Annotated in this window: 50 protein-coding genes and 1 tRNA gene (2 of these 51 cut by a window edge); 30 read left to right on the plus strand and 21 right to left on the minus strand. The window is 71.0% G+C overall.

Annotated features, from left to right (window positions below; genetic code table 11):
- The 5 genes in view from ABEA82_RS32745 to hisF are tightly spaced (at most 1 nt apart) and all read left to right on the plus strand, a layout consistent with a single transcriptional unit that may run on beyond the window.
- Nucleotides 1–103: the 3' portion of a hypothetical protein gene (locus tag ABEA82_RS32745; protein WP_003989585.1), read on the plus strand. 62 nt of this gene lie to the left of the window's left edge; the window shows 103 of its 165 coding nt (coding positions 63–165); its start codon lies off the left edge, out of view; it ends in the stop codon at nt 101–103.
- Nucleotides 100–744 carry an imidazole glycerol phosphate synthase subunit HisH gene (gene hisH, locus ABEA82_RS32750; protein ID WP_345665349.1) on the plus strand — a complete coding sequence of 215 codons (645 nt, stop codon included), beginning with the start codon at nt 100–102 and terminating at the stop codon, nt 742–744. Before ABEA82_RS32745 ends, hisH begins: the two co-directional genes overlap by 4 nt.
- Nucleotide 745: 1 nt before the next feature.
- Nucleotides 746–1474: a bifunctional 1-(5-phosphoribosyl)-5-((5-phosphoribosylamino)methylideneamino)imidazole-4-carboxamide isomerase/phosphoribosylanthranilate isomerase PriA gene (priA, locus tag ABEA82_RS32755; protein WP_003989583.1), complete on the plus strand. Its 729-nt coding sequence runs from the start codon at nt 746–748 to the stop codon at nt 1472–1474.
- Entirely contained in the window at nt 1471–1872 is a 402-nt protein-coding gene (locus tag ABEA82_RS32760) for a RidA family protein (RefSeq protein WP_345665350.1), read from the plus strand. Before priA ends, ABEA82_RS32760 begins: the two co-directional genes overlap by 4 nt.
- Nucleotides 1869–2624: an imidazole glycerol phosphate synthase subunit HisF gene (hisF, locus tag ABEA82_RS32765; RefSeq protein WP_345665351.1), complete on the plus strand. Its 756-nt coding sequence runs from the start codon at nt 1869–1871 to the stop codon at nt 2622–2624. Before ABEA82_RS32760 ends, hisF begins: the two co-directional genes overlap by 4 nt.
- Nucleotides 2625–2691: 67 nt before the next feature.
- Here hisF and ABEA82_RS32770 read toward each other — a convergent pair whose 3' ends face one another.
- Nucleotides 2692–3327, minus strand: a complete 636-nt coding sequence (locus ABEA82_RS32770) for a TIGR03085 family metal-binding protein (protein WP_345665352.1) — start codon at nt 3325–3327, stop codon at nt 2692–2694.
- Between the two features lie 83 nt (nt 3328–3410).
- Between ABEA82_RS32770 and hisI the strand changes: the two genes are divergently transcribed.
- From hisI to lgt, 11 genes are all read left to right on the plus strand, one after another.
- Nucleotides 3411–3860: a phosphoribosyl-AMP cyclohydrolase gene (gene hisI / locus ABEA82_RS32775; protein ID WP_345665353.1), complete on the plus strand. Its 450-nt coding sequence runs from the start codon at nt 3411–3413 to the stop codon at nt 3858–3860.
- A gap of 11 nt (nt 3861–3871) precedes the next feature.
- A complete protein-coding gene (locus tag ABEA82_RS32780; RefSeq protein ID WP_345665354.1) occupies nt 3872–5365 on the plus strand; it encodes an anthranilate synthase component I in 1494 nt (497 codons plus the stop codon).
- 41 nt (nt 5366–5406) lie between these two features.
- Nucleotides 5407–6048: a TIGR02234 family membrane protein gene (locus ABEA82_RS32785; RefSeq protein ID WP_345665355.1), complete on the plus strand. Its 642-nt coding sequence runs from the start codon at nt 5407–5409 to the stop codon at nt 6046–6048.
- A 120-nt stretch (nt 6049–6168) separates the two neighbouring features.
- On the plus strand, nt 6169–6420 hold the full coding sequence (locus ABEA82_RS32790; protein ID WP_345665356.1) for an HGxxPAAW family protein: 252 nt from the start codon (nt 6169–6171) through the stop codon (nt 6418–6420).
- A gap of 83 nt (nt 6421–6503) precedes the next feature.
- Complete coding sequence (locus ABEA82_RS32795; RefSeq protein ID WP_345665357.1) at nt 6504–6938, plus strand: DUF2752 domain-containing protein; 435 nt, start codon at nt 6504–6506, stop codon at nt 6936–6938.
- A gap of 186 nt (nt 6939–7124) precedes the next feature.
- Nucleotides 7125–7934 (plus strand): indole-3-glycerol phosphate synthase TrpC, encoded by an 810-nt coding sequence (gene trpC / locus ABEA82_RS32800; protein ID WP_345665358.1) that lies wholly within the window; start codon nt 7125–7127, stop codon nt 7932–7934.
- 21 nt (nt 7935–7955) lie between these two features.
- The gene (gene trpM, locus ABEA82_RS32805) at nt 7956–8123 is read left to right on the plus strand and encodes a tryptophan biosynthesis modulator TrpM (RefSeq protein ID WP_345665359.1); all 168 of its coding nucleotides are present in this window, start codon (nt 7956–7958) and stop codon (nt 8121–8123) included.
- Nucleotides 8124–8230: 107 nt separating this feature from the next.
- Entirely contained in the window at nt 8231–9517 is a 1287-nt protein-coding gene (trpB, locus tag ABEA82_RS32810) for a tryptophan synthase subunit beta (RefSeq protein ID WP_345665360.1), read from the plus strand.
- Nucleotides 9514–10332, plus strand: a complete 819-nt coding sequence (gene trpA, locus ABEA82_RS32815) for a tryptophan synthase subunit alpha (protein ID WP_345665361.1) — start codon at nt 9514–9516, stop codon at nt 10330–10332. Before trpB ends, trpA begins: the two co-directional genes overlap by 4 nt.
- Before the next feature lie 86 nt (nt 10333–10418).
- A complete protein-coding gene (locus ABEA82_RS32820; RefSeq protein WP_345665362.1) occupies nt 10419–11195 on the plus strand; it encodes a DsbA family protein in 777 nt (258 codons plus the stop codon).
- Nucleotides 11196–11279: 84 nt separating this feature from the next.
- Complete coding sequence (gene lgt, locus ABEA82_RS32825) at nt 11280–12263, plus strand: prolipoprotein diacylglyceryl transferase (RefSeq protein WP_345665363.1); 984 nt, start codon at nt 11280–11282, stop codon at nt 12261–12263.
- Nucleotides 12264–12320: 57 nt separating this feature from the next.
- On the opposite strand, the gene ABEA82_RS32830 is transcribed toward lgt, so the two are convergent.
- The 6 genes from ABEA82_RS32830 to ABEA82_RS32855 are packed head-to-tail and all read right to left on the minus strand — an operon-like array spanning nt 12321 to nt 19214.
- Nucleotides 12321–13136, minus strand: coding sequence for an HpcH/HpaI aldolase/citrate lyase family protein (locus ABEA82_RS32830; protein ID WP_345665364.1), 816 nt, complete (start codon nt 13134–13136; stop codon nt 12321–12323).
- The gene (locus tag ABEA82_RS32835; protein WP_345665365.1) at nt 13133–14344 is read right to left on the minus strand and encodes a CaiB/BaiF CoA transferase family protein; all 1212 of its coding nucleotides are present in this window, start codon (nt 14342–14344) and stop codon (nt 13133–13135) included. Before ABEA82_RS32835 ends, ABEA82_RS32830 begins: the two co-directional genes overlap by 4 nt.
- Nucleotides 14341–15720 carry an ADP-ribosylglycohydrolase family protein gene (locus tag ABEA82_RS32840; protein ID WP_345665366.1) on the minus strand — a complete coding sequence of 460 codons (1380 nt, stop codon included), beginning with the start codon at nt 15718–15720 and terminating at the stop codon, nt 14341–14343. The genes ABEA82_RS32835 and ABEA82_RS32840 overlap by 4 nt, the downstream gene beginning before the upstream one ends.
- Complete coding sequence (locus ABEA82_RS32845; RefSeq protein ID WP_345665367.1) at nt 15708–16877, minus strand: ADP-ribosylglycohydrolase family protein; 1170 nt, start codon at nt 16875–16877, stop codon at nt 15708–15710. Before ABEA82_RS32845 ends, ABEA82_RS32840 begins: the two co-directional genes overlap by 13 nt.
- Before the next feature lie 7 nt (nt 16878–16884).
- Nucleotides 16885–18093 (minus strand): ADP-ribosylglycohydrolase family protein, encoded by a 1209-nt coding sequence (locus tag ABEA82_RS32850; protein WP_345665368.1) that lies wholly within the window; start codon nt 18091–18093, stop codon nt 16885–16887.
- 53 nt (nt 18094–18146) lie between these two features.
- Complete coding sequence (locus ABEA82_RS32855) at nt 18147–19214, minus strand: ADP-ribosylglycohydrolase family protein (RefSeq protein ID WP_345665369.1); 1068 nt, start codon at nt 19212–19214, stop codon at nt 18147–18149.
- A gap of 239 nt (nt 19215–19453) precedes the next feature.
- Between ABEA82_RS32855 and ABEA82_RS32860 the strand changes: the two genes are divergently transcribed.
- The 3 genes from ABEA82_RS32860 (at nt 19454) to ABEA82_RS32870 (ending at nt 26634) form a co-directional block, all read left to right on the plus strand.
- Complete coding sequence (locus ABEA82_RS32860) at nt 19454–20185, plus strand: VIT1/CCC1 transporter family protein (protein WP_345665370.1); 732 nt, start codon at nt 19454–19456, stop codon at nt 20183–20185.
- Between the two features lie 385 nt (nt 20186–20570).
- Complete coding sequence (gene gltB / locus ABEA82_RS32865; RefSeq protein ID WP_345665371.1) at nt 20571–25178, plus strand: glutamate synthase large subunit; 4608 nt, start codon at nt 20571–20573, stop codon at nt 25176–25178.
- Nucleotides 25171–26634, plus strand: a complete 1464-nt coding sequence (locus tag ABEA82_RS32870; RefSeq protein ID WP_345665372.1) for a glutamate synthase subunit beta — start codon at nt 25171–25173, stop codon at nt 26632–26634. Before gltB ends, ABEA82_RS32870 begins: the two co-directional genes overlap by 8 nt.
- A 103-nt stretch (nt 26635–26737) precedes the next feature.
- Here ABEA82_RS32870 and ABEA82_RS32875 read toward each other — a convergent pair whose 3' ends face one another.
- The 3 genes from ABEA82_RS32875 to ABEA82_RS32885 are packed head-to-tail and all read right to left on the minus strand — an operon-like array spanning nt 26738 to nt 32720.
- The gene (locus tag ABEA82_RS32875; RefSeq protein ID WP_345665373.1) at nt 26738–27193 is read right to left on the minus strand and encodes a hypothetical protein; all 456 of its coding nucleotides are present in this window, start codon (nt 27191–27193) and stop codon (nt 26738–26740) included.
- Entirely contained in the window at nt 27190–27534 is a 345-nt protein-coding gene (locus tag ABEA82_RS32880; protein ID WP_345665374.1) for a hypothetical protein, read from the minus strand. The genes ABEA82_RS32875 and ABEA82_RS32880 overlap by 4 nt, the downstream gene beginning before the upstream one ends.
- Nucleotides 27531–32720 carry an HD domain-containing protein gene (locus ABEA82_RS32885; RefSeq protein ID WP_345665375.1) on the minus strand — a complete coding sequence of 1730 codons (5190 nt, stop codon included), beginning with the start codon at nt 32718–32720 and terminating at the stop codon, nt 27531–27533. Before ABEA82_RS32885 ends, ABEA82_RS32880 begins: the two co-directional genes overlap by 4 nt.
- A gap of 91 nt (nt 32721–32811) precedes the next feature.
- Here ABEA82_RS32885 and ABEA82_RS32890 point away from each other — a divergent pair, with 91 nt between their 5' ends.
- Together ABEA82_RS32890 and qcrB are read left to right on the plus strand one after the other, a co-directional pair.
- Nucleotides 32812–33540: a vWA domain-containing protein gene (locus tag ABEA82_RS32890; protein WP_345665376.1), complete on the plus strand. Its 729-nt coding sequence runs from the start codon at nt 32812–32814 to the stop codon at nt 33538–33540.
- Between the two features lie 75 nt (nt 33541–33615).
- The gene (qcrB, locus tag ABEA82_RS32895; RefSeq protein ID WP_345665377.1) at nt 33616–35271 is read left to right on the plus strand and encodes a cytochrome bc1 complex cytochrome b subunit; all 1656 of its coding nucleotides are present in this window, start codon (nt 33616–33618) and stop codon (nt 35269–35271) included.
- 95 nt (nt 35272–35366) lie between these two features.
- On the opposite strand, the gene ABEA82_RS32900 is transcribed toward qcrB, so the two are convergent.
- Nucleotides 35367–36254, minus strand: coding sequence for a hypothetical protein (locus ABEA82_RS32900; RefSeq protein ID WP_345665378.1), 888 nt, complete (start codon nt 36252–36254; stop codon nt 35367–35369).
- A gap of 155 nt (nt 36255–36409) precedes the next feature.
- Between ABEA82_RS32900 and ABEA82_RS32905 the strand changes: the two genes are divergently transcribed.
- The 6 genes from ABEA82_RS32905 to ABEA82_RS32930 all read left to right on the plus strand — a co-directional run bounded on the left by ABEA82_RS32905 (nt 36410) and on the right by ABEA82_RS32930 (nt 44337).
- Nucleotides 36410–36760, plus strand: a complete 351-nt coding sequence (locus tag ABEA82_RS32905; protein ID WP_345665379.1) for a chorismate mutase — start codon at nt 36410–36412, stop codon at nt 36758–36760.
- Nucleotides 36761–36902: 142 nt separating this feature from the next.
- Nucleotides 36903–37454 carry a response regulator gene (locus ABEA82_RS32910; RefSeq protein ID WP_345665380.1) on the plus strand — a complete coding sequence of 184 codons (552 nt, stop codon included), beginning with the start codon at nt 36903–36905 and terminating at the stop codon, nt 37452–37454.
- Between the two features lie 67 nt (nt 37455–37521).
- A complete protein-coding gene (gene pepN, locus ABEA82_RS32915; protein WP_345665381.1) occupies nt 37522–40020 on the plus strand; it encodes an aminopeptidase N in 2499 nt (832 codons plus the stop codon).
- 116 nt (nt 40021–40136) lie between these two features.
- Nucleotides 40137–40970: an NAD(P)H-binding protein gene (locus ABEA82_RS32920; protein WP_345665382.1), complete on the plus strand. Its 834-nt coding sequence runs from the start codon at nt 40137–40139 to the stop codon at nt 40968–40970.
- Between the two features lie 485 nt (nt 40971–41455).
- Nucleotides 41456–42874: a pyridoxal phosphate-dependent decarboxylase family protein gene (locus ABEA82_RS32925; RefSeq protein WP_425588577.1), complete on the plus strand. Its 1419-nt coding sequence runs from the start codon at nt 41456–41458 to the stop codon at nt 42872–42874.
- A complete protein-coding gene (locus ABEA82_RS32930; protein WP_345665384.1) occupies nt 42871–44337 on the plus strand; it encodes a lysine N(6)-hydroxylase/L-ornithine N(5)-oxygenase family protein in 1467 nt (488 codons plus the stop codon). Before ABEA82_RS32925 ends, ABEA82_RS32930 begins: the two co-directional genes overlap by 4 nt.
- A gap of 66 nt (nt 44338–44403) precedes the next feature.
- On the opposite strand, the gene ABEA82_RS32935 is transcribed toward ABEA82_RS32930, so the two are convergent.
- Nucleotides 44404–46206: a bifunctional metallophosphatase/5'-nucleotidase gene (locus ABEA82_RS32935; RefSeq protein WP_345665386.1), complete on the minus strand. Its 1803-nt coding sequence runs from the start codon at nt 46204–46206 to the stop codon at nt 44404–44406.
- Between the two features lie 165 nt (nt 46207–46371).
- On the opposite strand from ABEA82_RS32935, the gene ABEA82_RS32940 reads away from it, so the two are divergent.
- Nucleotides 46372–47091 (plus strand): SIMPL domain-containing protein, encoded by a 720-nt coding sequence (locus ABEA82_RS32940; RefSeq protein ID WP_345665387.1) that lies wholly within the window; start codon nt 46372–46374, stop codon nt 47089–47091.
- Between the two features lie 164 nt (nt 47092–47255).
- Nucleotides 47256–48692, plus strand: a complete 1437-nt coding sequence (gene pyk, locus ABEA82_RS32945) for a pyruvate kinase (RefSeq protein ID WP_345665388.1) — start codon at nt 47256–47258, stop codon at nt 48690–48692.
- Nucleotides 48693–48696: 4 nt separating this feature from the next.
- On the opposite strand, the gene ABEA82_RS32950 is transcribed toward pyk, so the two are convergent.
- The gene (locus ABEA82_RS32950; RefSeq protein ID WP_345665389.1) at nt 48697–49452 is read right to left on the minus strand and encodes a transcriptional regulator; all 756 of its coding nucleotides are present in this window, start codon (nt 49450–49452) and stop codon (nt 48697–48699) included.
- Between the two features lie 107 nt (nt 49453–49559).
- A tRNA-Leu gene (locus ABEA82_RS32955) sits at nt 49560–49634 on the minus strand.
- A 102-nt stretch (nt 49635–49736) separates the two neighbouring features.
- Between ABEA82_RS32955 and ABEA82_RS32960 the strand changes: the two genes are divergently transcribed.
- A complete protein-coding gene (locus tag ABEA82_RS32960) occupies nt 49737–50393 on the plus strand; it encodes an ANTAR domain-containing response regulator (RefSeq protein WP_003989545.1) in 657 nt (218 codons plus the stop codon).
- 71 nt (nt 50394–50464) lie between these two features.
- On the opposite strand, the gene ABEA82_RS32965 is transcribed toward ABEA82_RS32960, so the two are convergent.
- From ABEA82_RS32965 to ABEA82_RS32995, 7 genes are all read right to left on the minus strand, one after another.
- Nucleotides 50465–51181, minus strand: coding sequence for an ABC transporter ATP-binding protein (locus ABEA82_RS32965; protein WP_345665390.1), 717 nt, complete (start codon nt 51179–51181; stop codon nt 50465–50467).
- Nucleotides 51178–52050 (minus strand): ABC transporter ATP-binding protein, encoded by an 873-nt coding sequence (locus ABEA82_RS32970; RefSeq protein ID WP_345665391.1) that lies wholly within the window; start codon nt 52048–52050, stop codon nt 51178–51180. The genes ABEA82_RS32965 and ABEA82_RS32970 overlap by 4 nt, the downstream gene beginning before the upstream one ends.
- 5 nt (nt 52051–52055) lie before the next feature.
- Entirely contained in the window at nt 52056–53867 is a 1812-nt protein-coding gene (locus ABEA82_RS32975) for a branched-chain amino acid ABC transporter permease (RefSeq protein WP_345665392.1), read from the minus strand.
- Nucleotides 53868–53871: 4 nt separating this feature from the next.
- Complete coding sequence (locus tag ABEA82_RS32980; protein WP_345665393.1) at nt 53872–54801, minus strand: branched-chain amino acid ABC transporter permease; 930 nt, start codon at nt 54799–54801, stop codon at nt 53872–53874.
- 133 nt (nt 54802–54934) lie between these two features.
- Nucleotides 54935–56164: a branched-chain amino acid ABC transporter substrate-binding protein gene (locus ABEA82_RS32985; RefSeq protein WP_345665516.1), complete on the minus strand. Its 1230-nt coding sequence runs from the start codon at nt 56162–56164 to the stop codon at nt 54935–54937.
- A gap of 676 nt (nt 56165–56840) precedes the next feature.
- Nucleotides 56841–57035 carry a hypothetical protein gene (locus ABEA82_RS32990; RefSeq protein WP_345665394.1) on the minus strand — a complete coding sequence of 65 codons (195 nt, stop codon included), beginning with the start codon at nt 57033–57035 and terminating at the stop codon, nt 56841–56843.
- A 177-nt stretch (nt 57036–57212) separates the two neighbouring features.
- On the minus strand, nt 57213–57671 hold the 3' portion of the coding sequence (locus ABEA82_RS32995; protein WP_345665395.1) for a PaaI family thioesterase. The gene runs 30 nt beyond the window's last position; 459 of the gene's 489 nt are visible here — the last part of the coding sequence; its start codon lies beyond the right edge, outside the window; its stop codon occupies nt 57213–57215.

Here is a 57671-nt window from a genome sequence, read left to right on the forward strand (position 1 = left end):
CTTCGTCAAGCAGAAGATGCCCAAGGGCCTGATCGTGCTGCTGTCGATCGGCGCCGCGATGTGCCTGGCGGCCGGTGTCGTGCGACTGGAGGTGTGGAATTGAGCGGCCCGCAGAAGAAGGTGGTCGTCTTCGACTACGGCTTCGGCAACGTCCGCTCCGCCGAGCGTGCCCTCGCGCGCACGGGAGCCGACGTCGAGATCACCCGTGACTACGACAAGGCCATGAACGCCGACGGGCTGCTCGTGCCCGGCGTCGGCGCCTTCGCCTCCTGCATGAAGGGCCTGCGCGAGGCGCGCGGGGACTGGATCGTCGACCGCCGGCTGTCCGGCGGCCGCCCGGTCATGGGCATCTGCGTCGGCATGCAGATCCTCTTCGCGCGTGGCATCGAGCACGGCGTGGAGACCGAGGGCCTCGACGAGTGGCCCGGCTCGGTCGAGCCGCTCCAGGCCGAGATCGTCCCCCACATGGGCTGGAACACCGTGGACACCCCGGCCGGCTCGCAGCTGTTCGCCGGCCTGGACGCGGACGCGCGCTTCTACTTCGTGCACTCCTACGCCGTCCACGACTGGTCGCTGGAGACCCACAACCCGACGATCGAGCCCCCCAAGGTCACCTGGTCCACGCACGGCAAGCCGTTCGTCGCGGCCGTCGAGAACGGCGCCCTGTGGGCCACGCAGTTCCACCCCGAGAAGTCCGGCGACGCCGGAGCGCAGCTGCTGAACAACTGGATCGGAACCCTCTGAGATGGCTTCGAAGCTCGAACTCCTCCCCGCCGTCGACGTCCGTGACGGCCAGGCGGTCCGCCTGGTGCACGGCGAGTCCGGCACGGAGACCTCCTACGGCTCGCCCCTGGAGGCCGCTCTCGCCTGGCAGCGCTCCGGCGCCGAGTGGCTGCACCTGGTCGACCTGGACGCCGCGTTCGGCACCGGGAACAACCGCGAACTGATCGCCGAGGTCGCCAAGGCGATGGACATCAAGGTGGAGCTGTCCGGCGGCATCCGCGACGACGACACCCTCGCCGCCGCCCTCGCCACCGGCTGCAAGCGCGTGAACCTCGGCACGGCCGCCCTGGAGACCCCCGAGTGGGTCGCCAAGGTCATCGCCGAGCACGGCGACAAGATCGCGGTGGGCCTGGACGTCCGGGGCACGACCCTGCGCGGCCGCGGCTGGACCCGGGACGGCGGCGACCTCTACGAGACGCTGGAGCGCCTCGACAAGGAGGGCTGCGCCCGCTACGTCGTCACGGACATCGCCAAGGACGGCACGCTCCAGGGACCGAACCTGGAGCTGCTGCGCAACGTGTGCGCCGCGACGGACCGTCCCGTCGTGGCCTCCGGCGGCGTGTCCTCGCTGGACGACCTCCGGGCCATCGCCGGCCTCGTCCCCCTCGGTGTCGAGGGCGCGATCGTAGGGAAGGCGCTGTACGCGAAGGCGTTCACCCTGGAAGAGGCCTTGGAGGCAGTGTCGTCATGAGCGAAGCCGTACGGCGGGTGCAGAGCGGAAGTCCCTGGGAAGAGTCCTTCGGTTTTGCACGTGCCGTCGCGGCGGGCGACCACGTGCTGGTGGCGGGCACCACGTCCTTCAAGGGCAGCGTGCTGTACGGGGAGGGTGATCCGTACGAGCAGGCGAAGGTGGCCTTCACCAGCGCGCTCGACGCGGTCGCCGAGTTCGGGCTCGGTGCCGCGTCGGTGATCCGCACCCGTATGTACCTGGCGCACGCGCGCGACCTCGACGAGGTGGGCCGCGCGCACAAGGAACTGTTCGACACCGCGCGCCCGGTCGCGACCTTCCTGGTCGTGGAGGGCTTCATCGACCCGCGTGTGCTGGTGTCCGTGGAGATCGAAGCATTCAGAGGAGCCGTGACTTCATGACCCTGGCGGTCCGAGTCATCCCCTGCCTGGACGTGGACAACGGCCGGGTCGTCAAGGGCGTCAACTTCCAGAACCTGCGCGACGCGGGCGACCCCGTCGAGATGGCCAAGGTGTACGACACCGAGGGCGCCGACGAGCTGACGTTCCTGGACATCACCGCCTCGTCGGGCAACCGCGAGACGACGTACGACGTGGTGCGCCGCACCGCCGAGCAGGTGTTCATCCCGCTCACCGTCGGCGGTGGCGTGCGGACCGCCGAGGACGTGGACAAGCTGCTGCGGGCCGGTGCGGACAAGGTCGGCGTCAACACGGCCGCGATCGCCCGCCCGGAGCTGATCCGCGAGATCGCGGAACGCTTCGGCCGCCAGGTCCTGGTCCTCTCGGTGGACGCCCGCCGCACGGAGTCCGGCTCCTTCGAGGTGACCACCCACGGCGGCCGTCGCGGCACCGGCATCGACGCCGTCGAGTGGGCGCATCAGGCCGCCGAACTGGGCGCGGGCGAGATCCTGCTCAACTCGATGGACGCGGACGGCACCAAGGACGGCTACGACCTGGAGATGATCCGGGCCGTCCGCAAGCACGTCACCGTCCCGGTCATCGCCTCGGGCGGCGCGGGCAGGCTGACGGACTTCCCGCCGGCGATCGAGGCGGGCGCGGACGCGGTGCTGGCCGCGTCGGTCTTCCACTTCGGCGACCTGCGCATCGGCCAGGTCAAGGAGACGCTGCGGGGGGCCGGGCACCCCGTGCGGTGACACCCGGCCGTGTGCGAAGCCCCGGCCGCGTGCGGCGACCGGGGCTTTCCCGTGCGCGCGGCGCTTCTCAGATCCCGAGCTGCTTCGTCTCGTGCAGCTTCGCGATCGCGGCCTCGTCGCCGTCCAGCTCGACCTTCGCCTTGCTCTGCCGGCCGTACGAGAACAGCACCAGCTCCGACGGCTCGCCGGTCACCGTGACCACCGGCGTGCCGCGGTGCGCGACCACCGTCTGGCCGTCCGGGCGCCGCAACACCAGGCCCGTCGGGACACCCCGGCCCATCAGGCGGGCGGTGCGCTCCAGCCGGGACCACAGAGCGTCCTGGAACACCGGGTCGAGCTCGCGCGCGGACCAGTCCGGCTGGGCGCGGCGGACGTCCTCCGTGTGGACGTAGAACTCGATGATGTTCGACGCCTCGTCGACCGGCTTCAGGGAGAAGGGGGAGAAACGCGGCGGCCCCGTACGGATCAGCTGGATCAGCTCCTCGTACGGCTTGCCGGTGTACTCCGCCATCACCCGGTCCAGGCGCGGCGCGAGCTGCTTGATCAGTATCCCGCCCGCGGCGTCCGGCCGGCGTTCGCGCACCACCACGTGCGCGGCGAGGTCCCGGGTCGTCCAGCCCTCGCAGAGGGTGGGCGCTTCCGGACCCGCGGTCTCCAACAGGTCAGCGAGGAGGAGTCGTTCACGCTTGGCATGGGTCGACATGCGGCCAGCCTACGACCGCGCGGAAGGTCCGCCCAGTGGACACTCCACCAGGCCTGTCAGTGGCGCGCGGCACAATGGTCGGCATGACCAGCACGCCCGCCCGTCGTCCGGCCACCGCCCCTCAGGGAGGCGCTTCGCGCCACAGTGCTCCGCCCAGCCGCCTCGACCCGGAGATCGCCGCCCGCCTCAAGCGCGGCGCCGACGGCCTCCTGCCCGCCATCGCCCAGCAGTACGACACCGGAGAGGTGCTGATGCTCGGCTGGATGGACGACGAGGCGCTGCACCGCACCCTGACCACCGGCCGGTGCACCTACTGGTCCCGCAGCCGCCAGGAGTACTGGGTCAAGGGCGACACCTCCGGTCACTTCCAGTGGGTGAAGTCCGTCGCCCTCGACTGCGACGCCGACACCGTCCTGGTGAAGGTCGACCAGGTCGGCGCCGCCTGCCACACCGGCGCCCGCACCTGCTTCGACGAGGACGTCCTGCTGGGGGCCGGGGACGGCGGTTCCGAAGCCTCCGCGACGGATCAGTAAGGTCAGCCGCCATGGACCTCGAGACGTTCCGCAAGCTCGCCGCCGACCGGCGGGTCATCCCGGTCACCCGCAAACTCCTCGCCGACGGCGACACCCCGGTCGCGCTCTACCGCAAGCTCGCCGCCGAACGCCCCGGCACCTTCCTGCTGGAGTCCGCGGAGAACGGCCGCTCGTGGTCCCGCTACTCGTTCGTGGGTGTCCGCAGCGCCGCCACCCTGACCGAGCGCGACGGGCAGGCGCACTGGCTCGGCACCCCGCCGGTCGGCGTCCCCACCGGCGGTGACCCGCTCGCCGCCCTGCGGGCCACCATCGAGGCCCTGCACACCCCGCGCGACCTCGCCGAGGACCTCGGCCTGCCGCCCTTCACCGGCGGCATGGTCGGCTACCTCGGCTACGACATCGTCCGCCGCCTGGAGAAGATCGGCCCCGGCGAGCGCGACGACCTGAAGCTGCCCGAACTCACCATGCTCCTGACCAGCGACCTCGCCGTCATGGACCACTGGGAGGGCTCGGTCCTGCTGATCGCCAACGCGATCAACCACAACGACCTGGAGACCGGCGTCGACGAGGCCCACGCCGACGCCGTGGCCCGGCTCGACGCCATGGAGGCCGACCTCTCCCGCGCCGTCGCCCAGCCCCCGGCCGCGCTCCCGCCCTCCGAGCTCCCCGAGTACACCGCGCTGTGGGGCGGCCCCGACTTCCAGGAGGCCGTCGAGGACGTCAAGGAGCGCATCCGGGCCGGCGAGGCCTTCCAGGTGGTGCCCTCCCAGCGCTTCGAGACGCCGTGCACGGCGAGCGCGCTGGACGTCTACCGGGTCCTGCGGGCCACCAACCCGTCCCCCTACATGTACCTGTTCCGCTTCGACGGGTTCGACGTCGCCGGCTCGTCCCCCGAGGCGCTGGTCAAGGTCGAGGACGGGCAGGCCATGGTCCACCCCATCGCCGGCACCCGCTGGCGCGGTGCCACCCCGCAGGAGGACCAGGCCCTCGCCGACGAACTGCTCGCCGACCCCAAGGAGCGCGCCGAGCACCTCATGCTCGTCGACCTGGGCCGCAACGACCTGGGGCGGGTCTGCGAGCCCGGCTCCGTCGAGGTCGTCGACTTCATGTCCATCGAGCGGTACTCGCACGTCATGCACATCGTCTCGACCGTCACCGGCCGCGTCGCCGCCGACCGCACGGCCTTCGACGTCCTCACCGCCTGCTTCCCGGCCGGCACCCTCTCCGGCGCCCCGAAGCCCCGAGCCATGCAGATCATCGACGAACTCGAACCCTCCCGGCGCGGGATCTACGGCGGCTGCGTCGGCTACCTCGACTTCGCCGGCGACTCCGACACCGCCATCGCCATCCGCACCGCCCTGCTGCGCGACGGCACCGCCTACGTCCAGGCAGGAGCGGGCATCGTCGCCGACTCCGACCCGGTCGCGGAGGACACCGAGTGCCGCAACAAGGCGGCGGCGGTCCTGCGGGCCGTGCACACGGCGAACCGGCTCCAAAAGGCCTGAGACGAACCCCGAGTAACGGTTCGCCCGGGGTTCAGGCGATAGTGGGGTACGTGACTGCTGTACCTCACCCCCGTTCCGAACCCGCCGGATCCGCCCGGGCCGGCCGCCTGAGCCTCGCCGTCGCGCTGCTCGCCGGCGCGCTCGGCGCGGCCGTGGCACTGCTCGCCACCCGGCAGCAATGGGCGGAGGGCACCGCGACGGTGGCCGGCGGCGCCTTCCCCCTGTCCGCCAAGGGCAGCGACGTCACGGGCGTCCCCGCGGCGCTCGCCATCGTGGGCCTCGCCGCGCTCGTCGCCGTCTTCGCCGTCCGCCGGGCCGGTCGCCTCGTCGTGGCCGCGCTGCTCGCGCTGTCCGGCGCGGGCATCGTCGCCGCCGCCCTGATCGGCGCCTCCGACGGCTCCGCCCTCGACGAGAAGGCCGCGGAGGCCTCCGGCGACACCAGCGCCTCCGTCGCGGCCCTCAGCCACACGGCCTGGCCCTACGTCGCGGTCGTCGGCGGCGTGCTGCTCCTGCTGGCCGGAGTGCTCGCCCTGCGCTACGGCCGGCTGTGGCCCGCGATGTCCGGCCGCTACGAGCGGGGCGGCGCCCCCGCGCCGCGCCGCAAGGCGCCCGCCGTCGACCCGGACCGGCCCGAGGACCTGTGGAAGGCACTCGACCGGGGAGAGGACCCCACCGGGGCCTGAAACCCTGCTGAACCCCGCGCGGGGCCGAGGGAGTACCCCCGCTCACCGCACGGGCGTGCGTGCGGGACAATGAGCCTGAGCGTCCTGCTCAGACACGCACACAGCAACGAGGAGCAAGCAATGGCGGGCAGCAGCCACGGTCACACCCCGGCCGCCTGGACCGGTGTCACGATCGCCTTCATCGGTTTCTGCGTCGCGGGCGCGTTCATGGTGATGGACCAGCCGGTGGGCTTCTGGGCGGGCATGGTCGTCGTGCTGCTCGGTGGTGTCGTCGGCGGCATCATGCGGATGATGGGCATGGGCCAGCCCAAGGACCTGCACCAGCCCCACCAGATGACGGGCGACCGCGAGCCGGCGCGCGCCGAGGGCTGACCCCCGCGGAAAACCGCGTTGTCGCGTGAGGGGCGGCCGGCCCACGAGTGCCGGGACCGCCCCTCACGCACGCGCGGGGCACAATGCATGCCGTGAACACCGACAGCCGAAGGGTGACGCGGAGCGTCCCGGGCCGCCTGGCCGCCCCCGCCGGGGTGCTCGCGGCCGTGGCAGCCGCCTTCGCCTACGTGGGCGCGGTGGACCCCGACGAACCCGGCCACTACCCGGTCTGCCCGCTGCTGCGCTACACGGGCCTGTACTGCCCCGGCTGCGGCGGACTGCGCAGCGCGCACGCCTTCGTGCACGGGGACTTCCCGGCGGCCCTCCAGGACAACGCCCTGGCCGTCCTCGGCTATCTGGGCTTCGCCGCGCTGTGGACCGTATGGGTGGTCCACGCGGCCCGCGGGCGCCCGCTGCGGATCGACCCTCGTCCCGGCTTGGTGTGGAGTCTCGGCGCGTTGCTGCTGGTCTTCACCGTTGTCCGGAACCTGCCCTTCGGTGGCTGGCTCCACCCTTGATCAACTGGCGGATGTCCAGTATGGGGGCACCTCCCGCCCCAGCCGTGCGAAGCTGGTCCGAGGGTGGGGGAGGGACCGGCGTCAACCGGATGCGAGGCCTACGCCCCGCTGCGGATACCATCGCAGTGACCATCGGTTTTCGACTGGTCGCTGGAACTCGCAACCGCCTGGAAGGGGGCCGCTCGCGTGAGTGTGCTCGACGAGATCATCGACGGAGTCCGTGCCGACCTCGCGGAGCGGCAGGCGCGCGTCAGCCTCGACGAGCTCAAGGAGCGCGCGGCGAAGGCTCCCGCGGCCAAGGACGGCGAGGCCGCCCTGCGCGGCGACGGCGTCAAGGTCATCTGCGAGGTCAAGCGCTCCAGCCCGTCCAAGGGCGCGCTGGCCGCGATCGCCGACCCGGCCGGGCTCGCCGCCGACTACGAGGCGGGCGGCGCGGCCGTCATCTCCGTGCTCACGGAACAGCGCCGCTTCGGCGGCTCGCTGGCCGACCTGGAGGCCGTCCGCGCCCGCGTGGACATCCCGGTCCTGCGCAAGGACTTCATCGTCACGTCGTACCAGCTGTGGGAGGCCCGGGCCTACGGCGCCGACGTCATCCTGCTGATCGTCGCGGCCCTGGAGCAGCCCGCCCTGGAGTCCCTCATCGAGCGCGCCGAGTCCATCGGGCTCACCCCGCTCGTCGAGGTGCACGACGAGGACGAGGTCGAGCGAGCCGTCGACGCCGGCGCCCGCGTGATCGGCGTCAACGCGCGCAACCTCAAGACCCTCGAGGTCGACCGCGGCACCTTCGAGCGGGTGGCACCGGAGATCCCCGACCACATCATCAAGATCGCCGAGTCGGGCGTCCGCGGCCCGCACGACCTCATCGCCTACGCCAACGCCGGCGCCGACGCGGTCCTGGTCGGCGAGTCCCTCGTCACCGGCAAGGACCCCAGGACGGCGGTCTCCGACCTGGTGGCGGCGGGCGAGCACCCCGCACTCCGGCACGGCCGCGGCTGATCACCCGCTAGGCTGGGCCCGATGACTCTCACCATGACGACCGTGGACCGGTACGCCCGCCTCGCGCGCGGCTGCCGCCCCCGCGGCTGCCGCGCACCCGCCCGCCGGGTCCACGGCCGCCGGGTGAGGTACGTCATCGGTGACGAACCCGGGCAGGTCAACGGCATGCGATGGCAGCGGGGTTCTTAGGGGCGCGGGGAACTGCGCGACAAGCCACACACGGCCCGCAGCCGACAGACGATCCCCGCCCCCACGGCGATTAGTGCATTCCACACACTCACCGTGAAGGTTTCCGCATGCCCAGCCAGTTCTTCATCCCCGACCCCGAGGGTCGAACCCCCAACCCCGAAGGCTACTTCGGGGCCTTCGGCGGCAAGTTCATCCCCGAGGCCCTCGTCGCCGCCGTCGACGAGGTGGCCGTCGAGTACGACAAGGCCAAGCACGACCCCGAGTTCGCCAAGGAACTCGACGACCTCTTGGTCAACTACACCGGCCGCCCCAGCTCCCTCACCGAAGTGCCCCGGTTCGCCGAGCACGCCGGCGGCGCCCGGGTCTTCCTGAAGAGGGAAGACCTGAACCACACCGGCTCCCACAAGATCAACAACGTCCTCGGCCAGGCCCTGCTCACCAAGCGCATGGGCAAGACCCGCGTCATCGCCGAGACCGGCGCCGGCCAGCACGGCGTCGCCACGGCCACGGCCTGCGCGCTGTTCGGCCTCGACTGCACGATCTACATGGGCGAGATCGACACCCAGCGCCAGGCCCTCAACGTCGCCCGCATGCGGATGCTCGGCGCCGAGGTCATCGCCGTGAAGTCGGGCTCGCGCACCCTCAAGGACGCCATCAACGAGGCGTTCCGCGACTGGGTGGCGAACGTCGACCACACCCACTACCTCTTCGGCACGGTCGCCGGCCCGCACCCCTTCCCCGCCATGGTCCGCGACTTCCACCGCGTCATCGGCGTCGAGACCCGCCGCCAGCTCCTGGAGCGCGCCGGACGTCTCCCCGACGCGGCCATCGCCTGCGTCGGCGGCGGCTCCAACGCCATCGGCCTGTTCCACGCCTTCATCCCGGACACGGACGTACGCCTCATCGGCTGCGAGCCCGCCGGGCACGGCGTCGACACCGGCGAGCACGCGGCGACCCTGACCGCCGGCGAGCCCGGCATCCTGCACGGCTCGCGCTCGTACGTCCTCCAGGACGACGAGGGCCAGATCACCGAGCCCTACTCGATCTCGGCCGGCCTGGACTACCCGGGCATCGGCCCCGAGCACTCCTACCTCAAGGACACCGGCCGCGGCGAGTACCGCGCGGTCACCGACGACGCGGCCATGCAGGCCCTGCGCCTGCTGTCCCGCACCGAGGGCATCATCCCGGCCATCGAGAGCGCCCACGCACTGGCCGGTGCCCTGGAGGTCGGCAAGGAGCTGGGCAAGGACGGACTGATCGTGGTCAACCTGTCCGGCCGCGGCGACAAGGACATGGACACCGCGGCGCGTTACTTCGGCCTCTACGACACCGACGCCGAGGTCGCCGCCGACGCGGACGCCGACACCGCCGAGATCGAGGGGGACGCCAAGTGAGCGGGAACATCCAGCTGCTGACCGACACCCTCGCCACGGCCAGGTCCGAGGGCCGGTCCGCTCTCATCGCCTACCTCCCGGCCGGGTTCCCGACCGTGGACGGCGGCATCGAGGCCATCAAGGCCGTCATCGACGGCGGCGCCGACGTCGTCGAGGTGGGCCTGCCGCACAGCGACCCCGTCCTCGACGGGCCCGTCATCCAGACCGCCGACGACATCGCCCTGCGCGGCGGCGTCAAGATCGCCGACGTGATGCGCACCGTCCGCGAGGCGCACGCCGCCACCGGCAAGCCCATCCTCGTCATGACCTACTGGAACCCCATCGACCGCTACGGCGTCGAGCGGTTCACCGCCGAGCTCGCCGAGGCGGGCGGCGCCGGGTGCATCCTGCCCGACCTGCCCGTGCAGGAGTCGGCGCTGTGGCGGGAGCACGCGGAGAAGCACGGTCTCGCCACCGTCTTCGTCGTCGCGCCCAGCAGCAAGGACGAGCGGCTCGCCCGGATCACCGCGGCCGGCAGCGGCTTCGTCTACGCCGCCTCCCTCATGGGCGTCACCGGCACCCGCGCGACCGTCAGCTCGCAGGCCGAGGACCTGGTGGGACGCACCCGCGCCACCGGCACCGGCCTGCCCGTCTGCGTCGGGCTCGGCGTCTCCAACGCCACCCAGGCCGCCGAGGTCGCCGGCTTCGCCGACGGCGTGATCGTCGGCTCGGCCTTCGTCAAGGCCATCCTGGACGCCCCGGACGACGCGGCCGGACTGGAGGCCGTGCGGGCGCTCGCGGGCGACCTCGCGAAGGGCGTGCGCGGACAGGCGTAAGAAAGCCGGAAGTCATACAGGTCCCTCTTACGGGTGGACCTGGGGCCGGGGAGGCGCGGTGCGCCTCCCCGGTTCGTTTCCGGGGTGTGAGCGAGAAGAACCGTGAGGGAAAGCGCACCGCCCGAGAGCGGCTGGCGGTCGAGCGCGAGAAGCAGAAGTCCGCGGAGAAGCGCCGGCGCGCGCTGATCGTGGGCGGGGCCGTCGTCGCCGTCCTGGGACTCGCGGCGGTGATCGGCGTCGTCGCGGCCAACGCCGGGAAGGACGACGAGAGCGAGGCCTCGGGCCCGGTCGTGGCGCCCTCCGGAGCCCAGGGCAAGGACGGCCTCGCCATCCCGGTCGGCAAGGACAGCGCCAAGTCCACGCTCACGGTGTGGGAGGACTTCCGCTGCCCGGCCTGCAAGTCCTTCGAGACGGCGTACCGGCCGGTGATCCACGAGCTGACCGACGCCGGTCAGCTCAAGACCGAGTACCACCTGGTCACCCTCATCGACGGCAACATGGGCGGCAGCGGCTCCCGCAACGCGGCCAACGCCGCGGCCTGCGCCCAGGACGCCGGGAAGTTCGCCGCCTACCACGACGTGCTCTTCGAGAACCAGCCCCAGGAGGTCGACGACGCCTACGCCGGCAACGCCAAGCTGATCGAGCTGGCCGGCAAGGTCGACGGCCTGGACACCCCCGCCTTCCGCTCGTGCGTCGAGAGCGGCACGCACAACACCTGGGTCGCCAAGTCCCACCAGGCGTTCAACAAGGGCGGTTTCTCGGGCACGCCGACGGTGCTGTTCGACGGCGAGAACATCTACCAGGACCGGACGATGACCCCGGCGAAGTTCAAGAAGATGGTGGAGAAGCAGAACAAGGGGTGAAGGCTTTTCTCACGCCCCCGTTATGGACCCGTAGCCGGGCTGCCTGCCGCCGCCCCGGCCCGGCACGGTAGCGTCGACCTTGCCATGGAACTTGCCTTCATTCCCAGCCCGTCGCGCGGGGTGCTGTACCTCGGCCCCATTCCGCTGCGCGGCTACGCGTTCTGCATCATCATCGGCGTCTTCGTTGCCGTCTGGCTCGGCAACAAGCGCTGGGTCGCCCGGGGCGGGCGGGCCGGCACGGTGGCCGACATCGCGGTCTGGGCCGTGCCCTTCGGCCTGGTCGGCGGCCGGCTCTACCACGTGATCACGGACTACGAGCTGTACTTCAGCGAGGGCCGTGACTGGGTGGACGCCTTCAAGATCTGGGAGGGCGGCCTCGGCATCTGGGGCGCGATCGCGCTCGGCGCGCTCGGGGCGTGGATCGGCTGCCGGCGCCGGGGCATCCCGCTGCCCGCGTACGCGGACGCCGTCGCGCCGGGCATCGCCCTCGCCCAGGCGATCGGCCGCTGGGGCAACTGGTTCAACCAGGAGCTGTACGGCAAGCCCACCGACCTGCCCTGGGCCCTGGAGATCACCTCGTCCGCGGACGGACGGGTGCCGGGCACCTACCACCCGACGTTCCTCTACGAGTCGCTGTGGTGCATCGGCGTCGCGCTCCTGGTCATCTGGGCGGACCGCCGCTTCCGGCTGGGACACGGCCGGGCGTTCGCGCTGTACGTCGCCGCGTACTGCGCGGGGCGCGGGTGGATCGAGTACATGCGCGTCGACGACGCCCACCACATCCTGGGCCTCCGGCTCAACGTGTGGACCGCGATCTTCGTGTTCCTGCTCGCGGTGGCCTACCTCGTGGTGTCGGCGAAGACCCGGCCGGGCCGGGAGGCCGTGGTGGAGCCCGGCGCCGGCGGTGAGGCCACCGCGGACGGCAAGACCGACGGCGAGACCGACGGCGAGAGCAAGGCGGACGGCGAGAGCACGGCCGGCAGCGAGGACAAGGACGACAGCGAGGACAAGGTCGGCGACGCCGACGACGAGTCCAAGAACGAGGCCGGGTCGGCGAAGAAGACCTGACGACCGGCAGGACGACACGAGGGGCGCCCGGAACCGTTCGGGCGCCCCTCGGTGCGTCTACCGGCGGCGCGCCAGTGACAGGGTGCGCTGGGCCGCCGTCACCACCGCCGTGTCGATGAAGCGCCCGTCCGGGAGGGCCTGGGCGCCCTGTTGCGTCGCCGCCGCCTTGACGATCGTCTCCGCCTCTTCGATCTCCTGCTCGGTGGGCAGGAAGGCCCGCTCGATCACGGGGAGCTGCCGGGGGTGGATCGCTCCCCTTCCCAGGAAGCCCAGGGCGCGGCCGTGGGCGCAGGAGGCGGCCAGCCCGTCCAGGTCGCGGACGTCCGGGTGCACCGACTGGGCCGGTGGGGGCAGGCCCGCGGCCCGGGCGGCCACCACCACCCGGGAGCGTGACCAGTCGAGCCCCGCGTCGTCGCGTACGCCCAGGTCGGCGCGCAGGTCCGCCTCGCCGAGCGCGATGCCCCGCAGCGACGGGTGGGCCGTGGCGACGGCGTACGCCTGTTCCACGGCGAGGGCCGTCTCCAGCAGGGCGTACAGGCCGGCGGTGGTCCGCTGCGCGAGGTGCGTGATCACGGCCGGGTAGGTCACCTTGGGCACCCGCAGCCCCGACAGGCCCGGGGCCGGGCTGAGCGCGGCGATGTCCTGCTCGCCCCAGGGGCTGCCGAGGGCGTTGACGCGGACATGGACCGGGACCGGCTGCGGCTCGCCGAGCAGCTCGGCGGTGGCCGTGCGGGCATACGCCTTCCGGTCCGGGGCGACCGCGTCCTCCAGGTCGACGACGACGACGTCGGCACCGGCGGTGAGTGCCCTGGCCACCACGTGCGGGCGGTCGCCCGGGGCGTAGAGCCAGGTGAGCGGGGGTGCCGCCGTCACAGGGCGCCCTCCGTGCGCAGGGCCTTGAGGTCGGTCTCGGTGAGGCCGAGTTCGGTGAGAACCTCGTCGGTGTCCGCGCCGTGCGGGCGCCCGGCCCAGCGGATCGCGCCGGGCGTGGCGGAGAGCCGGAAGAGGACGTTCTGCATGCGCAGGGGGCCCAGTTCCGGGTCGTCGACGGTGGTGATGGTGTTCAGGGCCCGGTACTGCGGGTCCGCCATCACGTCCCGGACGTCCTGGACCGGGGCCACCGCGGCCTCGGCCTTCTCGAAGGCCGAGATGACGTCGGTGCGGGTGCGCGCGGCGATCCAGGAGCCGACCGCCTCGTCCAGGACGTCGGCGTGACGGGCGCGGTCGGCGCCGGTGGCGAACCACGGCTCGTCGATCAGCTCCGGACGGCCCACCAGGCGCAGCACGCGTTCCGCGACCGACTGCGCCGACGTCGAGACGGCGACCCAGGTGCCCTCCGCGGTGCGGTACACGCCGCGCGGGGCGTTGTTGGGGGAGCGGTTGCCGGTGCGGGGCTGGACGTGGCCGAGCTGGTCGTACCAGAGGGGCTGGGGGCCGAGGGCGGCCAGGATCGGTTCGATCAGCGCCGTGTCGACGACCTGGCCCTCGCCGGTGCGGTCACGGGCGGCGAGCGCCGTCATGACGGCGTAGGCCGTCGTCAGACCCGCGATGGAGTCGGCCAGGCCGAACGGCGGCAGCGTCGGGGGTGCGTCCGGTTCGCCGGTGATCGCCGCGAAGCCGCTCATCGCCTCGGCGAGGGTGCCGAAGCCGGGCCGATGAGCGTAGGGGCCGAACTGGCCGAAGCCGGTGACGCGGGCCAGCACCAGACGCGGGTTGGCGGCCGACAGCTCCGGCCAGCCCAGGTCCCACTTCTCCAGGGTGCCGGGGCGGAAGTTCTCGATGACCACGTCGGCGGTGGCGGCGAGCCGCAGCAGGGTGGTGCGGCCGCCGGGCTTCGACAGGTCGAGCGTGATGGTGCGCTTGTTGCGGCCGAGCATCTTCCACCACAGGCCCACGCCGTCCTTCGACGGACCATGGCCGCGGGACGGGTCCGGTTTCGACGGATGCTCGACCTTGACGACCTCCGCGCCGAAGTCGCCGAGCAGGGTGGCGGCGAGCGGGCCGGCGAAGAGGGTGGCGAGGTCGAGGACGCGGAGGCCGATGAGGGGCGCGGGCATGGGCGCGGAGGCGGGCGCGGTCATGGGCGGTGGATCTCCCGGTGGGTGAGGTGGGCGAGGGTGTCGAAGCCGATGCCGTTGAAGTCGCCGATGGAGGTGGAGAGCCGGTTCTTCAGGGGGGCCGTCCAGCGGTCGGGGAGTGCGGAGGAGGTGCCGGCGAGGAGGGCTGCGATGCCCCCGGTGGTCGCGCCGACCGAGTCGGTGTCCCAACCGCCGCTCACAGCACGGCAGATGGAGCCGGAGAAGTCGCCGCCTCCGTGGGTGAGGGCGGCGGCGATCAGGGCGGTGTTGGGGACGGCGTGCACCCAGTGGTACGTGGCGGCGTGGGTGGCGTGGAGTTCGTCGACGACCGTGTCGAAGTCCTCGTGCTCGCCCGCCAGTCGGATGGCGTGGCGGACGGCTCGGGCGAGGCGGGAGCGCGGGGGCACGACGGTGAGGCCGGTGCGGAGGCAGGTGTGGATGTCGTGTTCGCGGGTCGCGGCCGTCGCAATGGTGGCCGCCGTGAACATCGCCGCGTAGACGCCGTTGGCGGTGTGGGTGAGGGTGGCGTCGCGGTGGGCCTGTTCCGCGGCGGCGGCCGGGTCGCCGGGGTTGGTCCAGCCGTGGACGTCGGCGCGGATCAGGGCGCCGATCCATTCGCGGAACGGGTTGCGGTGGCGGGCGGTGTGCGGGGGTTCCAGGCCGGTGAGGAGGTTGCGGTAGGCGATGCGTTCGGCGGTGAAGGTGCGGCCCGCGGGGAGTTCGTCGAGCCAGGTGCGGGCCACGTCCGTGGTGGTGAAGGTGCTGCCGTGGCGTTGGAGGACGAGGAGGTTGAGGAGGGGGTAGTTGAGGTCGTCGTCCTCGGGCATGCCGTCGATGTTCTCGGCGAGGGAGTTGTTCGCCGAGCGGCGGTTCCAGGGGTGCTTCCGGAGGAGGTCTTCGGGGACGCCTCTGGCTGTGAAGTACGTGGTGAGGGGCCAGTTGCCGGTCGATTTGGCCAGTTGGCGGATGCCGTCGAGGGGGAGTTTCTCGACTGGTTTGCCCAGGAGGCAGCCGGTGGCTCGGCCCAGCCAGGCGGCTTCGAGGTGCTGGGGGGTTGTGGCTGGGATGGGGGTCGGGGTGCTCGCCGGCGCAGGCGGCGGCCAGTTTGGGCAGAGCGACTTGATTCTCCCCAGGTCTGTTGGTTCGTCGTCCGAGAATGCGCTGGGGAGGTCGGCGAGTTCGTCCAGGAGGTCGTTTGCCAGTTGGCGGAGGTAGCGGGAGGTCGGGGTGGGGGACGCGCCTGCGGTGAGGGGGGCTTCCGAGCCGCCTGCCGCTCGCCAGCGGGACGCGATCGCCTTCGGCTCACGGCCGTCCTGGGCTGCCTGGCGGAGTTCGTGGCCGATCAGGTCCTCCGGCTGGACCCACGTCAGTCGGAGCATTCCTCGCCTCCGAGGGACGCGAAGGCTCGTTCGTGGGCACGGCGGCGGGTCATGTCCCGGGTGAAGATCTCGCGGGTCACCTCGGTGAGCGTGGCCGCCGGTTCCCAGAGGTCCAGGCGGCTGGCCTCCGCGACCGCCTTGGCCCAGTCCTCGGGGGGCGGTGAGCCCAGGGCCCCGGCCAGCGCTCCGGCCATCGTGGCGATGGAGTCGCAGTCCCTGCCGTAGTTCACGGCGCCGAGGACCGCGTGGCGGTAGTCGCCCCGCGCCACCAGCAACATGCCCAGGGCGATGGGGAGTTCCTCGATCGAGTGGAGGCGGGAGGGCCTGCGGGCGCCGAGGGAGGGGGAGCGGTAGTCGGGGCCGACCGTGTCGTACGGAGCCACCGCCGCACGCAGGGGTTCGAGCGCCGACTCGAAGTCCGTGTGGCGGGAGGCCTCCTCGCAGACCCGCTCGATGGCTGTTCTCGTACCGTCCTTCGCCAGGGACAGGCACGTCGAGATGATCGAGTCCGGCGTCGCCCCGGGCGGGCACGCCGCCGCCACCGCCGCGGCCAGGACACCCGCCGCCTCACGGCCGTACGACGACTGGTGCGCCCCGGCGACGTCCAGGGCCTCCGCGTACGCCGCCGGCGGGTTGGCCGCGTTGACCAGACCGACCGGGGCCATGTACATCGCCGCACCGCAGTTGACGATGTTGCCGGTGCCGGCCTCGCGCGGGTCGGCATGGCCGTAGTGGATCCTTGTCACGAGCCACTTCTCCGCCAGGAAGATCCGGTGGAGGGGGAGGGCCTCGGTCTCCAGTTCCGGGATCCAGCGTGGTTCCGTCATCAGGTCGGGGACGAGGTGGTCGGCGACCGCGTAGGCGTCCAGGTGGTCGCGGACCCGGGCGTAGACCCGCACCAGGGCGTGGGTCATCAAGGTGTCGTCGGTGACGTGGCCGTCGCCCTTGTGGTACGGGGCGAGGGGGCGGGCGGTGCGCCAGGCCTCGCCGTGCCAGGGGCCGACGATGCCGTGGACGCGGCCGCCGTGCCGTTCGAGGATCTGCTCGGGGGAGTAGCCCTCGACGGGACCGCCGAGGGCGTCGCCGACAGCCGCTCCGACCAGGGCTCCGGTGATGCGTTCGTCCAGGAGGGCGGTTTGGTGGGGTTTGGGCTTCATGGGCGCATCATCCACCCGGGTGGGCCGGTTGTGCGGCTTCCAGGAGTCCGGCGAGTTCCACGAGGTCCGTGCCGGTGAGGCGGGGCAGGACGCAGCCGGAGAGGGTGCGGCAGGTCTCCCGCCAGGAGGCGGGGATCGAGGCGCCGCCGCCCAGCGCGCCGGTGAGGGCGCCGGCGAGGGCCGGGGCGGAGTCCGCGACCCGGGACAGGCAGGCCGCCGCCGGGACCGCCTCCGCGATACGGCCGCGGGCGGCGGTGGCCAGGGCGAGGGCGACCGGGACCGTTTCCGCGGCGGCGACGCCGTAGCTGTAGACGTGGTCGACGATCTGGTGTTCCAGGGGCGGGACCAGGGCGAAGGCGCTGTCCGCGGTGGCGGCGAGGCGGAGGGCGTGGCGGGCGTTGCGGCCGATCTCCGTCTCCTCCGGGAGTTCGGAGAGGGCCGCCGTGACACAGGCGTCGACGTTCGCGCCGGCCAGGGCGAGGGCGAGGGCCGCGGCCATCGCGCGGGCGCCGTGCACGCCGTCGCCGTCCTGGGTGTAGCGGGCGTCGAACTCGGCGAGGTCGGCGGCGCGCCGGGGGTCTCCCGGGTGGGCCACGGCCAGGACGCAGGCGCGAACGCAGGCCGCGTCGTCGAAGTAGTGCGGGTTGTCGTGGCCGGTGGCGGGCGGGCGCAGGCCGGTGGCGAGGTTGCCGAGGCCGGCGCGGACGGAGATGCGGGCGCGCAGGGGGAGGACGGCGGACTCGATCTCGGGCGCGCGTTGTGCCGCCGCGGCCACCTCGCTCGCGACGGCGTTCCAGGTGAGGTCGATCGCGGCGCGGGTGCGGCGGTCCCGGCTGAGGTCGCCCAGGACGGTGTCGTCACCGGCGCGGAGCAGGGCTTCGGCGGCGAAGGCCGCCCATTCGGCGTCGTCGGAGGGGCCGAGGCGGAGGGGTTCCGGGGGCTGGTTCAGGGCGATGGGGACGGGCAGGGTCGTCGTGGCGTTCTGCTCGGCGAAGGTGTCCAGTTCGCGGGTGAGGCGGCGGGTCCAGTCGGGCATGCGGGCGGCTCTGTGGCGGGCGGCGGGCCAGCCGGCGGCGTCGCCTGCGGCGAGTCCGAGCAGGAGGCCTTCGGCCCTTTTGTCTCCCACCCGCGCACCGTCCGGAACTGTGGCCCGGGCGGTCCTGGTCTCCTGTGGGGCGGATTCGCCGTCGGCGGCTGCGGGTTCGTGCGTTGTCACGACTCGGCCTCCGTCCCTGGGATCGCCGTCGGCGACTGTCGGGGCATGGGCCGTCATGTGTGGGGATCCGTTTCGCTGTCCGGTGCGAGGACGAAGTCGGTCGAGGCGGGCTCCTGTCCGTTCGCCGCCGTCGATGTCAGCAGGTCCGCCACGTCCAGCACGTGGTAGCCGGTCATCGCCGGCAGGCACCGGCCCCGGACCGGGCCGATGGGGGCCGCCCAGGCCTCCGGAATCGCCGACGCCCCTCGTGTCGCGCCCGCCAGGGCCCCCGCCACCGCCGCCGTCGTGTCGGCGTCGCGGCCCATGTTCACGGCCGTGAGGACGGACTGCTCGAAGTCGCCGTCGGCCGCCGCGTACGCGCCGAAGGCGAGGGCGACCGCCTCGGGGGCCAGGTCGGTCCAGGGGTAGCCGCCGATGACGACCGCGGAGCGGACCGCGCGTTCGCCGCGGTGGGCCACCGCCACGGCGCGGCGCAGACAGCGGGCCGTCCAGGAGTCGTCGGGAACGACCGCGAGCGCGGCGGCCACCACCGCGATCGGCTGCGCTCCCGCCATCGCCGCCGCCACCCCCGCGGCCACCGCCTGGCCCCCGTAGATGCCCTCGCCGTCGTGGCTCACCGAGCCGTCGACCGCCGCCAGCCGGGCCGCCTCCGCCGGGCGGCCCGGCGCGAACACCCCGAAGGGGGCCGCGCGCATGGCCAGACCGTCGCTCCAGGCATGCCGGTGCTGGGCGGAGATGGGGGCGGCCAGGCCCCGGCGGAGATTCTCCAGCGTGCCGCGTTCGCTGAAGCCGGCACCGCGGAACGGACCCTCGTCGCGGTCGGCGATCCACTCGTGCCAGGCCGCTTCCACGTGCGCCGGGGTGAGCGCCGAGCCGTGCCGGGCCAGCAGCAGGCCGGAGAAGATCGCGTACTCGGTGTCGTCCGTACCGGACGGGTTATCCGTCACGTAGCCGGTGATACGGCCCCACCGGGCGCGGATCTCGGAGGGTTTCATGTTCTCCGCCGGGGCCCCGAGGGCGTCACCGACGGCGAGGCCCAGCAGCGCGCCGCGGGCCCGTTCCCGGCGCCCGGTGGCGTCCCCGGGCGCCGGGACGGAAGGGATGCAGGCGATCGATGCCATACGGGATGTGTCCCACTCCGGCGACCGCGCCCAGCCCTCCGGGCCGCAGCATCACCCGGTCGACATCTGTGCGTGGCTGCCATCAAGTGAGCGCTGAGCGGTAAAACCGCAGGTTAGCCCAGCCTTTCCTTGCTGGCGGGGTCGGAATTCAGAGCGTACTTTGGGTGTTGTAAAAGTCTGGAACTCGTCCAAACAGGCTTTCCGGACAGGCTTTTCAGAGAAGGAACCGGGGATCTTCCATGGCCATCATCGAAACCGAGGCGGCGCTGCACGAGGCGCACCGGGACAACCACACCCACCGGGACGTGAACGGCGGCTGGCTGCGTCCCGCGGTGTTCGGTGCGATGGACGGCCTCGTCTCCAACCTGGCTCTGATGACCGGCGTCGCGGGCGGTGCGGTCAGTCAGCAGGCCGTCGTCCTCAGCGGACTCGCGGGCCTCGCCGCAGGCGCCTTCTCCATGGCCGCCGGCGAGTACACCTCCGTCGCCTCGCAGCGCGAGCTCGTCGAGGCCGAGCTGGACGTGGAGCGGCGCGAGCTGCGCAAGCACCCGCAGGACGAGGAGGCCGAGCTCGCCGCGCTCTACCGGTCGAGAGGGGTCGAGCCCGAGCTGGCCGACGAGGTCGCCCGGCAGCTGTCGAAGGATCCCGAGCAGGCGCTGGAGATCCATGCCCGGGAGGAGCTGGGTATCGACCCCGGCGATCTGCCCTCGCCCACCGTGGCCGCGGTGTCGAGCTTCGGCTCCTTCGCGCTCGGCGCCCTGGTTCCCGTACTGCCGTACCTGCTGGGGGCGAGCAGCCTGCTGCCGGCCGTGCTGCTGGCGCTGCTCGGGCTCTTCCTGTGCGGCGCGGTGGTGGCCAGGGTGACGGCACGCACCTGGTGGTACAGCGGGCTCCGGCAGCTGTTCCTGGGTGGCGCGGCGGCCGGTGTGACGTACGCCCTGGGCACCCTGTTCGGAACGGCCGTAGGATAGCTCGGCTTGCACTTATGCGTGGGGCCGCATAAGTAACCGTTACCCGCTGGTTTCGACTGCGCAACCACCGGGCATGAGCCGTAAGCGCTGCGGGCAACGAGGCTCGCCGCGTACCCCCCCCAGCGGGGTGGGCGAAGACGCCCGCCCTGCCCTCGGGCCCGTCGGGCTTCGATCTCACCCGGTCGTTCCGTACTGGCCCTCCATAGCTTCCACCGTCGGTGCGGAACCCCCGCCGCGAACCTCCGGTGTCCGCATGCTGGAACGGATTATCCCGGTTCCCGAGAACCGCTCCATCATGTAACCTGCACGAAATTTTGCGATCACGCGAGGGCCAACGTCGTCCCTCGGCACCTTGCATATGCCACTGACGACGACGGGAGAGCCGATGCGTACGCCGCGCCAGCCGTCCCAGCATTCCGCGAATGGCCAGAACTGGTCCTTCATGGATGCTCGCCCTGCTGCGCAGGGTATGTACGACCCCCGCAACGAGCACGACGCCTGCGGCGTCGGCTTCGTCGCCACCCTCACCGGCGAGGCGTCCCACACCCTGGTCGAGCAGGCTCTGACCGTCCTGCGCAACCTCGAACACCGCGGCGCCACCGGCTCCGAGCCCGACTCCGGCGACGGCGCCGGCATCCTGTCGCAGGTCCCGGACGCCTTCTTCCGCGACGTGGCCGGATTTGAACTTCCCGAGGCCGGTGGCTACGCCGTCGGTATCGCCTTCCTGCCGGAGGACTCCACCGCCGAGGCCGTCTCGCGGATCGAGACGATCGCGGCCGACGAGGGCCTGACCGTGCTCGGCTGGCGCGAGGTGCCGGTCGCACCCCAGCTGCTGGGCGCCACCGCCCGGTCGACCATGCCGGTCTTCCGCCAGATCTTCGTCAGCGACGGCGCGGCCGTGCCCGCGACGGGCATCGACCTCGACCGCAAGGCGTTCGTGCTGCGCAAGCGCGCCGAGCGCGAGGCCGGCGTCTACTTCCCGTCGCTGTCCGCCCGGACGATCGTCTACAAGGGCATGCTGACCACCGGCCAGCTGGAGCCCTTCTTCCCGGACCTGTCCGACCGCCGCTTCGCCTCCGCGATCGCGCTCGTGCACTCCCGGTTCTCGACGAACACGTTCCCCTCGTGGCCGCTGGCCCACCCGTACCGCTTCGTCGCGCACAACGGTGAGATCAACACCGTCAAGGGCAACCGCAACTGGATGGTGGCCCGCGAGTCGCAGCTCGTGTCCGACCTGTTCGGCGGCGACGACAAGGCCATCGACCGGATCTTCCCGGTCTGTACGCCCGACGCCTCCGACTCCGCCTCCTTCGACGAGGTCCTGGAGCTGCTGCACCTGGGCGGCCGCTCCCTGCCGCACTCCGTGCTGATGATGATCCCGGAGGCGTGGGAGAACCACGACTCCATGGACCCGGCCCGGCGCGCCTTCTACCAGTACCACTCCACGATGATGGAGCCCTGGGACGGCCCGGCCTGCGTCACCTTCACCGACGGCAAGCAGGTCGGCGCCGTCCTCGACCGCAACGGACTGCGCCCCGGCCGCTACTGGGTCACCGACGACGGCCTCGTCGTCCTCGGCTCCGAGGTCGGCGTCCTGGACATCGACCCGGCCAGGGTCGTCCGCAAGGGCCGCCTCCAGCCCGGCCGCATGTTCCTCGTCGACACCGTCGAGCACCGCATCATCGAGGACGACGAGATCAAGGCCGAGCTCGCCGCCGAGAACCCGTACGGGGAGTGGCTGGAGGCCGGCGAGATCGAGCTGGGCGACCTGCCCGAGCGCGAGCACATCGTCCACACCCACGCCTCGGTCACCCGCCGCCAGCAGACCTTCGGCTACACCGAGGAGGAGCTGCGCGTCCTCCTCGCGCCGATGGCCAAGGCCGGCGCCGAGCCGATCGGCTCGATGGGCACCGACTCGCCCATCGCCGCCCTGTCGGACCGCCCGCGGCTGCTCTTCGACTACTTCACCCAGCTGTTCGCGCAGGTCACCAACCCGCCGCTGGACGCCATCCGCGAGGAGCTCGTCACCTCCCTGCGCTCCTCGCTGGGCCCGCAGGGCAACCTCCTCGACCCGAGCGCGGCCTCCTGCCGCAGCGTCGTGCTGCCCTTCCCGGTCATCGACAACGACGAGCTGGCCAAGCTCATCCACATCAACGCCGACGGCGACATGCCCGGCTTCAAGGCCGCGACCCTCTCCGGCCTGTACCGGGTGCACGGCGGCGGTGACTCCCTCGCCGCGCGCATCGATGAGATCTGCGCCGAGGCCGACGCCGCCATCGAGAACGGCGCCCGCCTGATCGTCCTGTCGGACCGCCACTCGGACGCCGAGCACGCGCCGATCCCGTCGCTGCTGCTCACCGCGGCCGTCCACCACCACCTCATCCGCACCAAGCAGCGCACCCAGGTGGGCCTGCTGGTCGAGGCCGGTGACGTCCGCGAGGTCCACCACGTCGCCCTGCTCATCGGCTACGGCGCCGCCGCCGTCAACCCGTACCTGGCGATGGAGACCGTCGAGGACCTGGTCCGCGCCGGCACCTTCCTGCCCGGCATCGAGTCCGAGCAGGCCATCCGCAACCTCATCTACGCCCTCGGCAAGGGCGTGCTGAAGGTCATGTCCAAGATGGGCATCTCGACCGTCGCCTCCTACCGCGGCGCCCAGGTCTTCGAGGCCGTCGGTCTCGACGAGACCTTCGTCGAGAAGTACTTCAACGGCACCGCCACCAAGATCGGCGGCGTCGGCATCGACGTCATCGCCAAGGAGGTCGCCGCCCGGCACGCCAAGGCCTACCCGGCCTCCGGCATCGCCCCCGCGCACCGCGCGCTGGACATAGGCGGCGAGTACCAGTGGCGCCGCGAGGGCGAGCCGCACCTGTTCGACCCCGAGACGGTCTTCCGCCTCCAGCACTCCACGCGCTCCGGCCGCTACGACATCTTCAAGAAGTACACCGAGCGTGTGAACGAGCAGTCCGAGCGCCTGATGACGCTGCGCGGCCTGTTCGGCTTCAAGTCGGACCGGCAGCCGATCTCCATCGACGAGGTCGAGCCGGTCTCGGAGATCGTCAAGCGCTTCTCCACGGGCGCCATGTCGTACGGCTCCATCTCCCAGGAGGCGCACGAGACCCTCGCCATCGCCATGAACCAGCTGGGCGGCAAGTCCAACACCGGTGAGGGCGGCGAGGACCCGGAGCGCCTGTACGACCCGGCCCGCCGGTCGTCCATCAAGCAGGTCGCCTCCGGCCGCTTCGGTGTGACCTCCGAGTACCTGGTCAACTCCGACGACATCCAGATCAAGATGGCCCAGGGCGCCAAGCCCGGCGAGGGCGGCCAGCTGCCCGGCCACAAGGTCTACCCGTGGGTCGCCAAGACCCGTCACTCGACGCCGGGCGTCGGCCTCATCTCGCCGCCCCCGCACCACGACATCTACTCCATCGAGGACCTGGCCCAGCTGATCCACGACCTGAAGAACGCGAACCCGCAGGCGCGGATTCACGTCAAGCTGGTCTCCGAGGTCGGCGTCGGCACGGTCGCGGCCGGTGTGTCCAAGGCGCACGCGGACGTCGTCCTCATCTCCGGCCACGACGGCGGCACGGGCGCCTCGCCGCTCACCTCGCTGAAGCACGCCGGCGGCCCCTGGGAGCTCGGCCTGGCCGAGACCCAGCAGACCCTGCTCCTCAACGGCCTGCGCGACCGCATCGTCGTGCAGACCGACGGCCAGCTGAAGACCGGCCGTGACGTGGTCATCGCCGCGCTGCTCGGTGCCGAGGAGTTCGGTTTCGCGACCGCCCCGCTGGTCGTCTCCGGCTGCGTCATGATGCGCGTCTGCCACCTCGACACCTGCCCGGTCGGCATCGCCACGCAGAACCCGACGCTGCGCGAGCGCTACACCGGCAAGGCCGAGTACGTCGTGAACTTCTTCCAGTACATCGCCGAAGAGGTCCGCGAGATCCTCGCCGAGCTGGGCTTCCGCTCCATCGAGGAGGCCGTCGGCCACGCCGAGACGCTGGACGTCACGCGCGCCGTCGACCACTGGAAGGCGCAGGGCCTGGACCTGGAGCCGCTGTTCCACGTGCCCGAGCTGCCCGAGGGCGCGGTCCGCCACCAGCTGATCGCCCAGGACCACGGTCTGGAGAAGGCGCTCGACAACCAGCTGATCAAGCTCGCCGCGGACGCCCTGGCCGCCTCGGACGCCACCGAGGCCCAGCCGGTCCGCGCCCAGGTGCAGATCCGCAACATCAACCGCACCGTCGGCACCATGCTCGGCCACGAGGTGACCAAGAAGTTCGGTGGCGCGGGCCTGCCCGACGACACCATCGACATCACCTTCACCGGCTCCGCCGGCCAGTCCTTCGGCGCCTTCGTGCCACGCGGTGTCACGCTCCGCCTGGAGGGCGACGCCAACGACTACGTCGGCAAGGGCCTGTCCGGCGGCCGGATCGTGGTCCGCCCGGACCGCGCGGCCGACCACCTCGCCGAGTACAGCGTCATCGCGGGCAACACCCTCGCCTACGGCGCCACCGGCGGCGAGATGTTCCTGCGCGGCAAGACCGGTGAGCGGTTCTGCGTCCGCAACTCCGGCGCGACGGTCGTCTCCGAGGGCGTGGGCGACCACGGCTGCGAGTACATGACCGGTGGTCACGCGGTGGTGCTCGGCGAGACGGGCCGCAACTTCGCGGCCGGCATGTCCGGCGGTATCGCCTACGTCATCGACCTCGACCGGGACAACGTCAACGCCGGCAACCTCGACGCCGTCGAGCCGCTCGACGACACCGACAAGCAGTGGCTGCACGACGTGGTCCGCCGCCACCAGGAGGAGACCGGCTCGACCGTGGCCGAGAAGCTCCTGGCCGAGTGGGACACCGCCGTCGAGCGCTTCAGCAGGATCATCCCCAGCACGTACAAGGCAGTGCTCGCCGCCAAGGACGCCGCCGAGCGAGCCGGTCTCTCCGAGACCGAGACCCACGAGAAGATGATGGAGGCGGCGATCAATGGCTGACCCGAAGGGCTTCCTGAACCACGGGCGCGAGGTCGCCAAGTCCCGCCCCGTCGAGGAGCGCGTCAAGGACTGGAACGAGGTCTACGTCCCCGGCTCCCTGCTGCCGATCATCAGCAAGCAGGCCAGCCGCTGCATGGACTGCGGCATCCCGTTCTGCCACAACGGCTGCCCGCTCGGGAACCTCATCCCCGAGTGGAACGACTACGCCTACCGCGAGGACTGGGCCGCCGCCTCGGAGCGCCTGCACGCCACGAACAACTTCCCGGAGTTCACGGGCCGGCTGTGCCCCGCTCCCTGTGAGTCGGCGTGTGTGCTCGGCATCAACCAGCCGGCCGTCACGATCAAGAACGTCGAGGTCTCGATCATCGACAAGGCGTGGGAGACCGGGGACGTCGCCCCGCAGATCCCGGAGCGCCTGTCGGGCAAGACGGTCGCGGTCGTCGGCTCGGGCCCGGCCGGCCTCGCCGCCGCCCAGCAGCTGACCCGCGCCGGTCACACCGTCGCCGTCTACGAGCGCGCGGACCGCATCGGAGGCCTCCTCCGGTACGGCATCCCCGAGTTCAAGATGGAGAAGCGGCACATCAACCGCCGTATCGAGCAGATGCGCGCGGAGGGCACCCGCTTCCGCACGGGCATCGAGATCGGCCGCGACCTGAAGGCCACGGACCTGAAGAAGCGCTACGACGCGGTCGTCCTGGCCGTCGGCGCCACCACGGCCCGCGACCTGCCGGTGCCCGGCCGTGAACTCAAGGGCATCTACCAGGCCATGGAGTACCTGCCGCTGGCCAATAAGGTCCAGGAGGGCGACTTCGTGGCGCCCCCGATCTCGGCCGAGGGCAAGCACGTCGTGGTCATCGGCGGCGGCGACACCGGCGCGGACTGCGTGGGCACCGCCCACCGCCAGGGCGCGGCCTCCGTCACGCAGCTGGAGATCATGCCCCGCCCGAGCGACGAGCGGCACCCGATCAACCAGCCCTGGCCGACCTTCCCCATGCTCTACAAGGTCACCTCGGCCCACGAGGAGGGCGGCGAGCGCGTCTACGCGGTCTCCACCACCCACTTCGAGGGCGACGAGGACGGCAACGTCCAGTGGCTGCACCTCACCGAGGTGGAGTTCATCGACGGCAAGCTGACCCCGAAGCCGGGCTCCGAGCGCAAGATCCCCGCCCAGCTGGTCACCCTCGCCATGGGCTTCACCGGCACCGACCGCGACAACGGCCTGGTCGACCAGTTCGGCCTGGAGCTCGACGAGCGCGGCAACATCGCCCGCGACGCCGACTTCCAGACCAACGTGCCGGGCGTGTTCGTCGCCGGTGACGCCGGCCGCGGCCAGTCGCTCATCGTGTGGGCGATCGCGGAGGGCCGCTCGGCGGCGCGCGGGGTGGACCGCCACCTCGCCGGCGCGAGCGACCTGCCGGCGCCGATCCGCCCGACGGACCGCGCGCTGATGGTCTGACGACCGACCGAGAAGACGTCCCGCACAAAGGCGTGCGGAACACGGATGGCGCCTGCCCCTTGTCCCCGACCGGACGAACGGGCAGGCGCCGTCGCCTTTTCCGCTACTTGCCGCCGGGCGCGACCCACGTGACGATCACGGCGGCGGCGACGCACAGGACACCGACGAGGGCCAGCCAGCGGGCGCACTCCACGAGCAGCCAGACGGTCTTCGTCCGCTTCCTCTCGTACCGCAGCAGCCTGCCCGCCTCCAGCAGGATCTCCTCACCGGGCCGCCCGTGCACGGCGACGACGCCCAGCCAGGAGGCGGCGACGAGGGCGAGGAAGCCGGCGATCAGCAGCCGGATCACCCACCAGCGCGGAGTGTCCGCCAGCTTGCTCAGGTCCTCCTGGCCCTTGAGGACGAAGACGGCCGTGAGCAGGCCGGTGAGCGAGGCCAGGAAGTTCCGGTACCCCTCCGCCTGCCGCAGCGCCGCCTGCAACTGCCGGTCCGGAGAGGCCGTCTCGCGGCCCCGGCGGTCCGCGTCGCGGAGCTGCTGAGGCGTGGGCGTGAAGGTCATGGGGTCGCTCCTGCGCTGTGGCCGGGCGCGGGCGGCGGCGCGATGGTCAGCAGGGCACCACAGCCCCGGGGTTCGCTCGCGGGACGGTTCATGTGCAGCGTGCGGCACTGACACACCGTGTAGTACGGCTCCGGCCCCGGTTCCTCGCGCCGGCCGAAGAAGCCGCCCTTGGCGATCGGGGGCTGCCCGAACGTCCAGGTCCTCGTCATCGGGCAGGTGCAGACCGGGCAGGTCCCGGAGGCCTCGTACGCGGCGTCGTCGCCGTTCCTGCGCATGACCCACCGGAAGGTGAGGACGGGGCCGTGGACGGCGTCGGGGTCGTAGGGGATCGGGGGCGTCACTCCGAGGTGCCTTCCAGGTGAGGGAGTTCGAAAGAGAACAGGTCCGCGTAGCGGGCCAGCCGAGCACGCACCTCGGTCTCCGGCAGGTCCGTCTCCTCCGCGCAGAGGGTGATGTGATCCTGGGGGACCGTGCCGGACAGGGCGGGGGCCCGGCCGGTGAGCTGTTCGGTGAGGATGATCAGGTCCTGCCAGTCGGGAACGCGATCGGCCACCTCGCCGTCGGGTCTGCGGACGGTGACGTCCAGGCCGAGGCAGGCGAAGGGGGCGTAGCGGTCGTAGGTCTTGCCGAGGGACCAGTCGAAGCGGCCGGCTGTGCGGACGAGTTCGAGGGGGCCGAGGGCGTGGGAATCGTCGTCGAGGCCGAGGAGACCCCGGCTGAAGGCGGCGAGGTCGAACAGATCCGGTTTGCGGTCCCGTACGGCGACGAACTCGGGGGCGTCGGGATCGCACGGGGGCGCGGGAGCGCCGAGCGGGACGAAAAGGGAGAGGCGCTCGAGGGAGTCGGCCAGCGTACGGCGCGTGTAGTAGGCGTGGTGGAGCAGCGGCCGGATCTCGAGTCGGGGCCGGAATCCGCCGGCTCCCTGCGGCAGGAGCACATGGACGTCATGGGGGGTCGGTTGCAGGTCCAGCACCGCCGGATCGGGCTGTTCGACCGTGATCGGCAGGATCTGGTCCTCACCGGTGAGCTGCCGCACGAGGTCGCCGATGGGGCGCCGCTCCCTGTTGCTGAGCCGGACGAGGACGGGAAGGGTCGCCCCCCGCTCGTCCAGATCCCGGCCGGTCGTGCCGATGGGGGTTTCGCGCATCAGAGGGTGGTCCCAGACCGCCAGCTGCCGGACGGTCATGTCGATGCGGCCGTCGAAGGACGCGGCGAGGAGGCCGGCCGCGTTCAGACGCCGCAGGATCGCGTCGGCTTCGTCGAGGTCGCTGCCCGTCCGAGCCGACAGGTCAGAGGGACGGCCGGTCCGGCGCGTGACGAGTCTGATGAACTCCCAGGGCGAGATGGTCCCGTGGCGGCGACTGATCGCGGAGAGTACCTGGCTCGCCAGCGGTGAGGGCACCCAGTCGGCCACCTCGTCGGGCGGTCGGACGGCACGGACCCCGGTCACCGGCGTGAGGGCGTTCACGCGCGCGGCCACCTCACCGGGCGGAGTCTGTGACTCCGACGCCAGCAGAAGCAGATCGGTGATCCCGAGATCGTCGCCATGCCAACCGGTCTCGTACGGGCTGCTGCCCGGCCGGGCGAACAGGGGACGCTCCAGGGCGCTGAGCGGGCCGTGCTCGACGGCCGCCGGCGACGGGTCTTCCCGCAGGGCGAAGCCGAGGGGCTCGAAACGCCGGACGCGGGCCGCCAGGTCGCTGAGCGACGTGTCCGGGTCGGCCCGGATCAGCAGATCGATGATGCCCAGCTCGCCGGGCCACAGGTGCAGTTGCTCGTCCAGTTCGTTGCTCACCAGCAGGGCCGCGTCACCGCGGGTGGGAATCTCGGCGGCCAGATCCGCGTCCAGGTCGGGCGGCGGCGGTAGTTCGGGTTGCCAGCGCCTGAGCTGCTCCAGGATCGCGACCGCCTCCGCGAGCCGCAGACGGTGCCGCGCGGCGATCAGCAGCAGTGGGGCATGCAGCGCCGGCTGCTCCTGGGAGCTCGCACGTCGCATGACCCGGAACATCGCGGACAGCTCCACCATCTCAGTGGTGGGGAGGATCGTCCGGGTCCCGCGGATGTCCGTCGTGGCGGGAACCTCCATGCCCAGGATCCCGTAGCGACGGAGGGCCTTGAGGGGCTCCGACAGCGGCAGGTGCGTCAGGTGTGCCGCGCGCAGCACCCTGTCCCACCCGGATGAGCCGTGCTCCTTCGGGAAGAGGATCGCGTCGATGCCGACCGGCCTGGGGTACCCGGGCGGCTGGAAGCTCCTGCCTTCCTGATGGAGAGCCAGCCGCGTCTTCTGCCACTCCTTGGCGATGACGCTCTGGTACTCGCCGAGCAACCCGCGCCAGGACCCTGGGTTGGCCCCGGCGCTCTCGTCCATGGGCAGGCACCCCGCGGTCGCCAGGGGCACAGTCCGCGGCAGGGACTGGTGACGCGCAGCGCCTGTGGGAAGGATGACGGCCATGGCGTCGTCCGGCAGCGAGCCGAGCACGGCCAGGGACAGCCGGGGCGCCTTCTCGGCGAGTTCCCACAGCCACGACAGGACAACCGTCTTCCACCGCGCCGCGGCTCTCGGCGCGGCCGCCAGGATCTCGGCCATGACGGCCTCCTCGTCGAAGGAGACCAGACTGTTCCGATCCACGCTGGGCTCCGGCCGATGCCGCTCCCGCAGATTGACGATGTGGCCGTAGGCCTCGGGCGCGTCCTTGATGACGACTCCGTCCAGCAGCCACCCCCCGCCCCCCTGCACCAGCCAGACGTCGCGAGCCCCCTGAACGGCGTCGCCGAACCAGGGCTTGGGGGTCGGAGGCGTCAGGGCCTCCGGCTCCCAGCGCCGGTGCCGTACGACCGCCCGGGCATCGTCCCTGGTGAACTCCCGTGCCTCCACCTCGAAGTCCGCCACCCAGAGGAAGGACTCCAGCGTGTCCACCAACGAGGGCGGGACGGCGGAGTCGTCGCCCAGATACAGCCGCACCCGAGTCCCCCCGTCCAGCGCCACATGCGGATCCTCGCTGACCCGCAGCAGCCCCGACCCGGACTGGATGTCGGCCCGCAGCGGATCCAGCTGCGGCGCACGGCCGTAGTGGTCCACCGGACTCGTCCAGACCACCACCTCCTCGGCCAGCATGAAGTAACTGAACACACCGATGCCGAAGCGGGAGTTGAGGGGCATCTCGCCCAGCTCGGCGCGCCGCCAGTTGCGGCGCTCCTGGACGAACTCCGGATCCTGCTCGTACCGCTTGCCGGCCCGGGCGAACATCGAGGTCAGCTTGGCGCGGTTCATGCCGGAGCCGTTGTCCGTGCACTCGATGTAGGGCCGGCCCTCGGCGTCCCAGCCCTGCGTGAACGTGATCTTCGGCTGCCAGTCGGGCCCGGGCCGCCCCTGTGTCGCGCCGTACCGGCGGCGCATGTCGCGGTAACGGCAGGCGTCCAGGGCGTTCTGGTAGAGCTCACGCACCGCCAGCATCGGGTCGCCGTAGAGCTGGGTGCCCATCAGCAGCGGCCGGATCTCGTCCTCGGCCAGCCGGAAGCGTTCCAGGGGCTGCTTGTAGCGTTCGGCCACGGGCACCAGCTGTTCACACGTGACGCGCTCGGGGAGGCCGCGCAGCAGGGGCGGCGGCGTCGTGCGCTGCTTCTGCCACTCCTGGTGCAGGGAACACACGGTCGCGTTCGTCCGAGCGGCGAGCTCCTCGACCGCGACGTGCAGCGCCGGGTGGGGGCAGGGGAAGCGGACGGTGAGCTCGTAGGCGCGGTCGTCCTCGCCCAGGGGCGTCACGTCGTAGCCGAAGTCGGCCGACAGGGCGGCGACCACCTCGGCCGGGTCCAGGGGCTCGTGGGCGCCGAGGTGGTCCACGAGGACGCTCGACATCCGGCGCGGATCGGCGGCCTGGAGGCCGGCCGTCCACAGCAGCCGGGCGAGGTCCGGGGCGCGCCACTGGTTCCCGGGCACCGGCGGGTAGGTGTTCCAGTCGTCGCCGCCGCGCGCGTCGTTGATACGCGGGCTGGTACTGGGATGGACCGTGAGATGGCCGAGGACCTGGCGCAACTGTCCGTCGACACCGAGCCTGGTCGCCTCCCGGGCCGGTGTTCCCGAGGGGTCGGCGGCCGCGTCCAGGATCGCGCTGACCAGCAGGTCGAGGATCGTGTCCACGGCCGGATAGTCACCGGTGCGTTCCCAGAGCAGGTCCCAGTCGGTGATGAAGCGGTGCCGCAGCCAGTGGTCCGCTGCCGCCGTCTGCTCCTTGAGACCCCGGCGGCGCAGGGTAGCGACGGTGCGCCGGACCTGGGAGTGGGCGCGGGCCACGTCGTGCGCGGCGTCCCGCACGAGGCGCTCGTGGCCTTCGAGGGTGTCGTCCGCGGCGCCCTTGACGTCCATGCCCTCGGGCATCGTGCGGCGCAGCTCCTCCAGAGCGACGGCGATGATGCCCTCCTGCACGACGGGCGCGGCGAGCAGCGCCGCCGTCTCGGCGGGTGAGAGCAGGTCACGTCCCTCCAGCCCGGCCCGCTTCACCAGCGCCTCGACCTGCGCGACCACGCGGACCGGATACGTGGGATCGGTCCACGGGTCGTCCCGGTGCGCCCCCTCGGTGGCCAGGGAGTCCGCGATGCGCTCCACGAGCTCGCCGAGCCGCTTCTTGACCCGCTCGTGGACGGCGCCGCCCGACGTGTACCGCCACAGGCACGACCGGTCGATCATGGTGGTCCACCGCTGCACCTCCTGCGCGCCCTCGCACAGCTCGGGCCCGGGCCCGTCCGCGTTCCGCCCGTGCGGGAAGTACCGCTCGACGGTGGGCGGCCTCACCCCGGCGTCGGAGGCGTTCCTGCGCACGGCGTCCCGCGTGTACCGGACGAGGTCGGCGAAGGTGGTCGGCTGGGTCGTCGGGGCGAGCGCCTTGGCGAGGGCACGGCCGAACCAGCTGCCTTCCTGGGGGTCGGCGTAGGAGCGCTCGCCGCGGCTGCAGCTGTAGAGCCAGTACACGTCCTCGGCGGCCGAGAGCACCGCCGTCCTGCCCTGCTCGGCCTGGCGCGTGGGCTCCTCGGTGCGGCAGGTGTCCAGGCACATGACCGTGGTCACGCCGCGGGGCAGCCCGTCGAGCAGGCCCTCGGGATCGGCGGGTATGAGGGTGCGGGCGAGCAGGGACCGGCCACCCGCCGGGTCCGCGCGGCCCGGCTGCACGTCGGCGGGCAGGAGATGGTCCCGGTTGCCGACGGTCGAGCCGTGACAGGAGATGTAGAGGAACGCGGTGTCGCCCGGGGAGCATGCGTCGAAGAACTCCTGGAGGGCACCCAGCAGCTCGAAGCCGCCCGGGTCGTGCAAGGCCCGTACGTCGTAGTGCGACTGACGCAGCGCACGGCTCACCAGCTCGACGTCCTCGGCAGCGCTGTCGAGGACCGGGAAGCGCCGGGCGAGGCGCTCGTCCTTCTCCAGCGCGGGAGTCCGCCCCACCCCGACCACCAACGCCCGCCGCTTCCCCGTTTCAGCAGCCTCGGCACGCCCCGAATCCACTCGTCCCCCCTCATGCCATGAGCAGGCAATCATCGCAGAGCGGGCGCCGTGTGCGTCTCCGTTTGCCGTACTCTCGGGGCGGCCCCGGTGATCCACGGCCGGTGCCGTGAACGAGGGGGCGCGTATGGCCGCGATCAGTCTGAGCAAGGTGCAGGAGACCGCTCCCGCGCTGGTGAACCTCTACAAGAGCGCCGGAGTGTCCCTCACGAAGCACGGGCTGGACGGGCTGCGGGCCGCGGTCTACCTCGTGGTCGACCACTCCGGCTCGATGCGGCCGTACTACAAGGACGGCAGTGTCCAGGCGCTGGCCGACCGGGTGCTGGGACTGTCGGCGCACCTGGACGACGACGGCACGGTGCCGGTGGTGTTCTTCTCCACCGACGTCGACGCCGAGACCGAGATCGCCCTGGCCGACCACCAGGGGCGGATCGACCGGATCGTCGCCGGGCTCGGCCACATGGGCAGGACCAGCTACCACCTGGCGATGGACGCCGTCATCGACCACTACCTGGACAGCGGGGCCGAGGCTCCCGCCCTGGTCGTGTTCCAGACCGACGGCGGCCCCGTCAGCAAGCTCGCCGCGGAGCGGTACCTGTGCAAAGCGGCGAAGCTGCCGCTGTTCTGGCAGTTCATCGGCTTCGGCGACCCGGGCAGCAAGCAGTTCGACTTCCTGCGAGGACTCGACGAGCTGGCCGTACCGGGCAAGCGGGTCGTGGACAACGCCGGGTTCTTCCACGCGGGCGACGACCCGCGCGAGGTGCCGGACGCCGAGCTGTACGACCGGCTGGTCGGCGAGTTCCCGGCGTGGCTGGCGGCCGCTCGGGCCCAGGGGATCGTGCGGCCGTCGGCCTAGCGGCCGCCCGTCCGCGCTTGCGCCGCCGCCGTGCCGTGCCACGCTGGGATGGATCCCACGTGGAGGCGACGACGTATGGGCGACGACGGCGCACGACGGGCCCACGGGACGGGCTCCGCCCACAGGAGACCACCCACCGGCAAGGGCGAGAAGCTCGCCGACTGGGCGGACGGGCGACTCGGGCTGTACGCGCTGGCCAGGGCCAACATGCGCAAGGTCTTCCCGGACCACTGGTCCTTCATGCTGGGCGAGGTCACCCTCTACAGCTTCGTCGTCCTGATCCTCACCGGTGTCTACCTCACCCTGTTCTTCGAACCCAGCATGCAGGAGGTCGTCTACCACGGCTCCTACACACGGCTCAACGGCGTGCCCATGTCCAAGGCGTTCGAGTCGACGCTGGACATCAGCTTCGACGTGCGCGGCGGGCTGCTGATCCGGCAGATCCACCACTGGGCGGCGCTGGTCTTCATCACCGGCATGCTGGTGCACATGATGCGGGTGTTCTTCACGGGCGCCTTCCGCAAACCGCGCGAGCTCAACTGGGTCTTCGGCTGGACCCTGCTGGTACTCGGCATCATCACCGGCCTGACCGGCTACTCCCTCCCCGACGACCTGCTCTCCGGCACCGGCATCCGCTTCGCCCAGGGCGCGATCCTGTCGATCCCGATCGTCGGGACGTACCTGTCGTTCTTCCTCTTCGGCGGGGAGTTCCCGGGGCACGACATCATCTCGCGGCTGTACCCCGTCCACATCCTGCTGCTGCCCGGGATCATGCTGGCCCTGGTGACCGCCCACCTGATCCTGGTCTTCTACCACAAGCACACCCAGTTCCCGGGCCCCGGACGCAAGGAACGGTCGGTCGTCGGCATGCCCTTCCTGCCGGTCTACATGGCCAAGGCGGGCGGCTTCTTCTTCCTCGTCTTCGGTGTCCTGACCGTCATGGGCGCGCTCGCCCAGATCAACCCCGTGTGGGCGTTCGGCCCCTACAGACCCGACCTCGTCACCACGGGCGCCCAGCCCGACTGGTACCTCGGCTTCTCCGAGGGTCTGATCCGGGTGATGCCGGGATGGGAGATCAACCTCTGGGGCCACACGCTCGTGCTCGGCGTGTTCATCCCCTTCGCGCTGTTCCCGCTGGTCCTGCTCGCCCTCGGTGTCTACCCCTTCGTCGAGGCGTGGATCACCGGCGACAGACGCGAGCACCACATCCTGGACCGGCCGCGCAACGCGCCCGTGCGCACCGGACTGGGCATGGCCTGGCTGACCCTGTACGCGGTGCTGCTGATCGGCGGCGGCAACGACATCGTGGCCACGCACCTGCACCTGTCCATCAACGTGATCACCTGGTTCGTGCGGATCGGCGCGTTCGTGCTGCCCGTCGCCGCCTTCGTCGTCACGAAGAAGATCTGCATGAGCCTCCAGCGCCGCGACCGCGCCACCGTGCTGCACGGCAGGGAGACCGGCACCATCCGGCGGATGCCGAACGGCGAGTACACCGAGGTGCACGAGCCGCTCCCGCAGTCCCGGCTGTTCACCCTCACCCAGCACGAGCAGAACCCGCCGTACGAGATGGAGCCCGAGTTCGACGCGGCCGGCGTGCGACGCAAGGTCAAACGGTCCGAGCGACTGCGCGCCCGGCTGGCCAAGGCCATGTTCGGACCCGACGCGCGGATCGAGAAACCGACGGTCGAGGAGTACCGGGAGATCACCGAAGGCGATCAGCGGCACTGACGCAGCCGCCGAGGTCACACAGCCACCCAGTGCCGCTCCCCGGCACGCTCCTCAAGCCGCTCACGTGCCGCCCCCCGGCACGCTCCTCAAGCCGCTCACGTGTCGCACTCCAGCACGCTCCCGCACAACGCGCACCGCGCCCGGACCCTGCCCCGCACCGGCACCCTGATCCGCTGATGACAGGTCGGACAGGGAAACGAGACCCGCAACCGCCCGTCCTCGTCGGGGGAGAACCGGTACCGCACGCCCGGCTGCGGCGGCCCGGCCGGCGCGTGCCGCCGGTCCCGGGCGTAGCGCCGCCGCCCCGCCCACCCCGCCGCCGTCAGCGGCGGCTCCTGCCCGTCACGGCGCGCCAGCGTCATGCCCTTGACGTACGCCGTGTACGCCTGCGGACTGGTGAACCACACCGACGGGTCCTCCCCGAAGAGCAGCGCCCGCTTGGCCAGCACGTACCCGAACTCCTCCGGCGTGAGATACCCCAGCTTCTGCGACGACGCCCCGTCCTCCCGGTACGCGTCCAGCAGCAGCCAGCCCGCCCCGAGGTACGTCGTCGCCGTGTCCGTGAGGATCTCGTTGTCCCGGACGCCGGTGAAGGAGAGATCCAGGCGGTGCAGGTACACGTGCATCACCTCATGGGCGAGGGCCGCCCCGATGTCCCGCCGATGCGTACGGAACCGGTCGTTCAGCTCCACGAAGTACTCCGGCCCGGCCGCGAGCTCGACGTTCGCCGCGTGCCGCATCTCCCGGAAGCTCACGACCAGCCGGGCGTCCGGCAGCCGGTAGTGCCGCACCAGCTCGTGCGCCACCCGCTGCGCCCCCAGATACAGGTCGTCGGTGTCGCAGAACGCCACGTCGGCGGGGAGCACGCTGGTCGCGAACGTCTGGATCGTGTCGTACGACAGCCTCTTGTACAGCGCCGTGACGGCCGCCCGCACCGTCTCCAGATGCGGGTAGCCGTGCTCGACCGGCCCGTCGTTCGCCACGCCTCACCCCCAAGACGCCCCTGAACCCGGTTCCACTGTACGAAAGTGTGACGGCCACCGGACCGCACCGCCCACCCGAAAACCGGTCGCTGAGCGGCGCCGACTGGTGAGACGACCCACGGCCGCCAGGGCTCCGCCCCGTAGGCTGACGCCCCATGACCACCAGCAACACCGGCACGGGCGACGTGGACCCCGCCGTCCGCGAGGAACTCGCCCGCCTGCGCGACAGCATCGACAACATCGACGCCGCCGTCGTCCACATGCTCGCCGAGCGCTTCAAGGCCACCCAGCAGGTCGGCCACCTCAAGGCCGAACACCAGCTGCCGCCCGCCGACCCGGCCCGCGAGGGCCGCCAGATCGCCCGGCTGCGCGCACTCGCCGAGGACGCCAAACTGGACCCGGCCTTCGCGGAGAAGTTCCTGAACTTCATCGTCGCCGAGGTCATCCGCCACCACGAGCGCATCGCCGACGAAACACTCAACGGCACCACACCCGGCGGCAACTGACCCCGGACGACCCTTCCCCGAGGGAGTGACACGACGGCCCGCGCGGGGCATGCTGCGCTGAGCACAGCATGTCAGCTGACGAGCACTGCGCGTCAGCGTCCCGGACTTACTCTGGTCCTCCACGAGGGAGGGGCGTCGGGCCATGCCGTCGGATACCAGGATCCTCATCGTCGACGACCACGAGGACACGCTGTACGCGCTGGAGAGCGCCCTGGCCCCGCTGGGCTACCTGCTCAGCCGGGCCACCAGCGGCGACGAGGCGCTCAAACAGGTGCTCCGCGGCCAGGTCGGCCTGCTGCTGCTGGACGTGCGCATGCCCGGCGTCAGCGGACTGGAGGTCGTGCGCTACATGCGCCGCGTCGAACAGACCCAGCACATCCCGGTGATCCTGCTCACCGGTTTCGGCGCCGACCACGAACTGACCACCGCCGCCTTCGGCCTCGGCGTCGCCGACCTCGTCATGAAACCCGTCGACCCCTGGGCCCTGCGCACCAAGGTCCGCTACCTCTTCGACGCCCACCGGCGCCACCTCGCCCTGGAGCGCGAGGTACACAGGCTGCGCGCCGTCGTCCGGGAGCACACCGAAGCCGCGGCACGCCCGCCGCGCCCCGCGCCGCACCGCCCCGACACGCTCGTGCCGCCCCAGCGCCCCCTGGGGGCGCACGCCGGGGAGCTCGAAAAAGACCGCACATAGACCGGGCACCGGGCTCGTACCGATCCGCCTCTGTGCCTTGCCGGTGCCATCAGGCAGCATGGCACGCATGTCCGTACTGACGCGCGACGAAGCGCAGACCCGAGCAGAGCTCCTCGACGTCCACCGCTACACGATCGAACTCGATCTGACCACCGGGGACGAGACCTTCGACTCCCGCACTCTGATCAGGTTCGGCGCCCGCACGGACGGCGACACCTTCGTCGAGCTCAGGCCCGCCGAACTGCGCTCCGCCACCCTCGACGGACACCCCCTGGACCCGGACACCCTGGACGGCAACCGGCTGCCCCTGAAGAACCTCACCGCCGGCGAGCACGAACTCCGCCTGGACGCCCGCATGCGCTACTCCCGCACCGGCGAGGGCATGCACCGCTTCACCGACCCCACCGACGGCGAGACCTACGTCTACACCCAACTGTTCATGGACGACGTCCAGCGCGTCTTCGCCGCCTTCGACCAGCCCGACCTCAAAGCCGTCTTCGACCTGTCCGTCACAGCCCCCCAGGGCTGGACCGTCCTCGCCAACGGCGTCACCACCCACGCCGACGGCCTCTGGACCGCCGCACCCACCCCGAAGATCTCCACCTACCTCGTCGCCGTCGCCGCCGGCCCCTGGCACTCGGTGCGCACCGAACACCGCGGCCTGCCCTTCGGCCTGCACTGCCGCCGCTCCCTCGCACCCCACCTGGACGACGACGCCGACGAACTCCTCGACGTCACCCGCGCCTGCTTCGAGCGCTACCACGAGAAGTTCGACGAGCCCTACCCCTTCGACTCCTACGACCAGGCCTTCGTCCCCGAGTTCAACGCGGGCGCCATGGAGAACCCCGGACTGGTCACCTTCCGCGACGAGTTCGTCTACCGCTCCGCCGTCACCGACACCGAACGCCAGACCCGCGCCATGGTCGTCGCCCACGAGATGGCCCACATGTGGTTCGGCGACCTCGTCACCCTCAAGTGGTGGGACGACATCTGGCTGAACGAGTCCTTCGCCGAGTACATGGGCTACCAGACCCTCACCGAAGCCACCCGCTTCACCGACACCTGGACCGACTTCGGCGTCACCCGCAAAGCCTGGGGCTACGACGCCGACCAGCGCCCCTCCACCCACCCCGTCGCACCCGAGGCGGTCGACGACACCGCCTCCGCCCTGCTGAACTTCGACGGCATCTCCTACGCCAAGGGCGCCAGCGCGCTGCGCCAACTGGTCGCCTGGCTCGGCGAGAAGGACTTCCTCGCCGGCATCAACACCCACTTCGCCCGGCACAAGTTCGGCAACGCCACCCTCGCCGACTTCATCGACAACCTCGCCGGCGCCACCGACCGCGACGTGCACGCCTGGGCCGACGCCTGGCTGCGCACCACCGGCGTCGACACCCTCACCCCGCACATCGCACCCGGCGAGCACGGCACCTGCACCCTCACCGCCGAACGGACCGGCAGCCGCCCGCACCGCATCTCCGCCGGCCTGTACGACCGCGACCTCGGCGACGACGGCGGGCAGCTCGTCCTGCGCGAACGCCTCGACCTCGACCTGCCGCAGAAGGGCGCCCACCCCATCGGCAAGCGCCCGGCACTGCTCCTCCTCAACGACGGCGACCTCAGCTACGCCAAGGTCCGCTTCGACTCCGAGTCCTTCGAGACCGTCCGCAAGGACCTGTCCGGCCTGCCCGAACCACTCACCCGCGCCGTCGTCTGGAACGCCCTGCGCGACGCCGTCCGCGACGGCGAACTCGCCCCCGCCGCCTACCTGGAGACCGCCCGGGCCCACCTCCCGCTGGAGACGGACCTCGCCATCGTCCAGGGCGTGCTCGCCTTCGCGTCCACGTACATCGCCGACCGCTACGTCACACCCGCCGAGCGGCCCGCCGCGCTCGCCACCCTCTCCGAACTGTGCCGCGACCTCATCCGCCGCACCGAGGACGGCGACAACCCCGGCCTGCGCCTGATCGCCGTACGCCACCGCATCGACGTCGCCGCCCACCCCGACACCATCGCCGCCTGGCTCGCCGACGGCACCGTCCCCGGCGGCCCCGAGCTCGACCCCGAGCTGCGCTGGCGCGTCCTCGCACGGCTCGCCGTCCTCGGCGCCACCGACGAGGCCGCCATCGCCGCCGAACTGGAACGCGACCCGAGCGCCACCGGCCAGGAAGGCGCCGCCCGCTGCCGGGCCGCCCTGCCCGACCCGGAGGCCAAGTCCCGCGCCTGGCAGGCCATGTTCGGCTCCGACGAGCTGTCCGCCTACCTCTTCACCGCCACCGCCCAGGGCTTCTGGCAGCCCGAACAGGCCGACCTGGTCCACGCCTACGTGCCGCGCTACTACCCGGACGCGGTCGCCCTCGCCGCCCGCCGGGGCCCCGCCCTCGCCGACGCCGCCGGACGCTGGGCCTTCCCCGCCCACGCCGTCGACCCGGAGACCCTCCGGCTCGGCGAACAGTGCCTGCGCGACGACGCCGGACCGATCCCGGCACTGCGCCGCAAGCTCATCGACCAACTCGACGACCTGGCAAGGGCGTTGCGGGTCCAGCAGGGGCAGGAGCAGGCCTAGGACCGGAGACGTAGGGCGCGGCAGGCGCGGCTCGTACCTGCCGCCGATGCGGTGGACGGGCCGCGCTTCCTAGCCTCGGGCAGGACAGCAGACGACCCAACCCGAGGAGCCCCTTCGTGATCGCAGTGACCGGTCCCACCGGAAACATCGGCCGTGCCCTGGTCGAACGCCTCGTCGCCGCCGGCCGGCCCGTGCGGGCACTGACCCGCGACCCGGGCCGGGCCCGCCTGCCCGCCGGCGTCGAGACCGTCCGGCTCGACCCCGCCGAACCGGACGGCCTGTTCGAGGGCGCCACCGAGCTGTTCCTCTACGTCCAGGCGGGCGGCGAGCACACCCCACGCCTCCTGGACGCGGCCCGGGCCGCCGGAGTGCGCCACGTGGTCCTGCTGTCCTCCGGGATCATCGACTCGGGCGCCGACGAGTCCCACCCCATCCACGTCATGCACGCCACGGCCGAACGCCACGTCCGCGACAGCGGCCTGACATGGACCTTCCTGCGCCCCAACGCGTTCGCCACCAACGCCTTCCAGTGGGCCCCGCAGATCCGCGCCGGCGACACCGTCCGCGGTGTCTTCGCCGACGGCCAGGCCGCACCGATCCACGAGGACGACATCGCCGCCGTCGCCGAACGCGCCCTCCTGGACGACGGCCACGTGGGCGCCGCCCACCGCCTCACCGGACCCGAGGCGATCACCAACGCCGGGCAGGTCGCCGCGATCGGCAAGGCTCTCGGCCGCGAGCTCGACTTCACCGAAGTCGCACCGGACGAGGCCGCGGCGGAGTTGTTCCCGCACGTCCCGCCGGAGATGCTCCAGGCCCTGCTGAAGTCCTTCGCCGCCACGGTCGGCGTACCGCCGGAGATCACCGGCACAGTAGGGGAGATCACCGGCCGCCCGGCCCGTCCCTTCGCGGTCTGGGCCGAGGACCACGCGGACGACTTCAGGGCCTGACGGTCCGCGCCGGGTGATTCCGGGGCCGGTTTTCCCCGGACAGAAGTACCTCCTCCCGCATCCGGTCGTTGGGCTGTCCGGGCGCACCGCCCCGCGCCCCGGAGGACAGACAGCCCATGAGCACGCCGCCCCTCTCCTCGGGCCCCGAAGGCCCGCACGCCCTGAGGCCGTTGCTGGAGATCGTGCTCGACGCCCTGGAGACAGGCACCCGGGCGCGCGGCGGCCCGCTGCCGGCGGGCGGGCCGGACGCGGTCGCCGCACGGATGCGGGAGGCGGTGGGGGAGGTCCTGCCCGCCCAGGGCGACCCGCACGCCCTGCGCACCCTGGTCCACGCGGTCACCGAGGGCGCGGCCGATCCGGCCCACCCCCTGTGCACCGCCCACCTCCACTGCCCACCCCTGGCCCTCGCCACCGCCGCCGACCTCGCGGCCTCCGCCCTCAACCCGTCCCTGGACTCCTGGGACCAGGGACCGGGGGCATCGGAACTGGAGGCCCTGGTGACGAAGGCACTGGCGAGCGAGATCTACGGCGCCGGAAAGCCCGACGGAACGGGGGCCCCTCATCCGCACCGAGAACTCCGTACGGGCGGTGAGCTTTGCACGGGCGGTGAGCCTTGCACGGACAGCGAGCCTTGCACGGGCGGTGAGCTCCGCCCGCCCCGTGAGCTCCGCTCGGCCGATGCGAGGCCGGGCGCCGGTGAGCCCGGCCGGGCTGGCGCGTCCAGCGTGGCTGGCGAGTTCCACGCGGGTGGCGAGTTGCGCTCGGGTGGCGCGTGGGTGGGTGTCGGGGAGTCCGGTGGTACGGGGGCGCCTCCCAGGGCTGGCGGGGTCGGTGGAGCCGGCGAGTTGCGCTCGGGTGGCGCGTGGGTGGGTGCCGGGGAGTCCGGTGGTACCGGAGCGCCCCGGAGTGCCACGGCCCCGCGCCCTCCCGAGCCCCCCGGCTCCCTCATCACCACCGGCGGCACCGAGTCCAACCAGCTCGCCCTGCTCCTCGCCCGGGAGGCGTGCGGCGGGGCCGTGCGGCTGGTGTGCGGGGCGAACGCCCACCACTCCCTCGCCCGGGCCGCCTGGCTGCTCGGGCTGCCCGAACCCGTCCGCGTGCCCACCCCGGCCGGAACCCTCGACCCCGGCGCACTGGACGAAACCCTCACCCGCCTGCCCGGCCCACTGCTCGTCGCCGCCACCGCCGGCACCACCGACGCCGGGCTCATCGACCCGCTGCCCGAGATCGCCGCCCGCTGCGCCGCCCACGGCGCCCGGCTGCACATCGACGCCGCCTACGGCGGAGGCCTCCTGTTCAGCGACCGGCACCGCGCCAGGCTCACCGGGCTCGACACCGCCGACACCATCACCCTCGACCTGCACAAACTCGGCTGGCAGCCGGTCGCCACCGGCCTCCTCGCCGTCAAGGACACCCGCGACCTCACCGCCCTCGGACAACGTGCCGACTACCTCAACGCCGACGACGACACCGACGCCGGCCTGCCCGACCTGCTCGGCCGGTCCCTGCGCACCACCCGCCGCCCCGACGTCCTCAAACTCGCCGTCACCCTCAAGACCCTCGGCCGCAGCGGCCTCGGCGCGCTCGTCGACCAGGTCTGCGCCACAGCCCGCGAATTCGCCGCCCTCGTCGACGGCCACCCCGGATTCGACCTCTACGCCCACCCGGTCATCAGCACGGTCCTGTTCCGGCCCGCCGGCGCCGCCGACCACACCGTGGCCGCCGTACGCCGCGCACTCCTCACCGACGGCCGCGCCGTCCTCGGCCGGGCCCGCCCCGACGGCCGGCTCTGGCTCAAGGCCACCCTCCTCAACCCCACCACCGGGCCCGACGACCTGACCGCGCTGCTGCACCTCGTGGCAGCGGGGCACGCGACACTCGTGGAAGGACACACCCCCCGATGAACCCCGCGCCGAGCCACCGGCCCAACGGCCAGCCGCACCCCGCCCCGGCGGCCCCACCCCAGCAACCGCACCGCGACCCCGACGCCCCCCGCGACCTCGTCGGCATCGGCATCGGCCCGTTCAACCTCTCCCTCGCCGCCCTCGCCCAGCCCCTCGACGACCTCGACACCGTCTTCTACGACCAACGCCCCGCCTTCGGCTGGCACTCCGGCCTGCTCATCGAAGGCGCCACCATCCAGGTCCCGTTCCTCGCCGACCTGGTGACCCTCGCCGACCCCACCAGCCCCTGGAGCTTCCTCAACTACCTCAGGTCCCGCGAGCGGCTCTTCCCCTTCTACGTCGCCGAACGCTTCCACATCCAGCGCGCCGAGTACGACGCCTACTGCCGCTGGGTCTGCGACAACCTCCCGGGACTCCACTTCGGTCACCAGGTCGACGCCGTCCGCTGGAACCCCGAACGCGACGTCTTCGAAGTCGACTTCACCCAGCTCGACAGCGACGGCGAAGCGGAAGCCCTCGGGCGCACCTACGCGCGCAACGTCGTCCTCGGCATCGGCACCGAGCCCTACGTCCCGGACCCCCTCACCCCCCTCGTACAGGCCCCCGGCGTACCCGTCCTACACGCCGCCGACTACCTCGACCACCGGGCCGCCCTCCTCGCCGCCGGGCACGTCACCATCGTCGGCATCGGACAGTCCGGCGCCGAGATCTTCCTCGACCTGCTGCGCAACCGGCCCGCAGGACACGAACAGCTCCACTGGCTGGGCCGCACGGAGGCCTTCGCACCCATGGAGTACTCCAAGCTCGGCCTGGAACACTTCACACCCGACCACACCCGCTACTTCCACGCCCTGCCCGAGCCCACCCGCGACCGCCTCGTCGCCGGCCAGTGGCAGCTGCACAAAGGCATCGACACCGCCACCGTCGCCGCCATCCACGACGAGCTCTACCGCCGCACCCTGCACGGCGGCTGGCCGGACGCCGTCCTCACCCCCGGCGTCCACGTCCGCACGGCGGGCCGCGTCGCGACGACCAAGGTGGAACTGCACCTCGAACACGGCCCGCAGAACAGCCGCTCCCGCCTCACCACCGACGCCGTCGTCCTCGCCACCGGCTACCGCGAGCGCCCCCTCGACCGCGTCCTCGCCGGCCTCGACCCCTACCTGCGCCGCGACAGCCGCGAACGCCCCCGGATCGACGAGGACCACCGACTCGTCCTGGACCCCTCCGTCACCGGCACCGCCTACGTCCAGAACGCCGAGACCCACACCCACGGCGTCGGCGCCCCGGACCTCGGCCTCGCCGCCTGGCGCAGCGCGATCATCCTCAACTGCCTCACCGGCAGGGAGACGTACGCGCTGCCCGGCCGAACCGCCTTCACCACCTTCGGCCTCACCCAGCCGCGGCAGGTCCCGCCACCCCGAGAGGCACCGGAACTGACCCCGCTGGTCGACCGAAGGTGACGAGACCCCCGAGAGACTCCGGAAGAAGCATCGGAAGGGGCTCTGGAAGTGGCTCAGGAAGACGCCCTAGAAGACGGGCGTGCCGTTCCGCGTGAGCCTCCAGTCCACCGCCGCGAACTCGGCCGGATCGATCGACCCCTTCGCCTTCACCCAGGCGATCATGGTGTTGCGGATCTCGTCCGAGTTCGACCACAGCAACGGAGCGGCGGCGACATGCGGGAAGTTCCCGCCGCCGTTGGCCCGGTAGTTGTTCACGGCGAACACGAACTTCGCGTCATCCGCCAGCGGCTCGCCCCCGAACCGCACGTTCGTCACCCGAGAACCGGCCGGCTTCGCGATGTCGACCTCGTACGAAAGACCGCTCACCACGTCGTAGTTGTAGTCCGGCGTACCGTTCGCGTTCGTCAGCTTCGCCGGGTCCACCTGCGCGTCCGGCGCCGTCTGCACGTAGTAGTTCGCCGAGAACTCCAGGTACGCCTTCATCTGCGCACCCGTCATCAGCCGCGCCTCCAGCGTGTTCTCGAAGACGTACAGACCCGCCACGTCCCGGATCGTCACCTCACCCGCCGGGATCCGGGCGGACCGCGAGAAACACGCCGCCTGCGACAGCACCGGCAGCGCGGCGTGCTCCGTACCCGCCAGCGCCTGCTTCACCGTGTCCGCCTGGATGTGGTTGATCAGGTCGATGATCGGCACATCCTTGTACGGCGCCTCGGCCGACGTCATCTCCGCCGCGTTCGAGCCGATGACCTGGTTGACGTACGCCACGACCTTCTCGTGCTCGTCGGACAGCAGCCTCGTGATCGTCGGGTCCTCCTCCACCGTGTTGGAGTTCAGGACCTTCGCACCGACCTTCTCGACCTCCCAGCAGCCCTTCGCCCACACCAACTCGAAGTCGAACAGCGTCAGCCGCTGACCCCACTTCAGGGGCTCGGACAGCACGACCTTCTTGCCGGTCTTCTTGTTCGCGACGAAGTACTCGGGAATCTCCGTGTGCGCGTGCCCGACCAGGATCGCGTCGATCCCCGGCACCTGCTCCGCCACCAGAGCCGCCGCGTTCTCGATGTACGGCAGCTGGTCACCGTAGGACGACGTCCCCGACGAGCCACTGTGCGCCGACACGATGACGACGTCCGCGCCCATCGACCGCAGCTTCGGCACCCACTTCGCCGCCTGCTCCTCCAGACCCGGGAACGTCATCTTCCCCTGCACATTCGCCTTGTCCCAGATCGCGATCCCCGGGTTCGTCAGACCCAGCACCGCCACCTTCACATCCCGCCCGAACGGCGTACGCAGCCGATGCATGCTGTACGGCGCGAACGCCGGCCGCAGCGTCTTCGCATCCAACGCGTTCGCACCCAGCAGCGGGAATCGGCACTGCTGCTCGAACTTCCGCAGCACCGGAATGCCGTAGTTGAACTCGTGGTTGCCGAGCGCCGCCGCGTCGTAATCCATGGCGTTCATCGCCTGCGCCATCGGATGCACCGGGCCGCCCTTGGCCGTGATCGGATCGACCTTGGCGTAGTAGTACGACAACTGCGTGCCCTGGATGGTGTCACCCGCGTCGATCAACAGCGTGTTGCGGTGGCCCTTTTCCGCACGGATCCGGTTCACGAGAGTGGATACCTTCGCGAGACCCACGTCGTTGTGGTCTTTGTCGTCGAACTCCTTGTCCGTGAAGTAGTCCCAGTTGAAGACGTTGCCGTGCAGATCCGTCGTCCCCATCACGGTGAACGCGTACCGCTTCGCAGGCCGTCCGCCCCGCGTCTCGGCCGCCTGCGCGCCGGGCGCCCCGACCGCACCGGCCAGCGCCACCCCCGCCCCGGTCACGGCGGACTTCCCCAGGAACTTCCGGCGGTTCAACGGCATGTCTGGCTCTCCTCGCGGAAACTGTGAACGACGCGCGTAGATAACGCGCGTAGATTCTGACCCGATCAAGACCGGCAGCAACAGCCCCACCAAGGTTGCGATTAGATGACTCGGGATCGCCAGCCCCAGGCCTGCGACCGGCCAACACATGACAGAGTGGGGCGTATGAGCGCCCCCACCGGAGATGCCACCCCGCCCGCCGTCCCCTACGGCACACCCGACGCCCCGCGCATCGCCGTCCGCGGCGAAGCCCGCCTCGAAGTCGACCCCGAAATCGCCCGCATCGGCATCACCGTCGCCGCCCGCGGCCGCGACCGGCGCTCCGCCCTCGACGACCTCACCCGCCGCAACGCCGCCGTCCTCGACCTCGTCAAGTCCTACGGCGACGCCGTCGAACACCTCGAGACCGGCGCCTTCTCCATCACCCCCGAACTCGTCAAACACGGCCGCGGCGAACGCGTCCGCACCTACCACGGCAGCGTCCATGTCACCGCCGAAGTCACCGACTTCACCGCACTCGGCGAACTCACCACCCGCCTCGCCGACCTCGAACTCACCCGCGTCGACGGCCCCTGGTGGGCCCTGCGCCCCGACTCACCGGCCCACCGCGAAGCCCGCAAAAAGGCCGTCGGAGAAGCCGTCCAGCGGGCCCGCGAATACGCCGAAGCACTCGGCACCTCCCTCGCCGCCCTCGTCGAACTCGCCGACATCGGCGCCGAGAACGGCCCGCCCGCCTACCCCCAGGCCCCCGGCCGCGCACGCTCCATGGCCTACGGCTCAGCCGCCCCCGACACCGCGGCCGCCTCCCTCGACCTCGAACCCCAACGCCAGCGCGTCCACGCCCAGATCAATGCCCGCTTCACCATGGTGCCGCCACAGCTCTGAGCACCCTGGCGCAATTTCCGAAAACGCGACCGAATTCCCCCCGGGTGCTCATCGGAGCACCCGGCCGCACAATTCAACACTTGTCGATAACGCTTCATGCAACGTCCGGCGACTAGTCACTCGCGACCAATTCTCTACCCGTCGGTAACTCTTAGGCTCGGGCCATGCGCCGAGCAAAAATCGTCTGCACACTAGGGCCAGCCACCGACTCGTACGACCAGATCAAAGGCCTGGTCGACGCCGGAATGGACGTAGCCCGCTTCAACCTCAGCCACGGCTCCCACACCGAGCACGAGGAGCGATACCGCCGGGTACGAAAGGCAGCCGACGAGACCGGCCGCAGCGTCGGCGCCCTCGCCGACCTTCAAGGCCCGAAAATCCGGCTCGGCCGCTTCACCGAAGGCCCCGTACTCCTTGAACGCGGCGACACCTTCACCATCACCGTCGAAGAAGGCGCCCAAGGCGACCGCGACAGCTGCGGCACCACCTACGCCGGCCTCGCCACCGACGTCACCACCGGCGAACGCATCCTCGTCGACGACGGCAAGGTCTGCCTCGAGGTCACCGAAGTCGACGGCCCCCGCGTCCACACCACCGTCCTCGAGGGCGGCGTCATCTCCGACCACAAGGGACTCAACCTCCCCGGCGTCGCCGTCTCCATCCCCGCCCTCTCCAAAAAAGACGAGGACGACCTCCGCTGGGCCCTGCGCACCGGCTTCGACGTCATCGCCCTCTCCTTCGTCCGCACCGGCCGCGACATCCAGGACGTCCACCGCATCATGGACGAGGAGGGCCGCCGCCTCCCCGTCATCGCCAAGGTCGAGAAACCACAGGCCGTCCAGAACATCGACGACATCGTCGCCGCCTTCGACGGCATCATGGTCGCCCGCGGCGACCTGGGCGTCGAAATGCCCCTCGAACAGGTCCCGATCGTCCAGAAGCGCGCCATCAAACTGGCCAAACGCAACGCCAAGCCGGTCATCGTCGCCACCCAGATGCTCGACTCGATGATCGACAACTCCCGCCCGACCCGCGCCGAGGCCTCCGACGTCGCCAACGCCGTCATCGACGGCACCGACGCGGTGATGCTCTCCGGCGAGACGAGCGTCGGCAAGCACGCCATCGAGACGGTCCGCACCATGGCCCGCATCATCGAAGCGGCCGAGGAAGACATCCTCGCCAAAGGACTGCCACCCCTGACGGAACGCAACAAACCCCGCACCCAAGGCGGCGCCGTAGCCCGAGCAGCCGCCGAAATGGGCGACTTCCTCGGCGCCCGCTTCCTGGTCGCCTTCACCCAATCGGGCGACACCGCCCGCCGCCTCTCCCGCTACCGCTCCCCGATCCCCCTCCTGGCCTTCACCCCTGACCAGGCCACCCGCTCCCAACTCAGTCTGACGTGGGGTGTGGAGACGTTCCTCGGCCCCTGCGTGGACTCCACGGACGCGATGGTCGACCAGGTCGACGAACTCCTCCTCCGCTCGGGCCGCTGCCGACAGGGCGACACGGTCGTCATCACAGCGGGATCCCCACCCGGTGTCTCCGGCTCGACGAACATGGTCCGCGTCCACCACATCGGCGAGGACGACACCCCGGAGTAGCCCGTCAGTACTTGGGACCGACGTGGGCGTCCATGAGGGCCACGGAGGCTCTGCGGGCGACGGAGATGTTGAACGGGTTGCCGTGGCGAGTGCAGTGCGTCCACTCGACGCCGAGCTTGTCCAGGGTGTCGGTGTAGAGCCGTCGGATGTCCTCGGAGACGTTGGTGAAGAAGTACCGGGGATACTCGTAGCGCTTCCGCTCGCCGGCGACCAGGCGGGTCGTCCAGTTGGTGATCCGGCAGCCGTCCGAGTGAATGAGCCCCCGGACGAATTCCCAAGGGTGGGCATCGACGATGGCTTGCTGCCAGGGTTCGAGGGCGATGCGGCGTTCGTGTTTCTTGCCGGGGCCGTGCTGGGGGAAGAACACCGGCCAGCATCGGAAATAGCTGGTGACCGCCACGCAGCCCTGCTTCTGCGCGACGTAGACGCCTACATCGGGGCGCACCTTCCCGATGGCCTCGCGGCATTCCTCGATGAGCCCCGGCCAAGCGTCCGCACAAGCGATCCTGAGGTAGTAGCCGCCGCGGGGGTGGGCGCTGATGCAACCGTCTCCGAGGTAGAGGCCCAGTAGGTAGGCGTACGCGCGCTCGTCGGCGGGTGGCCCCGGGTCTGGAGGCGTCACGCGGGGCCGCGGCTCGAGGCGGTTCTGCCAGGAGCGGATAGCGGCCCGTGAGATGCCTGTGTCACGGCTGACCGAGTTCAGGCTGCGGCCTTGGGCAACCAGTGCGAGCGCTCGCTTGCGTGTGCTGAGGTCGTACATGGGGGCCACTGTGGAGCTGTGATCACGTCGACACGCAGCAAAAAGTGGATGTTCACGAGAACGTGGACATCCACTTGAAGATGGTGACCTTGGAAAGGAAGGAAAAGTGCCCCGGGTCGGACTCGAACCGACACTGTATGGGTTTTGAATCCATTGCCTGCTGCCAATTGGGCTACCGGGGCCCAGTGAATCGAAGGTTTACCTCCACCCACTGCCTGACCACCATACCGCAGCTAGGTACGCTCTTGGGAGCAGTACCGGCCTGCCCCTACCAAGGAGCCCACGTGAGTGCCCCCGAGTCGCCCCAGCCTGTTGACGTGCCTGAAGAGGACAAGTCGCACGTGCCTCCGATGACGACGCGGGTCGTCATCGCTGAGGACGAGGCCCTGATCCGGCTCGATCTGAAAGAGATGCTGGAGGAGGAGGGGTACACCGTCGTCGGTGAGGCCGGGGACGGGGAGCAGGCGGTCGAGCTGGCTCGTGAGCACCGCCCCGATCTCGTCATCCTCGATGTGAAGATGCCGAAGCTGGACGGTATCTCCGCGGCCGAGAAGATCGCGGAGGAGAGCATCGCGCCGGTGCTGATGCTGACCGCTTTCTCGCAGCGTGACCTGGTGGAGCGGGCGCGGGATGCTGGTGCCATGGCTTACCTGGTGAAGCCGTTCAGCAAGACCGATGTCGTGCCGGCGATCGAGATGGCCGTTTCGCGTTTCACTGAGCTGAAGGAGCTGGAGAAGGAGGTCGCGGACCTCACGCTTCGGCTGGAGACGCGGAAGCTGGTGGACCGGGCGAAGTCCGTCCTGCAGACCGAGTACGGGCTGTCCGAGCCGGCCGCGTTCCGGTGGATCCAGAAGACGTCGATGGACCGGCGGATGTCGATGCAGCAGGTTGCGGAGGCTGTCATTCAGGATGCCGAGGAGAAGAAGGCCGGCAAGGGCTGATCAGCGAGTACGCACAGGCGAGGCCCGCCCCCGGCTGGGGGCGGGCCTCGTCGTGTGTCCGGGTGTGGGGGTCAGTCCTCGCCGAGGTAGGCCTTGCGGACGGACTCGTCGTGCAGCAGGTCCTGCCCGGTGCCGGAGAGGACGATGTTGCCGACCTCCATGACGTGGCCCTGGTCGGCGAGGGAGAGCGCTGCCTGGGCGTTCTGTTCGACGAGCAGGATGGTGGTGCCCTGGGATTTGAGCTCCGAGATCGTTGCCATGATCTTCTGCATCATGATCGGGGAGAGTCCCATGGAGGGCTCGTCGAGCATGAGGAGCTTGGGCTGGGACATGAGGGCGCGGCCCATGGCGAGCATCTGCTGTTCGCCGCCCGACAACGTGCCCGCCGCTTGCTTGCGGCGTTCCCCGAGGATGGGGAAGAGGTCGTAGGCGCGCTGGATGTCCTTCTCGATGCCTTCCTTGTCCTTGCGGAGGAATGCTCCGAGCTGGAGGTTCTCGGCGATGGTGAGGCGGGGGAAGATGTGTCGGCCTTCGGGGGAGTGGGCGAGGCCGAGGGCGACGATCTTGTGGGCGGGGACCCCGTTGAGGGGCTGTCCGTCGAAGAGGATCTTCCCGGAGGTCGGCTTCAGCAGTCCCGACAGTGTGCGCAGGGTTGTCGTCTTGCCGGCGCCGTTGGTGCCGATGAGGGTGACGACTTGGCCGGCTTCGACGCTGAAGGAGATGCCTTTGACGGCTTCGATCTTGCCGTAGGAGACCCGGAGGTCTTCGACCTCGAGCAGTGCGGTCACTTGGCGTCTCCCTTGGTGCTGCTGGTGCTGCTGGTGGTGCTGGGCGCCTCGGCGGCGGCTTCGGCGGCTTCGACCTCGGCGGCTTCGGCTTCGCCGGGGTCGCCTTCAAAGGGCTCGCCGAGGTAGGCGGCGATGACGCGTTCGTCGGCCTGGACGACCTCGGAGGTGCCTTCGACGAGCTTCTCGCCCTGGACCAGGACGGCGACCCGGTCGCTGAGGTTGAAGACGAAGCGCATGTCGTGCTCGATGAGGAGGACGGCGATGCCCTTGTCGCGGATGGCGAAGACGAGTTCTTCGGTGGCCCTGGTCTCCTGGGGGTTCATGCCGGCGGTGGGCTCGTCGAGGAGCAGCAGGCCGGGTTCGGAGGCCATGGCGCGGGCGATCTCGAGCTTGCGCTGTTCGCCGTAGGGGAGGTTGCGGGCGAGGTGGTCGCGCTTGTGGGCGAGGCCGATGAACTCGAGGAGTTCCATGGCGCGTTCTTCGCTGGCGCGTTCGGCTTTCTTGAAGCCGGGGCCGCGCAGGAGGGCGGACCAGAGGCCTTCCTTGGTGCGGGTGTGGCGGCCGACGAGGACGTTTTCCAGGACCGTCATGTTGGAGAACAGGCGGATGTTCTGGAAGGTGCGGGCGATGCCGGCCTGGGTGACCAGGTGGGGCTTGGGCGGGAGGACGGTGCCCTTGTAGGAGACGGTGCCCTCGGTGGGGACGTAGAGGCCGGTGAGGCAGTTGAAGAAGGTGGTCTTGCCGGCGCCGTTGGGGCCGATGAGGCCGACGATCTCGCCGGCGTTGACCGTGAAGTCGACGGAGCGTACGGCGGTGAGGCCGCCGAAGCGCATCGTGACGTCGCGGGCTTCGAGTACAGGTGTGGTCATGGTGGTTACGCCCCCGCCTTGGTGACGGCCGGTTCGTCGGTCAGCGTGGTCTGTTTGGGTACGTCGAGTTGGCCGGTCTCGTGGAATTCGAGCTGGCGCCGGCGGTTGGCGATGATGCCTTCGGGGCGGAAGCGCATGAGGAGGATGAGCGCGATGCCGAAGGCGAGGAGGGACTTGTCCTGGAGGAAGACGAGCTTCTCGGGGAGCAGGTAGAGGAGTGCCGCGCCGAGGAGCGGGCCGGCGACCGTGCCCATGCCGCCGAGGACGACCGCGGCCAGGAGGAACGCGGAGTTGGGCGGGGTGGAGCCGGCGAACTGGTACGGCGTGGGGACCACGCTGTAGGTGACGTGGGCGCTGACGGTGCCGGCGAGGCCGGCGAGTGCGGCGCCGAGGGCGAAGGCGATGAGCTTGACGCGGAAGCCGTTGATGCCCATGGCGGTGGCGGCGGTCTCGTCTTCGCGGATGGCGATCCAGGAGCGGCCGATGCGGGAGTCGGAGGCACGCGTGTAGACCAGGACCACGATGGCCATGATGAGGACCATCAGCAGGTAGTAGTTGGCGAATCGGCCGAGGGTGAATCCGCCGATGTCGTGGGCCTGGCCGAAGTTGAATCCGAAGAGGTTCAGGTCGGGGATGGCGGGGATGCCGTTGGGGCCGTTGGTGACGTCCGGTCCGGAGTCGCCGTCCATGTTGTTGACGGCGATGCGGAAGATCTCTCCGAAGCCGAGGGTGACGATGGCGAGGTAGTCGCCGCGCAGTCGCAGGGTGGGGGCGCCGATGAGGACGCCGAAGACGAGGGAGGCGGCGGCGCCGGCGAGGGCGGAGGCCCAGAAGGGCAGGTGGACGCCGGAGAAGGTGGAGAACTCGGAGCCGGAGACCAGGGCGGCGGTGTAGGCGCCGACGCCGAGGAAGGCGACGTAGCCGAGGTCGAGGAGCCCGGCGAGGCCGACGACGATGTTGAGGCCGAGGGCGACGGTCCCGAAGATCAGGATGTTGACGCCGATGTTGGCGTAGTGGTCGTCGGTCTGGGTGAAGGGGAAGGCGATGGCCGCGGCGAAGCCCATGGCGAGGGTGAAGCTGCGGTTGGCCGCGAGCAGTTGGGAGAACCGGTCGAGGAGGCCGGCGGTGTGCAGGGCCCACATGGCGAAGACGACGACGAAGAGGTAGCCGATGAAGAGTTCGCCGTATTCGGTGTCGATGCCGTAGGTGAAGACGCCGAGGCCGACGATGGTGACGGCGGTGATGACGGCCCGCTGGATCCAGGGTGCGGTGGCCTGGGCGGCGGGGATGTGGTCGGGCTTGGCGATGTAGGCCTTGAGGGCTGCCTTGGTGCCGTCGGTGCCGGTGCTCTCCTGGGGGAGGGCGAAGGCGCCGATGACGGGCAGGAGGGAGGCGACGGCCGCGATCCAGCCGCCGGGTTCGAGGTTGACGACGCCGCCGAGTTCGATGCTGATGGCGATGACGGTGAACCAGGTGACGGCGAATCCGCCGAGCGCGTTGAGGACGAGCGGCGCGTTGTTGCGGGCGGGCAGCAGCCAGCCGAGGCCGCGGACGCCGTATCCGGCGAGGGCGAAGAGTGTGGTGAGGACGCCGGCGGTGAAGGTCAGCCACTGCAGGCCGCCGGGGTAGCCGTTGATGGTGAGGTCGCCGGGGAATTCGTCGGTCCAGGTCCAGGCGAGGAACGCGGAGGCGGCGGTGGCGATGCCGCCGGTGAGCAGCAGGGCGCGGGCGGCGGCCGCGGGCAGCCCGATGAGGCCGCGTGGTGCGGGCGTCGTGGGGGCGGCGTCGGGTGCGGGGGTCTTGGTCGTCTCGGTCATGTGATCACGCCCTGTCCGCGACGCGCTCGCCGAGCAGGCCCTGTGGCCGGAACAGCAGCACGAGGATGAGGAGGCAGAAGGCCCAGACGTTCGCCCAGCTCTGGCCGCCGAGCTGGTTCATGCCGGGGATCTCGTCGATGTAGGCGGAGGCGAGGGTTTCGGCGATGCCGAGGACGACGCCGCCGAGCATGGCGCCGTAGATGTTGCCGATGCCGCCGAGGACGGCCGCGGTGAAGGCCTTGAGGCCCATGAGGAAGCCCATGCGGTAGTCGACGTTGCCGTACTTGAGTCCGTAGGCGACGGCGGCGACGGCGGCGAAGAAGCCGCCGATGGCGAAGGCGATGACGATGATGCGGTTGGTGTCGATGCCCATGAGCTGTGCGGTGTCGGGGTCCTGTGCGGTGGCCTGCATGGCGCGGCCGGTGCGGCTGCGGCGTACGAAGATCGCGAGGGCGGCCATGCAGAGGACGGCGGCGAGGATGAGGAAGATGTCGGCGTCCTTGATGGTGATGGAGCCGATGTCGTGGGTGGCGTCGAGGCCGGGGAAGGCGCGGGCGCGGTCGGCGCCGGGGTAGAAGTTGCGGACGACTTCCTGGAGGGCCAGGGAGAGGCCGATGGCGGTGATGAGCGGTGCCAGGCGTGGTGCTCCGCGCAGGGGGCGGTAGGCGAACCGTTCCGCTCCGACGGCGATGAGGATCGCCACGAGTGCGCCGCCGATGAGCATCAGGGGTACGGCGATGGCCATCGAGGTGCCGTCGGGCAGGATGTAGAAGTAGACCGTGAGGGCGCCGAAGGCCCCGGTCATGAAGATCTCGCCGTGCGCGAAGTTGATGAGCTGGACGATGCCGTACACCATCGTGTAGCCGATGGCGATCAGCCCGTACATCGAGCCGAGAAGCAGCCCGTTGGCCAGCTGCTGCGGCAGGGTGTTCACCGCATGGCCTCCATGTCGCTGGTGGTCGTGTGCACTGGATGCGTGCGTGGTCGAGTGTGGGGGTGTGAAAACGGGCCGCGCGGTCGGGGTCCTCCTCCCGCGCGGCCCGTGGTGCGGCTCTTGGGGGCCGGGACTACTTCAGGTCGGCGGTGCCGGTTTCGACGTCCTTCCAGGCGCCCTTCTCGACCTGGTAGACCGTCAGCTGCTTGTTGGTGGTGTCGCCGTACTGGTCGAAGGAGACCTTGCCGGTGATGCCTTCGAAGTCGGACTTCTGGACTCCGTCGACGACCTTGGAGCGCAGGTCGTTGATGTCGGTGGGGACCTTGCCGCCGTTGGCGTCGGCCGCGGCCTTGACGGCCTTGATGATGGCGGTGGCGGCGTCGTAGGCGTAGGCGCCGTAGGCGCCGTAGTCGCCCTTGTAGCCCTTGTCCTTGTACGTCTGGATGAACTGCTTGGCGGCGGGCAGGGTGTCGGCGGGGACGCCGATCGCGGTGGCGAGGTCGCCCTCGGAGGCCTTGCCGGCGGCCTCGATGTAGGTGGAGGCGAACATGCCGTCGCCGCCGAACAGCGGGATCTTGACGCCGGTGTCCTTGAGCTGCTTGGTGATCAGCGCGGACTCGTCGTACTGGCCGCCGTAGTAGAGCAGGTCGGCACCGGAGTTCTTGATCTTCGTGACGAGGGAGCCGAAGTCCTTGTCACCGGTGTTGACGTGGTCGGTCGCGACGACCTTGCCGCCGTACTTCTTGTACTGCTCGGCGAAGATCTTCGCGAGGCCGGCGCCGTAGGTCTGCTTGTCGTCGACGACGAAGGCCTTCTTCTTCTTGAGGCCGTTGTACGCGTAGCCGGCGGCGAAGCTGCCCTGCAGTTCGTCGGTGGTGGCGGTACGGAAGTACGTCTTGTACGGCCGCTTCTTGTCCGTCTGCCAGTTCTTGCCCTGGGTCAGCTCGGGGTTGGTGTTGGCCGGGGAGATCTGGACCATGTTGGCCGAGGCGAACACCTGCTGCATCGTCTGGGCGACGCCGGAGTTCAGGGGGCCGACGGCGCCGACGGCGGTCTTGTCGCCGACGATGCTGGTGGCGTTGGACTGGCCGGTGGCGGGCTGCGCCTTGTCGTCCAGGGCCTTGAGCTTGAACTTCACGCCCGGGACCCAGTTGTTCTTGTTGGCGTCGTCCACGGCGATCTGGGCGCCGTACTGGATGCCGAGGCCGGTGGTGGAGTTCTCACCGGACAGGGGGGCGTCGACGCCGATGGTCAGTGTCGTGCCGCTCCCGCTGTCTCCGCCCTTGTCACCGCTGTCGTCTCGGGAACCGCAGGCGGTGAGAGTCAGAGCTCCGGTCGTGAGAACGGAGGTAAGAATCACCAAGGAACGCTGTCGCACAATCAGTCCTTTCACAGGCAGGCCCCGCCCTGGTCGGGGGGTGAGTGCCGCGCTGGTACCGAACTCCCGATGGAGCGGTGACTGGCCGTGACTCTAAGCCCGGGGTCAGGGCAGGGTCAGCGGCGCGGGCTGGCTTGTGACTTTCTTGTTATGACGCGGTGGATGCCCGGTCTCGGCGGCAGACCCTCTCGGCGGGTTTGGTGGATTTTCGCCGAGGTCCGCATTCTGAGAACTCGCACTTCCGGTTGGCCTTGACTGAGATCGTGCGGTTGCCGGGATGGGGGCGGCGCGCACGGGATCGGAAAGGTCCCGGGGCCGGGTGCGGCCGGAGATGAAACTGTGGTGTTGTATTGCGCGCGCGTTACGGAGCGTTACGTAGAGAGAGGGGTTGTCCGCTTCCCGGAGAGTTCCCGGTACTCGGAAGCGGCTATTCCGGCGGGGCCTCTGTGAACGGTGATCTTGAATCCGAACCGGTCTGTTCTCATGGGGGAGTTACGGGTGCCCCGCCGTTTCGGGCGGTGCGCGATGCGGCGCGGTTCCGGGGTTACGGCAGCTTCACGAACGGCGCGAGGAAGGCGCGGGCGCCGGGGGTATTGCAGGCGGTACGTCACGTTGGTGGCATAGCGGAGGGTGTCGCCGGTGACGGTGGTCGAGGCGACGTTCAGTCCCTGCGGGCCGAGTCTGCCGAGCCGGCCGGCGGTGGGGAGGGTGGCCGTGTGAAGTCCCAGCGTGCCCGGGCCTCGGGGGTGGGCAGCTGGATCGCGGCGATGTGGTGGGTGCCGGAGGCGGGCCCCGGGTGGTCGGGGTGCGTGTGGACGGTGCCCGGGACGGCGACGGGGGCGGCCTGCGCGAGCACGGCGGCCCTGGCCGACGCGGTGACGGCGAAGGGGCGTGCGGAGGTCAGGAGAGACCCTTGGGCGGGTGGGACGGGTCTTCTCCTGTGGGGGTGGGGCGCCAGTGAAGCCTCCGGGGGCGGCCGCGACGAGAGCGCGCCCGCCCCTCCAGGGTTTTCCTTACGTCCGGAGCGTCCTGGTCAGCCCGCGGAGCGGATGAGCTCCTCGTCGGCCGGCCGCACGTCCCGCAGCATGCAGGTGAGCCGTGCGGTGCACACCCGCTTGTCGTGCTCGTCGGTGATGACGATCTCGTACGTGGCGGTCGAGCGTCCCCGGTGCACGGGTGTGGCCACGCCGGTGACCAGGCCGGAGCGCACCCCGCGGTGGTGGGTGCAGTTCAGGTCGACGCCCACGGCGATCTTGGAGCTGCCGCCGTGCAGCATCGACCCGATCGAGCCCAGCGTCTCGGCCAGCACCGCGGAGGCCCCGCCGTGCAGCAGGCCGTAGGGCTGGGTGTTGCCCTCGACCGGCATCGTCCCGACGACCCGGTACGCCGACGCCTCGGAGATCTGGACGCCCATCCGGTTGCCGAGGTGGCCCGCGGAGAAGAGGGCGAGGAGGTCCACTCCGAGCGCCGCGTACTCGTCGATGACCTCTTG

Source organism: Streptomyces venetus (assembly GCF_039540295.1).
In the GTDB taxonomy this organism is placed as follows: domain Bacteria; phylum Actinomycetota; class Actinomycetes; order Streptomycetales; family Streptomycetaceae; genus Streptomyces; species Streptomyces venetus.

Bases quoted from the DNA above. Each gene is read 5' to 3' on its own strand.
- ABEA82_RS32905 (WP_345665379.1), top strand. From the start codon at position 36,410: ATGACCACCAGCAACACCGGCACGGGCGACGTGGACCCCGCCGTCCGC.
- ABEA82_RS32975 (WP_345665392.1), bottom strand. From the start codon at position 53,867: ATGACCGAGACGACCAAGACCCCCGCACCCGACGCCGCCCCCACGACG.
- ABEA82_RS32840 (WP_345665366.1), bottom strand. From the start codon at position 15,720: ATGCTCCGACTGACGTGGGTCCAGCCGGAGGACCTGATCGGCCACGAA.
- ABEA82_RS32950 (WP_345665389.1), bottom strand. From the start codon at position 49,452: ATGTACGACCTCAGCACACGCAAGCGAGCGCTCGCACTGGTTGCCCAA.
- ABEA82_RS32780 (WP_345665354.1), top strand. From the start codon at position 3,872: ATGGACCTCGAGACGTTCCGCAAGCTCGCCGCCGACCGGCGGGTCATC.
- ABEA82_RS32790 (WP_345665356.1), top strand. From the start codon at position 6,169: ATGGCGGGCAGCAGCCACGGTCACACCCCGGCCGCCTGGACCGGTGTC.
- trpB (WP_345665360.1), top strand. From the start codon at position 8,231: ATGCCCAGCCAGTTCTTCATCCCCGACCCCGAGGGTCGAACCCCCAAC.
- ABEA82_RS32885 (WP_345665375.1), bottom strand. From the start codon at position 32,720: ATGATTGCCTGCTCATGGCATGAGGGGGGACGAGTGGATTCGGGGCGT.
- ABEA82_RS32910 (WP_345665380.1), top strand. From the start codon at position 36,903: ATGCCGTCGGATACCAGGATCCTCATCGTCGACGACCACGAGGACACG.
- pepN (WP_345665381.1), top strand. From the start codon at position 37,522: ATGTCCGTACTGACGCGCGACGAAGCGCAGACCCGAGCAGAGCTCCTC.
- qcrB (WP_345665377.1), top strand. From the start codon at position 33,616: ATGGGCGACGACGGCGCACGACGGGCCCACGGGACGGGCTCCGCCCAC.
- ABEA82_RS32835 (WP_345665365.1), bottom strand. From the start codon at position 14,344: ATGACCGCGCCCGCCTCCGCGCCCATGCCCGCGCCCCTCATCGGCCTC.
- ABEA82_RS32970 (WP_345665391.1), bottom strand. From the start codon at position 52,050: ATGACCACACCTGTACTCGAAGCCCGCGACGTCACGATGCGCTTCGGC.
- ABEA82_RS32795 (WP_345665357.1), top strand. From the start codon at position 6,504: ATGCATGCCGTGAACACCGACAGCCGAAGGGTGACGCGGAGCGTCCCG.
- ABEA82_RS32760 (WP_345665350.1), top strand. From the start codon at position 1,471: ATGAGCGAAGCCGTACGGCGGGTGCAGAGCGGAAGTCCCTGGGAAGAG.
- trpM (WP_345665359.1), top strand. From the start codon at position 7,956: ATGACTCTCACCATGACGACCGTGGACCGGTACGCCCGCCTCGCGCGC.
- ABEA82_RS32875 (WP_345665373.1), bottom strand. From the start codon at position 27,193: ATGACCTTCACGCCCACGCCTCAGCAGCTCCGCGACGCGGACCGCCGG.
- ABEA82_RS32845 (WP_345665367.1), bottom strand. From the start codon at position 16,877: ATGAAGCCCAAACCCCACCAAACCGCCCTCCTGGACGAACGCATCACC.
- ABEA82_RS32930 (WP_345665384.1), top strand. From the start codon at position 42,871: ATGAACCCCGCGCCGAGCCACCGGCCCAACGGCCAGCCGCACCCCGCC.
- ABEA82_RS32870 (WP_345665372.1), top strand. From the start codon at position 25,171: ATGGCTGACCCGAAGGGCTTCCTGAACCACGGGCGCGAGGTCGCCAAG.
- ABEA82_RS32855 (WP_345665369.1), bottom strand. From the start codon at position 19,214: ATGGCATCGATCGCCTGCATCCCTTCCGTCCCGGCGCCCGGGGACGCC.
- ABEA82_RS32890 (WP_345665376.1), top strand. From the start codon at position 32,812: ATGGCCGCGATCAGTCTGAGCAAGGTGCAGGAGACCGCTCCCGCGCTG.
- pyk (WP_345665388.1), top strand. From the start codon at position 47,256: ATGCGCCGAGCAAAAATCGTCTGCACACTAGGGCCAGCCACCGACTCG.
- ABEA82_RS32935 (WP_345665386.1), bottom strand. From the start codon at position 46,206: ATGCCGTTGAACCGCCGGAAGTTCCTGGGGAAGTCCGCCGTGACCGGG.
- hisF (WP_345665351.1), top strand. From the start codon at position 1,869: ATGACCCTGGCGGTCCGAGTCATCCCCTGCCTGGACGTGGACAACGGC.
- hisI (WP_345665353.1), top strand. From the start codon at position 3,411: ATGACCAGCACGCCCGCCCGTCGTCCGGCCACCGCCCCTCAGGGAGGC.
- ABEA82_RS32940 (WP_345665387.1), top strand. From the start codon at position 46,372: ATGAGCGCCCCCACCGGAGATGCCACCCCGCCCGCCGTCCCCTACGGC.
- ABEA82_RS32770 (WP_345665352.1), bottom strand. From the start codon at position 3,327: ATGTCGACCCATGCCAAGCGTGAACGACTCCTCCTCGCTGACCTGTTG.
- lgt (WP_345665363.1), top strand. From the start codon at position 11,280: ATGGAACTTGCCTTCATTCCCAGCCCGTCGCGCGGGGTGCTGTACCTC.
- priA (WP_003989583.1), top strand. From the start codon at position 746: ATGGCTTCGAAGCTCGAACTCCTCCCCGCCGTCGACGTCCGTGACGGC.
- ABEA82_RS32860 (WP_345665370.1), top strand. From the start codon at position 19,454: ATGGCCATCATCGAAACCGAGGCGGCGCTGCACGAGGCGCACCGGGAC.
- gltB (WP_345665371.1), top strand. From the start codon at position 20,571: ATGCGTACGCCGCGCCAGCCGTCCCAGCATTCCGCGAATGGCCAGAAC.